Origin of the sequence: Plantibacter sp. CFBP 8804 (genome assembly GCF_014841225.1) — a bacterium.
In the GTDB taxonomy this organism is placed as follows: Bacteria; Actinomycetota; Actinomycetes; order Actinomycetales; family Microbacteriaceae; genus Plantibacter; species Plantibacter auratus.
In genome coordinates this window covers 56361-114031 of record NZ_JACYTU010000001.1, presented here as the reverse complement: position 1 = coordinate 114031, position 57671 = coordinate 56361, and the positions used below count along the sequence as shown (strand labels likewise).

Below are 57671 nucleotides of genomic sequence, written 5' to 3'. Positions count from 1 at the left end.
TCCTCCGAGCCCGAGAGGGCGACGATGTGGGCCGCGACCTGACGGAGCGCCGGTTCGTCGTACCGGACGACCTGCTGCGGCCGGAGGAAGGTGAACGCTCCGAGGCCCGAGGAGAACCGTGCCTGGCCGCCCGTCGGGAGGACGTGGTTCGACCCGGCCAGGTAGTCCCCGAGGCTGACCGGGGTGTGGTCGCCGAGGAAGATCGCGCCGGCGTTGGTGATGGCGCCGAGGAGCGACTCCGGGTCGCGTGTCTGCACCTCGAGGTGCTCCGGTCCGTACGCATTGCTGAACGCCACGGCGGCCTCGAGGTCGTCGACGAGCACGATCGCCGATTGCGGCCCGCCCAGGGCCTCGACGACGCGCGCTCCGTGACGTGTGCCTGCGGCGTACCGCTGCAGCCACTCCTCCACCGCGGTGGCGAGCGCAGCACTGTCGGTGACGAGCAGCGATGCCGCCGCCTCGTCGTGTTCCGCCTGGCTGACGAGGTCGGCTGCGACGAGCCGGGCATCGGCGCCGGCGTCCGCGATGACCAGGATCTCGGTGGTCCCGGCCTCGGCGTCGATCCCCACCTGCCCCTTCACGAGGCGTTTGGCGGCCGCCACGAAGATGTTGCCGGGACCGGTCACGACGTCGACCGGGTCGAGGGCGAGGTCGGGTACCCCGTAGGCGAACGCACCGATCGCTCCGGCGCCGCCCATGGCGTAGACCTCGGTCACCCCGAGCAACCCTGCGGCACCGAGGATCGTCGGGTGGACGCGGCCGCCGAACTCGCGCTGCGGGGGCGAAGCGAGCGCCACGGAACCGACGCCGGCCTCCTGGGCCGGCACGACGTTCATGACGACACTCGAGGGGTAGACGGCCTTCCCGCCCGGGACGTAGAGGCCGACACGGCCGACCGGGGCCCAGCGCTGCACGACGGTCGCGCCGTCGGCGAGCTCGGTCGTGCGCTCCGGCGGGACCTGCGCTCTCGTGGCGGTCCGGACCCGGTCGATGGCCTCCACGAGCGCGGCGCGCACGGCCGGCCCGAGTGCCGTGACGGCGGCGTCGATCTCGGCCTGTGGGACGCGGATCCGCTCGGGGCGTCCCCCGTCGAACCGGTCTGCCTGCGCCAAGAGGGCCTCGGAACCGTCCGCTCGGACGGCGTCGATCAGCGCCTGCGCGGCATGCGCTGCCGCGGTGATGTCGACGACGGGACGGGGCAGCATGTCCAGGAGCTCGGTGCGGCTCGGCCGCACTCCCCTGAGGTCAATGGTGGTGATCATGGCCGTCACAGCCTATCGTCCGCAGCGGTCCGTCCCGGCTGCCGCCCGCCTCCGAACGGGGTCAGCCGAGACAGTTCGGGCCGAGCAGGGACTTCAGCTCGCCGAAGAGTCCGGACGAGAGACTGACGCGATGGGGCAGCTCGAACACCCGCGCGATCTCGCCTCGGACGAGCTTCAATCGGACCTCGGTCGACCCAGCGTGCCGCGTGAGCACGTCGCTGAGCGTGGTCACCGTCTCGGTCGTCGCCCGGGCGTCCGCCATCGACAGCTGGAGCATGCGGTCGGCACCGGCCTCGGGCAGTTCGGGCGAGAAGATGCTGTACGCGTGGAGGTTCATCCCGTCGTCTCGAACACTGACCCGTCCGCGGACCACCACGATCGAGTCGCCGACGAGTTCGGAGGCGAACTCCTGATACGCCTTGCCCATGAACATGGCGGTCATCTCGCCGCCGAAGTCCTCGACCTGGATCATGCCGTACTGGTTGCCGGAGGCCTTGGCGATCCGATGCTGGACACTCGTGACGAGCCCCGAGATCACGACGGTCTCGCCGTCCATGCCCTCGGAGGTCATGAGGTCGGTGATGGTCGTCGTGGCGTGCTTCGCCAACTCGATCTCGAGTCCGGCCAGCGGGTGGTCCGAGACGTACAGCCCCAGCATCTCCCGTTCGAAGTTGAGCTTGTCGCGCTTGCTCCAGTCGGGACGCGCGGGGACGCTCGCGAGCGGAACCTCGCCGACCTCGGCGAACAGGCTGTCGAAGTCGAAGCCGATGCTCCCGGACGCCTCGGCACGCTTGTCCTTCACGACCGAGTCGACGGCGTCCTCGTGGATCTCGTAGAGCGCACGTCTGCTGTCGCCCATGGAGTCGAACGCGCCGGCCTTGATGAGCGACTCGATGGTCCGCTTGTTCGCCACCGGCAACGGCACCTTGCGGAGGAAGTCGTGGAACGAGGTGAACCGGCCCTCGCGCTCGCGTGCCTGCCGGATGAGCTCCACGACGTTCGAACCGACGTTGCGGACGGCACCCAGACCGAACCGGATGTCCTCCCCGACTGCGGCGAAGAACCCGATGGACTCGTTGACGTCGGGCGGCAGGACCTGGATCCCCATGCGGCGGCACTCGTTGAGGTAGAGCGCCATCTTGTCCTTGGAGTCGCCGACACTCGTCAGCAGACCGGCCATGTACTCGGCCGGGTAGTGCGCCTTGAGGTACGCCGTCCAGTAGGAGATGACCCCGTAGGCGGCGGAGTGCGCCTTGTTGAACGCGTAGTCCGAGAACGGGAGGAGGATCTCCCACAGCTTGTTGACGGCCTCCATCGAGAAGCCGTTCGCGACCATGCCGCCGGAGAAGCCCTCGAACTGCTTGTCCAGTTCGGACTTCTTCTTCTTACCCATCGCACGACGGAGGATGTCGGCCTGCCCGAGGGAGAAGCCGGCGACCTTCTGCGCGATCGCCATCACCTGCTCCTGGTAGATGATGAGGCCGTAGCTCGTCGACAGGATCTCGGAGAGCGGTTCCTCGAGCTGCGGGTGGATCGGGGTGATCTCCTGTAGGCCGTTCTTCCGCAGCGCGTAGTTCGTGTGCGAGTTCGCGCCCATCGGCCCGGGCCGGTACAGGGCGATCAGCGCCGAGATGTCCTCGAAGTTGTCGGGCTTCATGAGGCGCAGCAGCGCGCGCATCGGTCCGCCGTCGAGCTGGAACACCCCGAGGGTGTCGCCTCGGGACAGGAGTTCGTACGCACCGCGGTCGTCGAGTTCGAGGTCTTCGAGGACGAGTTCGATGTCGCGGTTGCTCTTGATGTTGTCGAGGGCGTCGTTGATGATCGTCAGGTTGCGCAACCCGAGGAAGTCCATCTTGATCAATCCGAGGGACTCGCACGCCGGGTAGTCGAACTGCGTGACGATCTGGCCGTCCTGCTCGCGCTTCATGATCGGGATGATGTCGATGAGCGGGTCGCTCGACATGATCACGCCGGCCGCGTGCACGCCCCACTGGCGCTTCAGGTTCTCGATGCCGAGCGCGGTCTCGAAGACGGTCCGCGCCTCCGGGTCGGTGTCGAGGATGCCACGGAGATCGACCGCCTCCTTGTACCGCGGGTGCTTGGTGTCGAGGATGCCCTCGAGCGGGATGTCCTTGCCCATGACCGCCGGCGGCATGGCCTTCGTCAGCTTGTCGCCCATGCCGAACGGGAAGCCGAGGACGCGCGACGAGTCCTTGAGCGCCTGCTTGGCCTTGATGGTGCCGTACGTGACGATCTGCGCGACGCGCTCGTCGCCGTACTTCTCGGTGACGTACTTGATGACCTCGCCGCGGCGACGGTCGTCGAAGTCGACGTCGAAGTCGGGCATCGACACGCGGTCGGGGTTGAGGAACCGCTCGAAGATGAGGCCGTGGCGGAGTGGGTCGAGGTCGGTGATCTGCATCGCATACGCCGCCATGGAACCGGCACCGGAACCACGACCAGGACCGACCCGGATGCCGTTGCGCTTCGACCACTGGATGAAGTCGGCGACGACGAGGAAGTACCCGGGGAAGCCCATTTGCACGATGACGCGCGTCTCGTAGTTCGCCCGTTCCCGGACGTCGGCGGGGATCCCGTTCGGGTACCGCAGGTTCAGCCCGGTCTCGACCTCCTTGATGAACCAGCTCTCCTCGTTCTCGCCCTCCGGCACGGGGAATCGCGGCATGTAGTTGGCCGAGGTGTCGAAGGCGACATCGCACCGCTCGGCGATCGCGAGGGTGTTGTCGCACGCCTCGGGATACTCGCGGAACAGCCGGCGCATCTCGTCCGCGGACTTCAGGTAGAACTCGTCGGCGTCGAACTTGAACCGGTTCGGGTCGTTGAGGGTGGAGCCGGACTGCACGCAGAGGAGGGCGGCGTGGGCCTTGGCGTCCGCGGCGTGCGTGTAGTGGAGGTCGTTCGTCGCGAGGAGCGGGAGACCGAGGTCTTTGGACAGCCTGATGAGGTCGGCCATGATCCGGCGCTCGATCCCGAGCCCGTGGTCCATGATCTCGCAGAAGTAGTTCTCCGCGCCGAAGATGTCACGGAAGTCAGCCGCGGCCTTGACCGCTTCGTCGTACTGGCCGAGACGGAGTCGCGTCTGCACCTCGCCGCTCGGGCATCCGGTCGTCGCGATGAGGCCGGCGCTGTACTGGCTCAGGATCTCGCGGTCCATGCGCGGCTTGAAGTAGTACCCCTCGATCGACGCCTTCGACGAGAGCCGGAACAGGTTGTGCATCCCCTCGGTGGTCTCCGAGAGCAAGGTCATGTGGGTGTAGGCGCCGGCGCCGGAGACGTCGTCTCCCCCACCGTCGCCCCACTTGATCCGCGTCCGGTCGCCGCGCGCGGTCCCCGGGGTGATGTACGCCTCGGTCCCGATGATCGGCTTGATTCCGGCATCGGTCGCCGTGCGCCAGAAGTCGAAGGCACCGAACATGTTGCCGTGGTCGGTCACGGCGACGGCGGGCATGCCCTGCTCGACCGCGGCCTGGATGAGCGGCTTCACGCGGGCTGCTCCGTCGAGCATCGAATACTCGCTGTGGACGTGCAGATGGACGAACGAATCGGTGGACGTGGGCACGGACGGCGCCTCCGGGGATCGTGCTGTGGGGTTCGGCGCGGACGCCGAGGTGGTCTGTGATCCAGCCTAACCGTCACCGCTGACGGTCGACTCCTGCGACGTCGTCACGCATGGCGCCGGGAGGGCTGGGCGTCGGTTCAGTCGAGTTCGAGCACGGACAGGGCGTGCTGGAGGTCCGCCGGATAGGCAGCCTCGAACCGCACGAACTCTCCCGTGGCCGGGTGGGCGAACCCGAGCTTCGTGGCGTGGAGCCACTGGCGGTTCAGCCCCAGCCGCGCTGAGAGCGCAGCGTCTGCTCCGTACATCGCGTCGCCGACGCAGGGGTGCCGCTGGGCCGCCATGTGCACGCGGATCTGGTGGGTGCGGCCGGTCTCCAGGTGCACCTCGAGCAGCGAGGCGTACGGGAACGCCTCGAGCGTCTCGTAGTGCGTGATCGACGGCTTGCCGTCGGCGGTCACGGCGAACCGCCAGTCGTGACGTGGATGGCGGCCGATCGGTCCGTCGATGGTGCCGGCGAGTGGATCGGGATGCCCCTGCACCACAGCGCGGTAGATCTTCTCGACCTCGCGGTCGTGGAAGGCCCGCTTGAGCCAGGTGTAGGCCCGCTCGGTCTTCGCGACGACCATGAGGCCGCTCGTCCCGGCGTCCAGCCGATGGACGATGCCCGCGCGCTCGGCGGCTCCCGAGGTCGAGATACGGAAGCCCGCCGCCGCGAGGGCGCCGAGCACCGTCGGGCCCTCCCAACCGACCGAGGGATGCGCCGCGACGCCCGCAGGCTTGTCGACGACGACGATCTCGTCGTCGTCGTGGACGATACCGAGGTCGGGGACGGCGATCGGGACGATCACGGCCTCCCGCCGAGGCGTCCATTCGATCTCGAGCCAGGCGCCGCCGAGCAGGCGATCGGACTTGTCGACCGACTTCCCGTTCATGGTGACACCGCCGGCCAAGGCCACCTCGGCTGCGTAGCTGCGCGAGAAGCCCAGGAGCTTGGCGAGTCCGGCGTCGACGCGCTCGCCGTCGAGTCCGTCGGGGACGTACAGACTGCGGGACTCGTTCACGGGCGACCTGCGTCCGGGCTCGCGTCGCCAGGCTCCGCAGGATCGAGGACGGCCGCGTCGGCTTCGGCCTCGCGGTCCTCCGCCTCCTGGGCGGCTCGTTCACTCGCTCGCGTCGTGCGCGTGCCGTCGAGGTTGACACCGAAGAGCGTCAGGAGGATGAACAGCGCCATGCTGACCACGATGCAGATGTCGGCCACGTTGTAGATCGCGGGGAGCATCCAGGGCGTCGAGATGAAGTCGACGACGTGGCCGAGGCCGAAGGACGGCTCTCGGAAGAGGCGGTCGGTCAGGTTGCCGAGCACGCCGCCGAGGAGCAGACCGAAGACGATCGCCCACGCACGCGAACGGATGCGGCGCGCGAACCAGACGATGACGACGACGACGACCGCGGCGAGGATCGAGAAGATCCAGGTGTAGCCGGCCCCCAGCGAGAAGGCGGCACCCGAGTTCTTGACGAAGTACAGGACCAGCGCCTGTCCGAAGACGGGGACGGACTCACCGACCGTCAGGTTGGTGGTGACGAGGAACTTCGTGAACTGATCGGCCGAATAGGCCACGACGGCAACCAGCGCCAGGACTGCAAGAGTCCTGGCGCTGGCCTTCGACGGTGATGCGGGAGACAACCGGGTGTCTGCGCTAGACCGCTGCGCTGTCGGCGGTGACGCCGGACTTCGCATCGGGTGCGGAGCTCGACGACGAGGCGTCGAGGTCCTTCAGCTGACCCTCGATGTAGCCGCGGAGCTGCGAGCGGTACTCACGCTCGAAGTTGCGCAGCTCGTCGATCTTGTGCTCCAGCACGGAGCGCTCCTGCTCGAGGATCTGCATCTGTGCGCGCTGCTTGGCCTCGGCCTCGGCGACGACACGTGCCGCGGTCGCGTGACCCTCGGCGATGAGTGCGTCGCGACGCTGAGCGCCCTCTGCGACGTGCTCGTCGTGCAGACGGCGGGCCAGCTGCAGGAGGTTGTTGGAGCTCTCGGCCGTGTTGTCGGTCGACTCGGCGGCAGGAGCCGCTGCGGGTGCGACGACCGGAGCCGGTGCGGGAGCGGGCTCAGCCTTTGCGAGCGCGGCGGGAGCGGAGGAGCCGCCCTTCTGCAGCTCGGCGACCTTGGCCTCGGCCGCGGTCAGCTTCTGCTGGACCTCGTCCTTCTCCTGGATGAGGCGACGCAGTTCGACGACGACCTCGTCGAGGAAGTCGTCCACCTCGTCCTGGTCGTAGCCTTCGCGGAACTTGGTCTGCTGAAACCGCTTCTGGACCACGTCTTCGGGAGTGAGCGCCATAGCGAACCACCTTCACTGTCGAATCGAAAATCTGTGTACAACGCCCCCACGCTAGCAAAGTCTGACCCAGTGGGTGAGACATGTTGTCAGCGTCGGAGCTTCCCGTCAGGTGACGGGCGTTCTATCGTAGCCGCACAATCGTCGCGAACCCTGCGCGGGCTCCGACGTCGGCGGCTACAGGAGCTGGACGAGCGTCATCGCGATGATGCAACACAGCATCGTCAGCGTCCAACCGAAGTCGAGCGCGACGGGACCGACCGCGACGCGCGGCAGGACACGTCGGAAGAACCGGATCGGCGGGTCGGTGACCGTGAAACTGAGCTCGGCGAGGACCAGGCCGACGCCCGACGGTCGCCACTGCGGGCGGAGTACCCGAGCCAGGTCGAGGATGAACCGCGCCCAAAGGACGAAGAAGTACAGGAGCAGCGCGAGATAGAGGATCGTGCCGATCACGGAGATGAGAGAAGCCACCCCTCGATTATGACTGAGCGAAGAAGGTCGCCTCGGTCGCTTCCGGTGCGCCCTGCCCGTTGTCGCCGGAAACGGCGACGTGCTCGGGCGAGAGCAGGAAGACCTTGCTCGTCACTCGCTCGATCTTCCCGTAGAGGCCCTGCGAGAGGCCACTGGCGAAGTCGATGAGGCGTCGGGCGTCGCCGTCGCTCATCTGGGAGAGGTTGATGATGACCGGGACACCGTCGCGGAAACTCTCGGCGATGATCTGAGCGTCGCGGTACTGCTTGGGGTGCACCGTGAGGATCTCGTTGAGGTCGGAGCTCGGGGCGACCGGCTGACGGACCGGGACCGGCTTGCGCAGCGGGGTCACGGGAGCGGCCTTCTCGACGCGCTCGACCCGCTCTGCGCGCTCGGGACGCTCTGCCCGGCGAGGCTCGGCCTGCTGCGTGGGCTCGGCCTGGGCAGCGTGCTGCTGCTCGTACTCGAGATCATCGTCGGCGAGCCCGAGGTACACCATGGTCTTCTTCAGTGGGTTCGACATCGTTTCCTCCGTGATCTGCGGTCCTTGCACCTTCGAGATTAACGTCACACCGGGCGATTCCCGGTGATTGCCGTGCCGATGCGTAGGTGTGTCGCGCCCGCCTCGATCGCCTCGACGTAGTCGTGGCTCATCCCGATCGACAGTCCATCGGCCTGCGGAGCGAGGGATCGCACCCGCGCAGACGCATCGACGACCCGCGCGAACGCGGCGGCCGGTGGTTCGTCGAGCGGGGCGACGGCCATGACGCCTCGCAGGAGGATACCGTCAGCCTCCAGCGCCTCCGTGGCGAGCGCTTCGAGCGCCGCATCGCCGACCACACCGCCGCGACCCGGGTCGTCGGTCAGGTTCACCTGGAGGAACACCTCGAGGAGTCGGTCAGGTGACGAGAGAGCGCGCAGGAGCTCGGGTCGGTCCACCGAGTGCACAGCGTCGACGTATCGACGCACCTGCTTGGCCTTGTTCGTCTGCAACTGGCCGATGAAGTGCCACCGCAACCCGAGCGCCGCAGCCGCCTCGGCCTTGTCGCGGGCCTCCGGGTGCCGGTTCTCCCCGACGTCGGTGACACCGGCCGCCGCGAGCTGCTGCACGAGCGCGACCGGATGGAACTTCGTCACGACGATGAGTGTCGGCTCGTCGGCTCGCCCGGCTGCACGGGCAGCGTCTGCGACGCGGCCGCGGATCGTGGTGAGGCGATCGAGCAGAGCCGGATCGGGCTCCGAAGAGCCCGATCCGGCCGGGGTGATCGTGTCGCCGCCCACTACTTCAGGAAGTCGGGGATGTCCAGCTCACCCTCGTCGTCGAACGAAGGGTCGACGACGGCGGTCTCGACGACTGCCTCGGGCTGACGGTGCGTCGCACCGGAGAAGGGTGAGGACGCGTTCTGCCTGGAGCCCCAGTCGCCACCGGAGGCGACCGGCGCCGCAGCAGGTGCCGAGCGGTGCTCGGACGACTCGGAGACCGTGTTGGCCGAGGTGCTGATGGGAGCGCTGGGCGCCTCGTCCGAGGTGCTCATGACGCCGCCCGAGATGACCGCGTCGGCCGGCGAGGCCGCCGTCCTGGTGAGAGGCTCGCCGCCGTCGAATCCGGCGGCGATGACCGTCACGCGCACCTCGTCGCCCAGCGTGTCGTCGACGACCGCACCGAAGATGATGTTCGCCTCGGGGTGCACGGCCTCCTGGACGAGCTTGGCGGCGTCGTTGATCTCGAAGATGCCGAGGTTCGAGCCACCCTGGATGGACAGCAGGACACCGTGGGCGCCCTCGATGCTCGCTTCGAGGAGCGGGGAGGCGACGGCGAGTTCGGCCGCCTTGATGGCGCGATCCGCCCCACGCGAGGAGCCGATACCCATCAGGGCGGAGCCGGCTCCCTGCATGACCGACTTGACGTCGGCGAAGTCGAGGTTGATGAGGCCGGGGGTGGTGATGAGGTCGGTGATCCCCTGGACACCGGCGAGGAGCACCTGGTCGGCGGTCGCGAACGCCTCGAGCATGCTGATGCCGCGATCGCTGATCTCCAGCAGGCGGTCGTTCGGCACGACGATGAGGGTGTCGACCTCCTCCTTCAGACGGGCGACGCCGAGCTCGGCCTGGGCCTGACGGCGACGACCCTCGAAACCGAACGGCTTCGTGACGACACCGATGGTCAGCGCACCGATCGACTTCGCGATCCGCGCCACGACGGGTGCGCCACCGGTTCCGGTACCGCCACCCTCACCGGCGGTGACGAACACCATGTCGGCGCCGGCGATGGCCTCTTCGATCTCCTCGGCGTGATCCTCCGCCGCGCGGCGTCCGACCTCGGGGTCGGCGCCGGCGCCGAGGCCGCGGGTGATCTCGCGGCCGACGTCGAGCTTGACGTCGGCATCGCTCATCAGCAGTGCTTGCGCGTCCGTGTTGATGGCGATGAATTCCACGCCTCGGAGGCCGAGCTCGATCATGCGGTTGACCGCGTTGACGCCGCCGCCGCCGATACCGACGACCTTGATGACGGCGAGGTAGTTCTGGTTTGTAGTCACTTCAGGCCTCCGTGAGAACTCTCAACCTCTAGTTAAGGTTTAAAGTTATGCTGCGTATGCATTTTCTGTCCTGAGCACGACGTTAGGGCCCAGTCCCGACCGTGTCGGGACGCTTCCGGGCGTGTCGGCACATCGACGGGAATATCCCGGCGTGCTTCCTCAGCGGACGATCGCGGCGGACGGCGACGACACGTCGTACTGGTTCACCTGGGAGGGATCGGTGGCCGCCATCGTCTTGGCGAGGATCACTGCTTTCACGGCTGAGTCCTCGGCACTCCCCCACACGACCTCGGCGGGCGAGTCCACGAGCGTGAGGGTGACGTCGTCCGCGGTCGACGCCGAGACCGACGCCACGCGGGCGCGGAGATCCGTCGGGAGCGCCCGGATCACCGCGGCCGCGGCGACGAAACCCTTGGAGGTCGGGCCGCCGGTGACCATGAGCGTCGGATACCCGGCGATCGGCTGGTCGCTGCGCTCGATCGTGACCCCAGCGGCGTCGACAAGGGTGTACACCGACCCTGATTGCAGCACACCCACCGGCTCGCGTTCGACGATCCGCACGACGAGCGTGCTCGGGGGCTGCGATTCGAGGGAGTAGCTCGCGATGAGCGGGTACCCGACGAGTACCGCCTTGACGGCGCCCGGGCTGACCAGTGCGAGTGGGCGACCCAGCTGGTCGCTGAGCGCCTCGGTGATCTCGGCCTGGTTCACCCGGCTCGCACCGACGACCTCGATGGACCGGACGGCCAGCAGCGGCGAATAGGCTCCGGCGAGCGAGACGACGATCAGGACGCCGAGGATCGCGGCCGCGATCACCCACGGACGGTGGCGGCCGCGCTTGCGGGCCGTGAACCGACGGATCTCCTGGCGTTCGTGACGACGTCGCAGCTTGGCGGCCTCACGCGGGGTGAGGAACGCCTCATCCTCCGGTTCGTCCGGGCGCTCCAGGGTCGCCGTCGCCGAGGCGGAGGACGCCGCCGCCGGTTTCGCGTCGACCTTCGACGATGGTGCCGGCGTCGATGAGGCCGACTTCGACTTCGCCTTCGACTTCGAGCCCGACGGCTGGGACGGTGCGCCGGCACCCGACCGCTTCGGCCGGAGCCGCGCGGCGTCCAGTTCGATGACGTCCGTCTCCTGCTCGGCGACGGGCTCAGCAGGCGCGCCGGCGCGGTCCACCGGCGCGGACGCCGACGGTCGAGTCTGACGCTCGGGGCGCGGGCTGGCCGCGGGGTCGAAGCCGTCCGGGCGTTTCACCGGACGCCCATCAGACGGACTCGCGACCGGCGATGGCCTCGAGGAGCTGCGGCACGATCCGATAGACGTCGCCACATCCGAGCGTGATGACGAAGTCGCCGGGTCGCACGACCGTCGCCGTGTAGTCCGCGGCGCGCTGCCAGTCGTCGATGTATGCGACGCGGTCCGCGTCGGAGAACCGGGTCGACACGGTCGCACCGGTCACACCGGGCTCGGGGTCCTCGCGCGCGCCGTAGACCTCGAGCACGACCGTGTGGTCGGCGTACCGTTCGAGGGCGTCGGCGAACTCCTGGGCGAACAGGCGGGTCCGGCTGTACAGATGCGGCTGGTGGACCGCGATGATGCGTCCGTCGCCGACCACCGTGCGCGCTGCGGCGAGGGCGGCGGCGACCTCGGTGGGGTGGTGCGCGTAATCGTCGTAGACGCTCACACCGTCGACGACACCGTGCAGTTCGAATCGACGCTGCGTCCCGCCGAAGGCGGTGATACCTCGGAGCGCGTCCGCCGGGTCGAACCCGACACCGACGAGGACCGCGAAGGCGCCGGCCGCGTTGATGGCGTTGTGGCGCCCGGGCACGCGGAGTGTCGCCGCGTAGCTGGTGCCCTCGTAGCTGAGCTGGAACGAGACCGGGCCGGTGGAGCCGACGTCGTGCAGTCGGACGTCCGCGTCGGCGGCCTCTCCGAAGGTCAGCACGCGTTTGCCGTCGGCGGCCGCGCGGAGCGCCGGGGTGATCCGGACCGCGCCGGCGTCGTCCGAGGAGATGACGACGAGTTCGCGTGCCTGCTGGGCGAAGGTCACGAACGCCTGCTCGAACGCTTCGAGCGAGCCGTAGTGGTCCAAGTGGTCGGGGTCGATGTTCGTGATGAGCGCGACGGCCGTGTCGTAGAGCAGGAACGAACCGTCGGACTCGTCCGCCTCGACGACGAACAGTTCTCCGGCGCCGCGGGCCGAGCTCAGCCCGAGGGACTCGATCACGCCACCGTTGACGAAGCTGGGGTCGGCACCGAGCTCCAGGAGCGCCGTGATGATCATGCCGGTCGACGTCGTCTTCCCGTGTGCCCCCGCGACGGAGATGAGTCGCGTACCGGAGGTCAGCCACGCGAGCGCCTGCGACCGGTGCAGGATCGTCAGACCCCGTTCCTTCGCGAGCAGGTACTCGGGGTTGTCCGCCCACAGCGCTCCGGTCACGACGAGGGTGTCCGCATCACCGACGTTCTGCGCATCGTGGCCGATGGCGACCGGGACCCCGAGTTCGCGGAGGGCGTCGATGTTCTTCGACTCGCGCACGTCCGAGCCGGTCACGCGTGATCCGGCGCTCACGAACAACCGTGCGATGCCGCTCATCCCGCTGCCGCCGATGCCGACGAAGTGCACGACGCCGAGGTCGGCGGGGATCTCGACGGTGGGGTCTGGCTTGATCACGGTGTCACGCTTTCTGGGAAGACTGGATCACCGGCCGCGCACGCGCTGCACCGATGGTTGGAGCGCCTCATCGATGAGGGCGATGACGCGAGCCGTGCCGTCGGAGACACCGACGCTCATGGATTGGGCGGCCAGGTCGTCGACCCGGTGCCGATCGCTCAGCAACGGGACGAGGTGCTCATGCACCCAGGCCGGCACGAACTGCGCGTCATCTACCATAACCGCTCCCCCGGCACGCACGACGTCGGCGGCGTTGAAGCGCTGCTCACCGTTGCCGACCGGATAGGGCACGTAGACGGCCGGCAGCCCGACCGCACACAGCTCGCTGACCGTGGCGCTGCCCGCACGCGACACCGCGAAGTCGGCTGCGGCGATGGCGAGCTCCATCCGGGAGCAGTACTCGAGCAGGTGGTAGTGGTCGACACCCGGATCCGAGATCTCGCTCTTCGCACCCGTGATGTGGAGCACCTGCCAGCCGGCCGCGACGACGTCTTCGGCGCTCTGACTCATCGTCGCGTTGATCCGTCTCGCGCCGAGCGAACCGCCGGTGACGAGCAGCAGCGGTCGGTCCGACACGAGGCCGAACTCGGCGAGGGCCGCCGGCCGGAGCGTCTCGCGGTCCAACTCCTCGATCTCGCGACGCAGCGGCATGCCGACGAAGCGTGCGTTGCGGATGGGCGTGTGGTGGAAGGCGACACCGACGTAGGGCGTGTACCTCGCACCGAGTCGGTTCGCGAGGCCTGGACGCGCGTTCGCTTCGTGGATGACCAGCGGGACGCCGGCGCGCCTGGCCGCCGTGTACGCCGGCGCGGCCGCGTAGCCACCGAAACCGATCACCACGTCCACGCGGTGCTCCCGGATCATCGCGACGACGGCTGCGACCGCCCGGCGGAGGCGACTGGGGAAGCGGAGTGCGTCGATGTTCGGACGGCGGGGGAAAGGCAGTTTGGGGATCGTGAGCAACTCGTAACCGCGTTCCGGGACGAGTCGAGCCTCAAGGCCCTCCGCCGTGCCGACGACGAGGATCGTCGCTTCAGGGTCTCTGGCGCGGAGTCCGTCGGCCACCGCCAACAGCGGATTGACATGGCCGGCGGTGCCGCCGCCGGCGAGAAGGTAGGTGGTCATCGGGTGACTCCGGAGGATTGGGGACGTCGAGCGGGTGACCGACGGGACTGCTGGGACGCGGGGCGCCCCCGCTCCCGGGCGAACGACAGGACGATCCCGATCGCGACGAGGGTGGTGAGCAGCGCCGTGCCGCCCGAGGACAGGAGTGGTAACGGCACGCCGAGCACCGGGAGGACTCCGAGGACGACGCCGATGTTCACGAGTGCCTGGCCGATGATCCAGGCCATGATGGCGCCGGTGGTGATCCGGACGAAGGAGTCGTCGCTGGTACGGATCACCCGGATGAACATGACGGCGAGGAAGACGAACAGCCCGAGGACGAGGACGGCGCCGATGAGGCCCAGCTCCTCGCCGATCGCCGCGAAGATGAAGTCGTTCGAGATCGCCGGCAGCCACCCGTACTTCGCGCGCGAGTTGCCGAGACCGACGCCCCAGAGGCCGCCGTTCGCCAGCGCCCACGTGCCGTGGGTCGACTGCCAGTCGGCGTTCTCGTAGTCGCCCTTGCCGTCGCCGAAGAACGCCATGATGCGCTGCATGCGGTTGGCGCTCGTGACGGCCATGATGAGGAACAGCACAGCCCCAGCGACCACCGGGATCGCGATGTGGCGCAGTCGCACTCCGGCGAAGTACAGCGCCGAGAACACGATGAGGGCCATGATCACGACGGTACCGAGGTCGCCACCGAGCAGGACGAGGCCGATGGAGAGACCGGCGAAGGGGATGACCGGGATCAGGGCGTGCTTCCACTCGAGGAGACGCGGTTGCTTGATCGTCAGCACGAGCCCGAGCCACACGACCAGCGCGAGCTTGACCGCTTCCGAGGGCTGCGCGGTGAAGCCGCCGATCTCGATCCAGTTGCGGTTGCCGCCGATCTCGTAGCCGAGCGGTGTGAAGACGAGCAGTTGCAGGCCCATCGCGACGAGGAGGAACACCCACGCCCACTTCTTCCAGAACCGTGCCGGGAAGCGGCTCACGATCAGCATGAGCGGGACACCGATCATCGCGAACGTCGCCTGGCGCCAGAACAGCCCGAAATACCCGTCGCCGGCTTCGTAGGACTCGACGGAGGACGAGGACAGCACCATGACGAGCCCGAGCCCGACGAGGAAGAGGGTGACACCCAGCAGGAGGAAGTAGTTCTTCGACTCCGGACGCAGCACCTTGCCCAGCGAGATCCGCGCACTCGACATGCCTCTCGGCGACGTCGGCGCGTCGGGTGTCCCACTACCTGAGGCGGTCCCCATCATCCGGGACGACGACGACCGCACGCGGCGCGGGTCAGCGCGAGGCGGATCGATCATCCGCCTCACCTCCCAGCTCTGCTTCGACGGCGGCCTGGAACAGGCGACCACGGTGCCCGTAGTCCGTGAACTGGTCCATCGAGGCGGCTGCAGGAGCGAGGAGCACGGTGTCCCCTGCCTGCGCGACCTCGGCGGCCCGGCGAACGGCCTCCGGCATGACGTGTTCAGTCTCCGCTGCGTCGACCTCGATGACGGTCAACGTCGGCGCGTGTCGCGCGAATGCCGCGAGGACCTCCGAGCGGTCGGCGCCGATCACGACGGCCGCGCGCAGGTGGTCGGCGTGCCGCTCCACCAGACGATCGATCGAGACGCCCTTCAACAGGCCTCCGACGATCCACACCACCGAGCGGTAGGCGGCGAGCGATGCGTCGGCGGCGTGCGGGTTGGTGGCCTTCGAGTCGTCGATCCAGTCCACCTCGAGCCTCCGGGCGATGAGCTGGATCCGGTGCGCGTCCAGACCGAACGACAGCAGGGTGTCGCGCACGGCCTCGACCGTGATGCCGGCGGCCCGGGCGAGTGCCGCTGCCGCCAGGATGTTGGCGACGATGTGCGGGGCGGCGAGCCCGCGCTGGGCGAGCGCTTCGACCGTCGTGATCTCGAGGGCGCTCGTCCGACGGTCGTCGAGGAACGCGCGGTCGACCAGGATGCCGTCCACGACGCCGAAGTCGCTCGGTCCGGGGACGTCGAGGCCGAACCCGACGGCGCGGGCACCGTCGACGACCTCGGCCTCCTCGACCATCGACATCGTCGCCGCGTCAGCGCGGTTGTAGACGCACGCGACCTTCGTGTTCTCGTACACCACGGCCTTCGCCGCCCGGTACGCCTCGGCGGAGCCGTGCCAGTCGAGGTGGTCGTCGGCGAGGTTCAGGCAGACGCTGGCGAGCGGTGAGACGATGCTCCGACCGCCCTGCAGGCCGAGGGTGTGCAACTGGTAACTCGAGAGCTCGACGACGAAGAAGTCGAAGCCCTGCGGATCACGGACGGCGTCCAGGACCGGGACGCCGATGTTGCCGCAGGGCGCCGCGCGGAAGCCCGCCTCGACGAGCATCGACGCCGTCAGCTGAACGGTCGTGGTCTTGCCGTTCGTGCCCGTGACGCAGATCCACTCGGCCGGGGTGCCGACCTTGTCGCGGACCCGCCAGGCGAGCTCGATGTCGCCCCAGACGGCGACCCCGGTCGCCTGTGCCCAGGTGACGACGGAGTGGTCGGGGTGGAATCCGGGTGAGACGACGACGAGTTCCGGAGCGAACTCGACGAGCTCGGACGGAACGGTCGACAGGTCCCGCTGGATGAGCCGCGCACCGATGACGCCGACGAGTTCGGCGCGTTCGTCCGCGGCCTCGCCTGCCAGGACCAGTACCTCCGAGCCGAGCTCGGTGAGCGTGTCGGCGACGGAGAACCCGGTCATCCCGAGCCCCAGGACGGCGACCCGGAGTCCCCGCCAGTCGGCGTGCCAGCTCCGGAGTCCGTCGAGGCGCTCGGCGCTCAACGGCTCAACCACTCGAGGTAGAAGGAACCCACACCCGCGGCGACGAGCAGACCACCGATGATCCAGAATCGGACGACGACGGTGACCTCGGCCCAACCCTTGAGTTCGAAGTGGTGGTGGATGGGGCTCATGAGGAAGATGCGCTTGCCGTGGGTGACCTTGAAGTAGGCGCGCTGCACGATCACCGAACCGGCCTCGATCACGAACAGCCCACCGACGAGCACCAGGAGGAGCTCGGTCTTGCTGAGGATGGCCAGAGCCGCGAGCGCTCCACCGAGCGCCAACGAACCGCTGTCACCCATGAAGATCTGCGCCGGCGAGGTGTTCCACCAGAGGAACCCGATGAGCGCGCCCACGATCGCCGCCGCGACCACGGCGAGATCGAGCGGGTCCCGGACGTCGTAGCACTTGTACGCCACGTCGGAGGCGAGCGAGGAGCTGAAGCACGACTGGTTGAACTGCCAGAACCCGATGATGATGTACGAGCCGATCGCGAGGATCGAGGCGCCGGTGGCCAGCCCGTCGAGCCCGTCGGTGACGTTCACACCGTTCGACGTCGCAGCCACGATCACCGAGGTCCAGAGGATGTAGAGCAGGATGCCGATCACCGGGATGCCGATCGCCATGAAGTTGATCGGGATGTCGCGGATGATCGAGATGTTGGTCGACGCCGGGGTGAACCCCTCGGTGTTCGGGAAGTTGATCGCGAGGACGGCGAAGACCGTCGCGACGATGAGCTGTCCGGCGACCTTCGCCCACCCGCCGAGGCCGAGACTCTGCTTCTTCCGCACCTTCAGGAAGTCGTCGATGAACCCGACGATGCCGAGACCGACCATCATCAGCAGGACGAGGAGCGCCGAGACGCCGACCTGTTCCTGGAAGATCAGATAGCTCGCGAAGAAACCGACGAGGGTGCCGACGATGATGATGACGCCGCCCATCGTCGCGGTCCCGCGCTTCGTGTGGTGGCTCTGCGGTCCGTCGTCGCGGATGAACTGGCCCCAGGCCAGCTTGCGGAACGCTCTGATGAAGAGCGGGGTCAGGAAGAGGGAGAACGCCAGCGAGATCGCTCCCGCGGCCAACAGGACTCTCATGCGTACAACTCCCCCAGTCGATCGCCCAGCAACCGGAGTCCGGCCGCGTTCGACGATTTGACGAGCACGGTGTCGCCCGGGGCGATCTCCGCGCTCAAGTACGCGAACGCCTCGTCCGCGGTCGCGAAGTACACCGACTCCCCGTCCCACGACCCTTCGTTGATCGCGGTGATGTGCATGCGGCGGGCCTCGGGGCCGACCACGACGAGGCGGCCGATGCCGAGCCGGACGACCTGGAGCCCGATCCGGTCGTGTTCCTCGCCCGCCCAGTCGCCCAGTTCGCTCATGGCGCCGAGGACCGCGATGGTCCGGCCGCGTTCAGCACCGATCTGGGCGAGGGTCCGGATGGCGGCCGACATCGAGTCGGGGCTGGCGTTGTAGGCGTCGTTGATGATGGACACGTCGTCGCGTCCACCGAGGGGCTCCATCCGCCAGCGCTCCGCCCGGCTCACGCTCTCGAGGGCGTCGACGATCAGGTCGATCTCCCCACCGAGTTCGTGGGCGGCTGCGGCCGCGGCGAGGGCGTTCATGACGTGGTGCTCGCCGAGCACCTTGAAGCGGACGGGCGCAGAGGAACCGTCGGGCAGGTGCAGCGTGAACGCGGTTCCGGACGCCGTCGCGACGATGTCGGTCGCGCGAACGGCGGCGCGATCGTCGAGGCCGAACCAGAGCACGCGTGCCCGGGTGGCGTCGGCCATGCCCGCCACCCGTGGATCGTCGAGGTTGAGGACGGCGACGTCCTCCGGGAGCAGCTCGGACACCATCTCGGTCTTCGCCGTGACGGTCGCTTCGATCCCACCGAACTCCCCCGCGTGGGCGAGTCCGACCTTCAGGACCACGCCGATGTCGGGCTTCGCCATGCGGATGAGTCGGGCGATCTCGCCGATGCCGCTGGCACCCATCTCCGCGACGAGGAACCGCGTCTCGTTCGTCACGCGCAGCATGGTGATCGGTGCACCGACCTCGTTGTTGAAGGAGGCCTTCGGGCTGACCGTCTCGCCGACCCGCTCGAGGACCGCGGCCAGGAGGTTCTTGGTCGTGGTCTTGCCGTTGGATCCGGTGATGCCGACGATCCGGAGTCGTCCGAGCGCGCGCACCCTCGAGATGACCTCGGTGGCGAGGGCGCCGAGCGCGGTCACGGAGTGCTCGACGACGATCTGCGGCACGGCGACGGCCAGTTCCCGTTCGACGATGAGCAGGGCGGCGCCGTTCGCGACCGCCGCATCCGCGAACAGGTGTCCGTCGGTCTCCTCGCCGGGCTTCGCGACGAAGATGTCGCCGGGCGTGATGAGTCGGGAGTCGGTGTCGGCGACGCCGGACACGACGAGGCCGGGGTCCGCCGAACCGGGGATCAGTCGGCCGTCGGTCGCAGCAGCGATCTCGGTGAGGGTCAGGTCGATCATCAGAGCCACCCTGCCTCTCGCAGCGCCTCACGCGAGTCGTCGCGCGCCGAGTACGGGAGCTTCACACCGGCGACCTCGTGGTAGTCCTCATGCCCCGGTCCGGCGTACAGGATGGTGTCGCCCTGACCGGCAAGCGCCAGCGCCGTGCGGAAGGCGGTCGCCGGATCGGCGACCTCGTGCAGCTCGCCGTGCGGCGCGGCTTCGCGGGCGGCCTCGAGGAGCACGCGTCGGATCGACGCCGGGTCCTCGCTCCGTGGGTGGAAGTCGGTGACCACCACGACGTCGGCACCCCGTGCAGCGATCGCACCCATGTCGCGACGCTTCGTCGTGTCGCGGTCTCCGTCGGCGCCGAACACCATGATCACGCGGCCCGGCGTGACGGCGCGGATGGCTGCGAGGGTGTTGAGGAACGCGTCGGGACTGTGCCCGTAGTCGATGTACACGACCGGGCCGCGGTCGCCACTGATCCGCTCGGCCCGCCCGGGGATGTAGGCGTCGATCCCACCGTCTCGTTCGAGGGCCTGGGCGATCATGTCGAACTCCACGCCGGACTCGACGAGCATCACGATCGCGAGCGCGGCGTTCGCCGCCATGAACCAGCCGAGCAGGGGCACGCTCGTCACCAGCACCCGGTCGCCGGGGCCGTCGAGTCGGAACGTCGTGGAGCCGGCGGTCTCCTCGAGGATCGTCATGCGCCAGTCGGCGTCGACCTCCGGGCGGGTCGTCAGGGTCGTCACCGGGATCCGGCTCTGCTCGACGAGTCGGCCGCCCCACTCGGAATCGATCGTGACGACACCACGTCGTGCGCGATCGGGTTCGAACAGCTCCCGCTTGGCCGCGAAGTACTCGTCGAAGTCGCCGTAGTCGTCGAAGTGATCGTGACTGAGGTTGGTGAAGCCGACGACGTCGAAGACGATGCCGTCGACGCGGTGCCTGGTCAGCGCCTGGGCGGAGACCTCGATGGCGACCGCGCGCACCTCGGACTCGCGCATGCGTGCGAGCAACGCGTGCAGCTCACTGGCCTCCGGCGTGGTGAGGGAGCTCGTCACCGCGAGCTCGCCGATGCGCCGCTCCGCAGTGGAGCTCAGCCCGGAGACGATCCCGAGTTGCGCGAGCATGCCGCTCAGGAGATAGACCACGCTCGTCTTGCCGTTGGTGCCGGTCACACCGAACAGCGTCGGCGGCTCCTCGGCGGTGCGGTACACCCAGGCTGCGAGGTGCCCGAGGGCGGCACGCGGCTCGGGCACGACGATGATCGGCAGGCCGGCCGCTGCGGCCAGGTCTCGTCCGGCGTCGTCCGTCAGCACCGCGACGGCGCCGCGTTCCTTCGCCTGCTCGGCGTATGCGGCGCCATGGGCGCGGACACCCGGCATGCCGATGTAGAGGTCACCGGGCTCGACGGCACCGGAGCTCAGGCTGACACCGCTGATCTCCACGCCGTCGGCTGATCCGTGCAGGTCGAGGTCGAATTCGGTCACCAGCTGCGAGAGCGCCCGCCGTTGCGGATGTTCCGGCCTGAGGCTGATCGGGCCCTGATTGTTCACGCTGAGCCCATCCTTCATGAGGTCGTTCAAAAACTGAGCGGCAGGTTCGGTGCCGGCTCCGTGGACGGCTGCACTCCCCTGCTCTTCAGCACCTGGGTGGTCACATCCCGGAAGATGGGAGCGACTGCAGCCGATGAATTCATCTTAACCGGGTCGGCCAGGTTCACCGAAACGACGAACTGCGGCGCCTCTGCAGGAGCGAAACCGGCCATCGAGACGAGGTAGCTCGAGCTGTAGCCTCCATCGCCGTCGGGCTGCTGTGCGGTGCCGGTCTTCATCGCCACCCGGTAGCCGGGGACGTCGACGTTCTTGGCCACCCAGCTCTCCTGGTCGACCATCTCGAGCATGTCGCTGACCTGCTTCGCCGCGTCGGCGGAGACGACCTGGGTTCCGGTCGCGTCGGGGACGTCGGTCATGGTGCCGTCGGCGTTCCGGCAACCCTCGACCAGCTGGACGGGCATGCGGACACCGCCGTTCGCGATCGTCTGGTACAGACTGGCGCCCTGGATCGCGGTCGTCGAGAAGCCCTGACCGAACATGGTCGCGTAATCCGTCTGGTTGTCCCAGTCCGCTGGGTCCGCCATGAGGCCACCGGACTCGCTCGGGAAGCCGACCTCGGTCTTCTGCAGCTGACCGAACTTCTGGAAGTAGGCGTAGCGGGTGTCGGCGCTCATCTTCTCGCCGAACTGCGAGATCCCCGTGTTGGACGATTCGACCATGACACCCGACAGGGTGAGGTTCAGATCCGCGTGGAACTCGCTGTCGTTGATGTCGGCACCGTTCGAGGGCTTGTACCGGAACGGAGCGACCACTTGGGAGTTCGGGTTCGCGACACCCTGGTCGATGAGCGCCGCGGCGGTGAGCGACTTGTACGTCGATCCCGGTTCGAACGGCGCGGCGAAGGCCCGTGAGCCTCGGTCTTCGGACGGTGTCGCGCTGACGTTGCCGGGATCGACGGCCGGGTACTCAGCGACGGCGAGGAGCTTGCCGGTCTTGACCTCCATCACCGTGACGACGCCCCAGCTCGCACCGACCGCTTCGGCCTGCGCGGCGAGCGACTGCTGCGAGAACCACTGGATGTCCTTGTCGAGCGTGAGCACGACGTCGCCGCCGTCCTTCGCCGGCTTCGTCACCGTGGTGCCGGGGAGCGGGAGACCGCCGCTGCCCTTCTCGTACGTCGTGCGACCGTTCTTGCCGGCGAGGCAGGAGTTCTCCATGAGTTCGACGCCCGCCTGGGCCTCGCCCTCCTCGCCCACGAAGCCGACGATGTTGCCGGCGACAGCACCGTTCGGGTACACCCGGTACGGCTCCTCCTTGAAGGTCGTCCACGGGATCTCCAGTGCCTTGAGCGCTCGGAGCTGGTCGAGCGTGAGCTTCTTGGCGATGAGGGCGTAGAGCGAGTCCTTGTCCGCGGCGAGGGCGTCCGTGATGAGCGCGAGGACCTCCGGACCGGGCTTCCCGATGATCGCGCCGATCTCGTTCGTCGCCTGCTCGAGGGTGATCGTCTGCTCGCTGCCGTCGACGTCGCGCTCGAACGGGCCGGCGTCCTTCGGGGATGCCGCCATGCTGTAGCGCATGACGGCTTCGGCGAGCACCGAACCGTCGGAGGCGAGGATGCTGCCGCGGGTGGCGAGGATCGTGTCGCCCGTCTCGGTCTTCTCGAGGGATTCGGCGCTCAAGGCACTCGCGCGGACCACCTGGATGTCGACCAGACGGAGGACGAAGAGCGTCATCACGATGGAGACCGCGACGATGGTGAACGCGAGGCGTCGGCGCGTGGTCTTCGTGTGTCTCACCATGATGCCCGCACCGCGTCCTCTCCCGACGTCGCACCTCCGAGCAGGGCGTCGTCCTCCACCGTGAGCCGTCCGGTCATCGTGTGGTCGGCGACGGCAGCCCGTCCTGCAACGGTACGGGCGGGGTGACCGCTTCCTGGCTCGACGCGCCGTCTGCGGCGGCGGCGTTCTGTCCGCCGACGAGCGGGAGCGTCGCGGCCTGTGCGTTCGGCACGAGGGCGGCGTTGAAGATCGGACTCGTGCTCGCCGACGCCGGCGTGGGCGTCCCCAGCACAGCACCGTCGGAGAGCCGGAGGTAGGTCGGGAGCGAGTTGCCCACCATGCCGAGCGCCTGCGCGTTCACGGCGAGGTACTGCGGGGAGGCCAGGCGGTCGAGGTCCTCGGCCAGCGCGGCCGAGGTGCGGCCGAGTTCGACCTGCTTCCCCTCGAGCTGCTGGATCTGGTACGCGCCCTGGCTCAACCCGACGCTGAGGAGCAACTGACCGACGACGATGGCGACGACCGCACCGACGACGATGACCGCGTACATCGGCCGTGGTCGGAGCTTCGAGCGCGCCCCGGTCGTGACCGCACGGATGTGCTGCCGTTCGGGGGCCGTCCGGGTCGGCTGCGGCCGAGCACGTCCGAGCCGTTCGGGTGCGAGATCGAGTGCTGCGGTCGCTCCGCTCATGCTGGCCTCCTCAGCCGTTCGGCCGCGCGGAGTCGCACGGGTTTCGCTCTGGGGTTCTCGTCGATCTCGGCCTCGGTGGCGAGTTCGGCGCCCTTGACGAGGAGCTTCAGCTCCGCGCTGTGCTCCGGGAGCTCGACGGGCAGCCCCGCCGGCGTGGTCGACTTCGCCCGCGCCTGAAGCTCGCGCTTGACGATCCGGTCCTCGAGCGACTGGTAGGACAGGAACACGATCCGTCCTCCGACCCGAAGCAGGTCGAGCGCGCGGGGCACGGCGGACTCGAGGACAGACAGCTCAGCGTTGACCTCGATGCGCAGCGCCTGGAAGACCCGCTTGGCCGGGTGGCCGGTGCGGCGTGCGGCCGCCGGCGTGGCCCGATCGATGAGCTCGACGAGCTGACCGGAACTCGTCAGCGGTCGCTGCTGGCGTTCCTCGACGATGCGGCGTGCGTAGCGCTGCGCCAACTTCTCGTCGCCGTACTCCCAGAAGATCTTCCGAAGCGCGACCTCGTCGTAGGTGGCGAGGATCGTCTCCGCCGTCAGCTCGCTCGAGGCGTCCATCCGCATGTCGAGGGGCGCGTCCTGCGAGTACGAGAAGCCGCGTTCGGTCCGATCGAGTTGCAGTGAGGAGACACCGAGGTCGAACAGGATCCCGTCCACCTGTGGGAACCCGAGCTCCTCGGCCGCCTCGTCGATGTCGTCGTAGACGGCTTTGACGAACCGGGCTCGCGACCCGAAGCGCTCGAGCCGCTCCTGAGCGATGTCGAGTGCATCGAGGTCGCGGTCGAGCCCGATGAGGGTCAACTGCGGGAACCGCTCGAGCATCGCTTCGGCGTGGCCCGCCATGCCGAGCGTGGCGTCGATGAGGACCGCACCCTCGTGGGACACGGCGGGGGCGAGCAACTCGATGCATCGCTCGAGGAGGACCGGGGTGTGGATGTCGTTGATGGCCATATGCGTAATCCGGACGGTCCCTGACCCCTGATCCCCATCCGTTCCGACCTGGCACCGGGGAAGTGTGTCAGGGCGGGCTCCGACCTGGCACCGGGGAAGTGTGTCAGGGCGGGACGGCTGGGAGTCAGGGGGCAGGGCACTAGAAGAGTCCGGGGATCACCTCCTCGGCGGTCTCGGAGAAGACGCTCTCCTGTTCGGCGAGGTAGGACTCCCATGCCTCGGCGTCCCAGATCTCCGCGCGGCTGCCGGCGCCGATGACCACGAGGTCGCGGCTGAGCCCGGCGTACTGGCGGAGGTTGGACGGAATGGTCACGCGGTGCTGCTTGTCGGGGGTCTCGGCACTCGCTCCGGAGAGGAACACGCGCAGGTAGTCGCGGGCCTGCTTGCTGGTGACCGGAGCCTGGCGGATCTTCTCGTGGAGCGCCTCGAACTCCCGCGTGCTGAAGACGTAGATGCAGTGCTCCTGGCCTCGGGTCATGACGACCCCGCCGGAGAGCTCATCGCGGAACTTCGCCGGCAGGATGATGCGGCCTTTTTCGTCGAGTTTGGGGGCGTGACTACCGAGGAACATACGCCCCCGCCCCCAATCGTTCTGGCCAACATCTTGGTTGGGCTCCACTTTACTCCACTTTGCCCCACCAATGCAGCACATCCCTCCACATCGGACCATTTGTCCATGAAAAAACCCCGCAAAGTCAAGACTCTGCGGGGTGGAGGGAAATGGAGGGGTTTTGCCATACCCGGGACGATCAGGGAGGGCCTGGAACGACGAAACGGGGCCGATCCGAAGATCGGCCCCGTTTGGAGTCGTGGTGCGGCGGCGCCGCGAGGGAGGGAAGTGGAGTCAAGTGGCCGGCCGCGGAGCGACCGGGAGACCTGGCATCGTTACCGCTCGTCGCCCGACTGACGCTTGTCCCAGCGGTCGTTGAAGCGGTCCATCAGACGCGAGGACTTCTGGCCGGCCGGAGCAGCCTGACGAGGACGCGGCTGTTCGAGTGGAGCCCGGGTCGGCTTGGTCGCCACGAGCACGCCCGTGAGCATGATCGCGAACCCGAGCAGACCGACGATGGGCTGCTGGATCACGACTCCGAGCACGAGGCCGATCGCCCCGACCACCGCGATGAGGGAGCCGAGCGCGATTCCGCGGTAACTCGGTTTGCCCGCGCCAGCGCTGACCTTGGAGACGAAATCGGCATCGCTGCGGTAGAGGTGGCGTTCCATCTCATCGAGGAGCCGTTGCTCCTGCTCTGAAAGTGGCATCTGATTCCCCTCAAGGTCACACGACGCGACGTTGTTGATCGAGTCTAGCCACCGAAGCATGACTAGGCTAGGTGCGTGATCGAAAGCAATGAACTCGCCACCCTGGTGGGCCGCGGGCTCTCCGACTTTCTCTCCTCGCGAAGCTCCATTGTCGCGCAGATCGGCCCGGAGCTCTCCCCGTTCCTCGACTTCTCCCGGGAATTTCTCAGCGGTGGGAAGCGGTTCCGAGCACAGTTCTGTTTCCGGGGCTGGCAGGCCGTCTCCACCGGGAGGCACGCCAGTGGTCAGGGCGGCCTCGAGACCGTCATCGCGACCTGCGGAGCACTCGAGCTGTTCCATGCCGCAGCGCTCGTCCACGACGACATCATCGACAACTCCGACACCCGCCGGGGTGCACCGTCGGCTCACGTCTCCTTCGCGGAGTTGCACCGTCGCAGCCGATGGGACGGCGACCCGACCACCTTCGGTACCGGAGCCGCCACGCTCCTCGGTGACCTGCTCCTCGGCTGGAGCGACGAACTCCTCGACGACGGACTCGACCAGCTGGACGACCGCACCGCCGCTCGCGCAGCGCGGGCCGAGTTCAACCGCATGCGGACCGAGGTCACGGCCGGCCAGTACCTCGACATCCTCGAGGAGCGCGCCTGGCGCGACGCCGCCGACGACGAACAGCGTCGCCGCGCCGAGCGCGTCCTGATCTTCAAATCGGCCAAGTACAGCATCGAGTCGCCGCTCGTGCTCGGAGCACTCCTCGGTGGCGGGAACGAGCAGCAGCTCGCGTCGCTCCGCGGGTACGGCCTCCCCCTCGGCATCGCCTTCCAGCTGCGCGACGACCTCCTCGGCGTCTACGGCGATCCCGCCGTGACCGGCAAGCCGAGTGGCGACGACCTCCGCGAGGGGAAGCGCACCATCCTCATCGCGCTCACGCGGGAGGCCCTCCAGCCGGGCGCGCGCACCATCCTCGACGAACTGCTCGGGGATCCCGAACTCGACGACGACCAGATCGGTCTGCTCCAGGCGACCATCCGAGACAGTGGAGCCGTCGACCAGGTGGAGAAGCTCATCCAGGACCACGTCGCACGGGCGCTCTCCGCATTGGGCGAGGCTCCGATCAACGACGACGCACGGGCCCACCTGCGCGGTCTCGCGGTCGCGGTCGCACGCCGCGAGACCTGAGCAGTCCGGCTCGGACGGCGTGGGATCAGGCGAGCGCCTGAGCCACCCGGCGAACCTCGGACCGTCGTCCCTCGCGGAGGGCTTCGATCGGCGAGGTCCCGATCGCGTCGTCGTCCTCGAGCATCCAGACCATCGCGGCCTCATCGTCGAAGCCGTTGTCGGACAGCAGCGTCAGCGTGCCGCGCAGGTTGTGCACCGGCCCGCCGTCCGCGATGAACGACGACGGCACCTGCAGCACGCCGTCACGCCGGACGGCGAGGAGGTCGCGCTCCTCGAGGTACTGACGGATGCGTCGGATCGGCAGCCCGAGTTCGGTCGCCAGATCGGGAAGGGTGAACCACACGAGTTCGGAATTCTGCTCAGTCACGCACAGCAGTCTGCCACGACCACGCTCCGATCGGCGCCGTCGGATCGCGTTCGGGTAACGATCCAGGCGCCTCGCCGCCCTCCCGGGGTGTTGACAGCTCTTCGCGCTCGACGTTCCATACACTCGACTGGTGAGTAGCAACCAGCAGACCGATCCGATGATCGGCCGTCTCCTCGACGGGAGATATCAGGTGCGCTCACGCATCGCCCGTGGCGGCATGGCGACGGTCTACCTCGCCACTGACCTCCGGCTGGAACGGCGCGTCGCGATCAAGGTCATGCACGGCCACCTCTCGGACGACACGACGTTCAAGAACCGCTTCATCCAGGAGGCGCGCTCCGCCGCGCGGCTCGCGAACCCGCACGTCGTCAGCGTGTTCGACCAGGGCCAGGACTCCGACATGGCGTACCTCGTCATGGAGCACCTGCCGGGGATCACCCTCCGCGACCTCATCCGCGACAACGGCACGCTGACCCCTCGGCAGGCCGCCGACATCCTCGACGCCGTACTGTCCGGACTCGCCGCCGCGCACCGCGCCGGCATCGTCCACCGCGACGTCAAGCCGGAGAACGTCCTCCTCGCCGACGACGGACGCATCAAGATCGGCGACTTCGGCCTCGCGAGAGCCGCGAGCGCGAACACGGCCACCGGCCAAGCGCTCCTCGGCACGATCGCCTACCTCTCCCCCGAACTCGTCACCCGTGGACAGGCCGACGCGCGGAGCGACATCTACGCGCTCGGGATCATGCTCTACGAGATGCTCACCGGCGAGCAGCCCTACAAGGGCGAGCAGCCGATGCAGATCGCCTACCAGCACGCCAACGAATCGGTCCCCGCACCGAGCGCCAAGAACCCCGCCGTCCCGAAGGAACTCGACGACCTCGTCTTCTGGGCCACCGAGCGCGAACCGGACGATCGTCCGTCGAACGCCGGCGAGATGCTCGAGCGCCTGCGGTCCATCGAGTCCAGTCTCGGGTTCACCTCGGTCGCCACCGGGGCGCAACCCACGATCGTCATGCCGGCCTCCTACTCGAGCGAGCACGCCGACGACGTCACCCAGGTCATCGGCCGCAACACCAAACCGCAGCAGGTCCCGGTGCGCGCCGACGCGACGGACGGTCCGGGCAAGCTCGCCACGAAGGCGCGCAAGCGCAGCCGCGTGGGCGTCGCGCTGTTCACGATCGTCCTCATGCTCGCCGCGCTCGCCGGTGGGACCGGATGGTACTTCGGCCAGGGCCCCGGCTCGCTCGTCGAGGTCCCGAACGTCGCCGACGGGAGTTTCGACCAGGCGTCCGCCAAACTCGTGGAGCTGGGCTTCGTGCCCGTCGAAGGCGCGACGTTCAGCCTCACCGTCCCGGCCGGCACGGTCGCCGGCAGCGATCCGCCGTCCGGGTCGAAGATCGACAAGGGCAGCTCCGTCACGGTCCTCGTCTCCCAGGGACCGCAGCCGGTGGACATCCCGGTCCTCGCCGGGCTCGCACAATCCGACGCCGAACAGCAGTTGGACGCGCTCGGCGTCGCCGTCGGCACCGTGAACCAGCAGTTCGACCCGAGCATCGCGAAGGACATCGTGCTCGCGGCGACCGACGCGACCTCGGGCGCCGACTACAGCCAGGGTGGGCCGTCCTTCCAGGGCTCCACGGTGACGTTGCTCGTGTCGGCCGGCCAGGTGCCCTCGGTCTCGGGGATGACACCGGACCAGGCGCGCGACGCCCTCGAATCCGTCGGGCTCGGCGTGGGCACCTCCGACGAGGCGTTCGACGACACGATCCCCGCGGGGCAGGTCATCGGCATCCAAGCCAAGACCGATGCCGACGGGAACGAGACGGCGTTCATCCCGGGCGACGACGTCACGCTGATCGTGTCGAAGGGTGTCGAGTTGGTCGCCGTCCCGGACACCACCGGCCAGACGATCAACCAGGCCATCACGACGCTGCAGGACGCGGGGTTCACCGTGGGCGACATCGCCGTGGCCGAGGCGTTCCGCGACATCTTCAAGGTGAAGAAGACCGATCCCCCGGCGGGCAAATCCGTCAAGAAGGGCTCGACCGTCAACATCACCGACTTCGGTCTGTGACCCGGCCGGACGGCGCTCGTCCGCTCGTCGGAACGAGCCGTCGCCGTCCTGCTACGCTCGCCGCATGAGCCCGGAGGACCTCGCTGAACTCGCCTGCCTCCGACGAGCGCACGACCTGATCGACCGCGACTACGCCGAACCGCTCGACGTGCCGCAGATGGCATCGACGGCGCACATGTCGCCGTCGCATTTCGCGAGGCGGTTCCGTGCGGTCTACGGCGAGACGCCGTACGGCCACCTCATGACCCGTCGGATCGAACGGGCGATGGCGCTCCTCCGGGCGGGGAGCTCGGTGACGGACGCCGCTCTGGCCGTCGGGGCCACCTCGCTCGGATCGTTCAGCTCGGCCTTCACCGCCATCACGGGCGAGACGCCGAGCGCGTACCGTCGGCGCGAACATCATGCGGTCGACGCGATGCCGGACTGCGTCGCCAAGACGACCACGAGGCCTGCCCATCGCCGGGTGTCCGGTCCGAGTGGATCGAGCAGGATCGGAGAAGCGGGCCTCCAGCGCCCGGCGTAACGTCGTCGTCATGACGATCTCACTCCAGTACTGCAACATCACGGTGAACGACGTGGACGAGGCCATCGCCTTCTACGCCGACGCACTCGGACTCGAGGTCCGGAACGACGTCGCCAACGGCGGCTTCCGGTGGGTGACGCTCGGCAGCGACGCGCAGCCCGGCCTCGACATCGTCGTCTCCGAACCGCACGCGGGTCGTTCGCAGGCTGACGGGGACGCGCTGCAGGCCCTCCTCACGAAGGGGGTGCTGCCGATGCTCGTCTTCCGAGCCGACGACCTCGACGCCACGTTCGAACGGGTCCGCGCGTCCGGCGCAGACGTGCTCCAGGAACCGAAGGAGATGGGCTGGGGCGCGCGCGACTGCGCGTTCCGCGACCCGTCGGGCAACCTGGTCAGGATCTCCCAGGCGTAGGTGTCGCGGACGACGAAGCGCCCATGCCGAACCCGGCATGGGCGCTTCGTCGTGTGAGACTTACTTCGCGGCGGCGAGCTCCTCCGCCACGAGGAAGGCGAGCTCCAGCGACTGCATGTGGTTGAGGCGAGGATCGCACAGCGACTCGTACCGCGTCGCCAGGGTGGCCTCGTCGATCTGCTCGGAGCCGCCCAGGCACTCGGTGACGTCGTCGCCGGTGAGCTCGACGTGGATGCCGCCGGGGTGCGTCCCTGCGGCGCGGTGGGCTTCGAAGAACCCCTTGACCTCGTCCACGACGTCGTCGAAGCGACGCGTCTTGTAGCCGGTGGGCGTCGTGAGTCCGTTGCCGTGCATCGGATCGGTGACCCAGAGCGGCGTCGCGTCGGCACCCTTGATCGCTTCGAGCAGCGGAGGCAGGGCGTCCCTGATCTTGCCCGCACCCATCCGCGTGATGAACGTGAGGCGCCCGGGCTCGCGCTCGGGGTCGAGCTTGTCGATGAGACGCAGCATGTCGTCGGCCGAGGTGGTGGGGCCGAGCTTCACGCCGATCGGGTTGCGGACGCGCGACAGGAAGTCGACGTGCGCGCCGTCGAGCTCGCGGGTCCGCTCCCCGATCCACACGAAGTGGGCGGAGGTGTTGTACGGTGTGCCGGTCCGCGAGTCGATCCGCGTCATCGGTCGCTCGTAGTCCATGAGCAGCGCCTCGTGGCTCGAGTAGAACTCGACACCGCGCAGCTGGTCGAAGTCGGCTCCGGCCGCCTCCATGAACTTGATCGCACGATCGATGTCGCGCGCCAGTCCCTCGTATCGGTGGTTCACCGGGTTGGCGGCGAACCCCTTGTTCCAACTGTGGACCTCACGGAGGTCGGCGAACCCGCCCTGGGTGAACGCCCGGATGAGGTTCAGCGTCGATGCGGAGGTGTGGTACCCCTTGACGAGCCGAGCGGGGTCGGCCGTGCGCGACTCCGGGGTGAAGTCGTAGCCGTTGACGATGTCGCCGCGGTACGCGGGCAGGGTGACGTCGCCCCGCGTCTCGGAGTCGTTGGAGCGCGGCTTGGCGAACTGCCCGGCCATCCGGCCCATCTTGACGACCGGCATCGACGCACCGTAGGTCAGCACGACGGCCATCTGCAGGACCGTCTTCACGCGGTTGCGGATCTGCTCGGCCGTCGCACCGGCGAAGGTCTCGGCGCAGTCGCCGCCCTGGAGCAGGAACGCGTTGCCGCTCGCCGCCCGAGCCAACCGGTCGCGCAGGATGTCGACCTCGCCGGCGAAGACCAGCGGAGGGAGCGTCGCGAGTTCGGCGGAGGCACGCGCCACCGCGGCCTGGTCCGGCCATGACGGCTGCTGCTTGATCGGCAGCTCACGCCAATAGTCCAGTCCGGCGATCACCGAGGGTTCGGCCATGACGACTGGTTCTGTAGCGTGGGACACGGATTTCCTGTTTCTCTTCGACCGGACGCGCTCCGGAGCCCGCCCGGAAGGGGGAACGGACCGCGATCGCGGCCCGGTTTTTCAGCTTAGCGTCACGCCGACGCGGCGCGCTCCTTGACGCTCGTGGCGTAGACGTCGCGATAGTCCTGGCCCGAGAGCTTGCGGAGTTCGACCATCAACTCGTCCGTGACGCTGCGGAGGATGAAGCGGTCGCCCTCCATGCCCTCGAACCGCGAGAAGTCGAGCGGCTTGCCGATGACGATCCCGATCCGGCGGATCCGGGGCAGCTTCGTGCCGATGGGCATGACCTTCTCGGTGTCGATCATCGCGACGGGGACGATGGGGACCCCGGCCTCGAGCACCATCCGCGCGACGCCGGTGCGGCCGCGGTACATCGTCCCATCGGGACTGCGGGTGCCCTCCGGATAGATCCCCAGCAGGTGACCGCCACCGAGGACCGCGAGCCCGGTGTTGAGCGAGGCCTCGGAGGCCTTGCCGCCCGACCGGTCGATCGGGAGCTGCCCCGTGCCGAGCATGAAGGTCTTCGTGGCCCAGCCACCGAATCCCTTGCCGCGGAAGTACTCGCTCTTGGCCAGGAAGGAGATCCGCCGATCGACGCACAACGGGAGGATCACCGAGTCGATGAAGGACAGGTGGTTGCTGGCGATGATCGCGCCGCCGTGCTCCGGGATGTTCTCGGCGCCGATCACCCACGGCCGGAAGATCGACTTGAGGATCGGTCCGGCGACCAGGTACTTCATGAACCAGTAGAACATCGTGCTCCTCCGTCTTGCCGTCGTCGTCAGCCGAGGACGAGGGCGCTCCTGGCGAGATCGCCGGCGCCGATGACACCGGCGTCGTTCACGAGCTGCGCGATGCTGAAGGACGGCTCCGGGTGGAACCCGCGCGCCGGGAGGTGCGTCAGGAACGCCTCACGAACGGGGTCCAGGAGGAGGTCGCCGGCCTGGGCGACGCCGCCGCCGATCACGAAGATGTTGGGGTCGAGGATGGCCGACATGCTCGCGAGGGCCTGCCCCAGCAGATCGGCGAGCTCATTGAGGCACCGGAGGGCGCCGGGATCGCCGGACTCGAGCAGGGCGGAGACGTGGTGTCCGTTCAGCAGCCCGCCGGCCGCGGCACGGGCTCGGGCGAGGGCGGCACCGTCGCCACCGGCGTCCGCTGCCTCGTTCGCGAGTCGGAGCAACGCGTTCCCCGAGCAGTACTGCTCGACGCAGCCACGCGCGCCGCAGCCGCAGGGCAGACCGTCCGGGATGAGGCGCATGTGTCCCAGTTCCGCACCGCTGCCGAAGCCACCGGTGAGGAGCCGGTCGTCGAGGACGATCGCTCCGCCGACACCCGTGCCGATCGTCACCATGACCATGCTGCGTTCCTCGCGCCCCGCACCGAACCGGAACTCGGCCCAACCCGCGGCGTTCGCGTCGTTCTCGATCGTCACGACCTTGTCGGGCAACCGCGCGGCCAGCCGGGCCTGCAGGGGCTCGTTCCGCCAGGCGATGTTCGGCGAGTAGTAGACGGTCGAGCGCGTGGCGTCGAAGAACCCCGGCGCTGCGACGCCCACGCTCGAGATGCTGCCGTCGTCCAAGGATCGGACCATGGCGACGACGTCGTCGATGATGGCGTCGGGATCGGAGGCCTGCGTCGGCGTGCGCCCGGCCGCGAGGATCCGGCCGTCGTCGTCGACGACCCCGCCCGCGATCTTCGTCCCGCCGATGTCGATGCCGATCGCGTTTGCCATAACGGTGCCGTCTCCCTGTCCTGATGTCGCCGATACCGGCAGCGGCGTGTGACCGACCGTCAGTCGAGTCGGTCGCCCGCGCGCCGCAGTCGAGTCTACTGAGCGTGTGCGCGCCACAGAAACCGCGCAAAGACACGTGCTCTAGGATGGAGCAACATCTTGCCGACCTGGTACCGAAGGAGTTGCCGTGGAACAGTTCGACGTCCCTGCAGTCGTCGCAGCAGACCCATCCGCCAATGCGACCGATCTGCTCGTGAAGCGCCTGGCTGCTGCGCCCGACGCCGCGCTGTTCGCCGTTCCCCGCGGGTCGGAGTGGGTGGACGTGACCACCGCCGAGTTCCACGCGCAGGTCGTCGCCCTGGCGAAGGGCCTCGTCGCCGCGGGGATCGAACCCGGCGACAAGATCGGGCTCATGTGCAAGACCCGGTACGAGTGGACCCTCATCGACTTCGCCGTCTGGTTCGCCGGAGCACTCCTCGTCCCGATCTACGAGACCAGCTCGCCGAGCCAGGTGCAGTGGATCCTCAGCGACTCCGGAGCGACGAGCGTGCTGGTCGAGACACCCGACCAGTTCGCCCGCTTCGACGAGGTGCACGGTGACCTCCCCGATGTGGCACGGGTCTGGCAGATCGACCTCGGTGACCTCGACAAGATCGCGGCCGGCGGCATCGACGTCCCCGACGAGGAGATCGAACGCCGCCGCAACCTGGCGGTGGGTTCCGACATGGCGACCCTCATCTACACCTCCGGCTCGACCGGTCGGCCGAAGGGGTGCGTCCTCACCCACTCGAACTTCGTCGAGCTGTCACGGAACTCGGCCGTCGCGCTCAAGGACGTCGTGTCCGCTCCCGGTGCCTCCACCCTCCTCTTCATCACGACGGCGCACATCTTCGCGCGCTTCATCGCCGTGCTGTGCGTGCACTCCGGCGTGAAGACGGGCCACCAGCCCGACACGAAGCAGCTGCTCCCCTCGCTCGGCACCTTCAAGCCGACGTTCCTCCTCGCGGTCCCCCGGGTCTTCGAGAAGGTCTACAACTCCTCCGAGCAGAAGGCGGAGGCCGGCGGCAAGGGCAAGATCTTCCGTGCAGCCGCCGAGACCGGGATCGCCTACTCGAAGGCCCTCGAGAGCGGTTCCGTGCCGTTCGGCCTGAAGGTGAAGTTCCGGGTCCTCGACCGCCTCGTGCTGTCGAAGATCCGCACGGCCATGGGCGGCCGGGTGCGGTACGCGGTCTCCGGGAGCGCTCCCCTCGGTCCGCGACTCGGTCACTTCTTCCACGCGCTCGGCATCGTGATCCTCGAGGGCTACGGCCTCACCGAGACAACCGCGCCCGCGACGGTCAACCTCGCCCAGAAGTCGAAGATCGGGACGGTCGGACCGGCGCTCCCCGGCGTCTCCCTCCGCATCGCCGACGACGGCGAGGTCGAGGTGCGCGGGATCAATGTCTTCAAGGAGTACTGGCAGAACCCCGAGGCGACGGCGGAGGCCTTCGACGACGGCTGGTTCCGCACCGGCGACATCGGCTCCTTCGACGCCGACGGCTTCCTCACGATCACCGGGCGGAAGAAGGAGATCATCGTCACCGCGGGCGGCAAGAACGTCGCCCCGGCGGCGCTCGAGGACCCGATCCGCGCGACCCCGGTCGTCGGGCAGGTCGTCGTCGTCGGCGATCAGAAGCCGTTCATCAGCGCCCTCATCACGCTCGACACCGAGATGCTGCCGTCATGGCTCGCCAACAACGGCCAGGACGCGTCGATGAGCGCCGCCGAGGCTGCTCGGAACCCCGCAGTGCTCGCCGCCGTCCAGCGCGCCATCGACGAGGCCAACACCAAGGTGTCCCGCGCGGAGTCGATCCGCAAGTTCGTCATCCTCGACGACGAGCTCACCGAGGCGAGCGGTCACCTCACGCCGAAGCTCAGCATCAAGCGGAACGTGATCCTCAAGGACTTCGCAGAGACGATCGAGGGCATGTACCTCGGAGCGGGTTCGCCCGAGACCCAGGGGATGTCCCTGAAGTAGCGCCTCGACGGGCTCGGCGGTCGATCGACGACCGCCGGGCCCGTCGACCGGCGTCTAGAACCAGTCGCTCTCGCGGACCTGCTTCATCGCCTCGCGGCGGTGCTCCTTCGACAGTCGGTCGAGGTAGAGCATGCCGTCGAGGTGGTCGGTCTCGTGCTGCAGGGCTTGGGCGAGGAGTCCTTCACCCTCGACGACGAGCTCCTGCCCGTCGAGGTCGATGCCGACGGCACGCGCGTAGGGATGGCGCGGCGTCGGGAACCAGAGCCCGGGCACCGACAGGCAGCCCTCGCCGATCTCCTCGAGTTCACCGCGCACCTCGACGAGCTTCGGGTTGATGAGATACCCGATGACGCCGTCGACGTTGTAGCTGAACACGCGGAGCCCGACGCCGATCTGCGTCGCGGCGACGCCGGCACGACCGGGGAGCTCCACGCTGTCCACGAGATCGCGGACGAGGCTGCGGATGTCGTCGTCGATCGTGACGACCTCGGCCGTCGGAGCCTTCAGGACCGGGTCGCCGAAGTGTCTGATGGGTCGTGTCGTCACGGGTTGGATCCTTCCGGGCGGGACAGGTGTGGTGGACGCGGAGACCGGCCGCGTCGCCTCGAGGAGGGACGCGGCCGGTCTCGGGAGGGTCAGGCGCTCGGCTTCACGACGACGAGCAGGTCGCCCGCCTCGACCTGCTGGGTCGCCGGGATGGCGAGGCGCTCGACGACGCCGGCGACGGCGGTCGTGATCGCCGCCTCCATCTTCATGGCCTCGATCGAGGCGACCGGCTGGCCCGCCTCGACGCGGTCGCCGACGGCGACCTTCACGGTCACGACGCCGGAGAACGGCGCGGCCACCTGGCCGGGGACGGAGGTGTCGGCCTTCTCTGCAGCGCGGGAGTCGACCTCGATGCTGCGGTCGCGGACGAACACCGGACGCAACTGCCCGTTGAGGGTCGCCATGACGGTGCGCATGCCCTTCTCGTCGGCCGCGCCGATCGCTTCGAGCCCGACGAACAGCCGGACGCCCTTGTCGATCTCGACGACGTGCTCCATGCCCGGCTCGAGGCCGTACAGGTAGTCGGCGGTGTCGACGACGGAGAGGTCGCCGTACAGGTCGCGCTGCTGCTCGAACTGCTTGGTCGGCGCCGGGAACAACAGCCGGTTGAGGGTCGACCGGCGCTCGGCGGACTCGCCGTCGAGCGAGGCCTGGTCTTCAGCGGAGATCGGCGTGATCCCGATGTCGACGGAACGACCGGCGAGGACCTTCGAGCGGAACGGCTCAGGCCATCCGCCCGGGAGCTCCCCGAGTTCGCCCGCCATGAACCCCACGACGGAGTCCGGGACGTCGTACTTGTCGGGGTTGGCCTCGAAGTCGGCCGGATCCGCCTTGACGGCGGCGAGGTGGAGCGCGAGGTCGCCGACGACCTTGCTCGACGGGGTCACCTTGGGCACCCGACCGAGGATCTTGTTGGAGGCCGCGTACATGTCCTCGATGAGCTCGAAGTGGTCCGCGAGCCCCAGGGCGATCGCCTGCTGGCGGAGGTTCGACAGCTGACCGCCCGGGATCTCGTGCGTGTACACGCGACCGGTCGGGCCCGCGAGTCCTGACTCGAACGGCCGGTACATCGCGCGGACGGCCTCCCAGTAGGGCTCGAGGTCGGCGATCCCTTGCAGGGAGATGCCGGTGTCGCGCTCGGTGTGGGCCAGCGCGGCGACCAGCGAGGACGCGGACGGCTGACTCGTCGTGCCGGCCATCGGCGCGCTCGCGACGTCGACGGCGTCGGCGCCCGCGTTGCTCGCCGCGAGGAGGGTCGCCAGCTGTCCACCGGGGGTGTCGTGCGTGTGCACGTGGACCGGCAGGTCGAACCGCTCGCGGAACGCCGCGACGAGCTTGGCCGCCGCGGACGGACGGAGGAGCCCCGCCATGTCCTTGATGGCGAGCACGTGGGCACCGGACTCGACGATCTTCTCGGCGAGACGGAGGTAGTAGTCGAGGGTGTAGAGGTCCTCGGCCGGGTTCAGCAGGTCACCGGTGTAGCAGACGGCGACCTCCGCGACGGTCGTCCCCGTCTCCAGGACCGCGTCGATGGCCGGGCGCATCTGCGACACGTCGTTGAGGGCGTCGAAGATCCGGAAGATGTCGATCCCGGTGTCGGCGGCCTCCCGCACGAAGGCGTTCGTCACCTCCGTGGGATAGGGCGTGTAGCCGACGGTGTTCCGGCCGCGCAGCAGCATCTGGATCGCGATGTTCGGCATCGCCTGACGCAGCGAGGCCAGTCGCTCCCACGGCTCCTCACCGAGGAAGCGGAGGGCCACGTCGTACGTCGCGCCACCCCAGGCCTCGACGGACAGCAGTTCGGGGGTGAGCCGGGAGACGAACGGTGCGACCGCGAGGAGGTCCTTCGTCCGGACGCGCGTGGCCAGGAGCGACTGGTGGGCGTCGCGGAAGGTGGTCTCGGTCACGGCGAGGGCGGTCTGAGCGCGGAGGGCGTCAGCGAAGCCCTTCGGGCCGAGCTCGAGCAGTCGCTGACGCGAGCCGGCCGGGGCGTCGGTCGTGATGTCGATCGCGGGCAGCTTGTCGACCGGGTCCGCGCCGGACGGACGCGACCCGTTGGGCTGGTTGACCGTGACGTCGGCGAGCCAGTTGACGATCTTCGTCCCGCGGTCCTTCGAGACGTGCCCGCGCAGGAGCTGCGGACGCTCGTCGATGAAGGAGGTGCTGAGGTCGCCGGCCACGAACGAGGCGTCCTCGAGGACCGCCTGCAGGAAGGGGATGTTCGTGGAGACGCCGCGGATGCGGAACTCGGCGAGGGCACGCTTGGCGCGCGTGACGGCCGCCTCGAAGGTGCGGCCGCGGCAGGTGAGCTTCGCGAGCATCGAGTCGAAGTGGGGGCTGATCTGTGCGCCGGAGGCGACCGTACCGCCGTCGAGTCGGATGCCGCCGCCGCCCGGAGAGCGGTAGGTCGTGATCTTCCCGGTGTCGGGACGGAAGCCCGCCGTGGGGTCCTCGGTGGTGATGCGGCACTGGAGGGCGAAGCCACGGAGGTGCAGGGACTCCTGCGTGAGGCCGAGGTCGCCGAGCGACTCGCCGGCGGCGATGCGCATCTGCGACTGGACGAGGTCGACGTCGGTGACCTCCTCGGTCACGGTGTGCTCGACCTGGATGCGCGGGTTCATCTCGATGAACACGTGCTGACCGGCCCGCTCCCCCGCGGTGTCGAGGAGGAACTCGACCGTCCCGGCGTTGACGTAGCCGATCGACTTGGCGAACGCGATGGCGTCGCGGTACATCGCCTGACGGGTGCCCTCGTCGAGGTTCGGGGCCGGCGCGATCTCGACGACCTTCTGGTGCCGGCGCTGCACGGAGCAATCGCGCTCGAAGAGGTGGATGGTCTCGCCGTCGGCGCTCGCCAGGATCTGGACCTCGATGTGCCGGGGGCGGACGACGGCCTGCTCGAGGAACATGGTCGGGTCGCCGAAGGCGCTGTCCGCCTCGCGCATGGCGGCCTCGAGGGCGCCGCGGAGGTCCTCGGCGTTGTCGACGCGGCGCATGCCACGACCACCACCACCGGCGACCGCCTTCGCGAAGATCGGGAACCCGATGTCGGCGGCTCCCGCGAGGAGCTCCTCGATGTCGCGGCTGGCCGGCGTGGACTTCAGGACCGGGACCCCGGCCGCGATGGCGTGCTCCTTCGCGGTCACCTTGTTGCCGGCCATCTCCAGGACGGAGGACGGCGGACCGATGAAGGTGATGCCGGCTGCTCGAGCGGCTTCGGCCAGTTCCGGATTCTCGGAAAGGAAGCCGTACCCGGGGTAGATCGCGTCGGCGCCCGACTCCTTCGCGACGCGGATGATCTCCGAGACGTCGAGGTAGGCGCGCACCGGATGACCCTCCGTGCCGATCTGGTAAGCCTCATCGGCCTTCAGCCGATGCATCGAGTTGCGGTCCTCATAGGGGAACACCGCAACCGTCTTCGCCCCCAGCTCGTACGCGGCACGGAACGCCCGGATGGCGATCTCTCCGCGATTGGCGACAAGAATCTTCCTGAACATGGAACCCTTCCCACAACAGCCAACTCAGCAAACGTTGAGATTCCCTAGCCTAGTCACGGTAACGTTGAGCCTTGTGCATGTACTCAGCGTTAGCTCCCTGAAGGGGGGCGTCGGCAAGACCACCGTCACCCTTGGCCTGGCTTCCGCCGCGTTCTCGAAGGACATCCGCACGCTGGTCGTGGATCTCGACCCCCAATCCGACGTCTCGACCGGCATGGCCGTCGACGTCGCAGGGCACCTCACGGTGACGGATGTGCTGACCTCGCCGAAGAAGAAGATCGTCGAGCAGGCGATCGTGGCGAGCGGCTGGACGAAGATCCACCCGGGCAAGATGGACGTCATGATCGGCAGCCCGTCTGCGATCAACTTCGACGGCCCGCACCCCAGCATCCGCGACATCTGGCGCCTGGAAGAGGCGCTCGCGCACGTCGAGGAGGAGTACGACCTCGTCCTGATCGACAGCGCCCCCTCGCTCAACGCGCTCACCCGCACCGCCTGGGCGGCGAGCGACCGCGTCGCCGTCGTCACGGAGCCGGGTCTGTTCTCGGTCTCCGCAGCCGACCGCGCCCTCCGCGCCGTCGAGGAGATCCGTCGTGGGCTGAGCCCCCGGCTGCAGCCGCTCGGCATCATCGTAAATCGCGTGCGCCCGCAGTCGATGGAGCACCAGTTCCGCATCAAGGAACTGCGCGACATGTTCGGTCCCCTCATCCTCAACCCGCAGCTGTTGGAGCGCACGTCCCTCCAGCAGGCTCAGGGTGCCGCCAAACCTGTCCACGTGTGGCCGGGCGACACGGCGCAGGAGATGGCGAAGAACTTCGACTCCCTCCTCGACCGCGTGTTGCGCACGGGCCGCGTCGGCGAGTACGCCGACGGCACTCCCCCGGAGCCGGCTGCGGTCGCCAGCCCAGCTGCCGTCGAGGCGCCCTCCACCGACAGCTGAGGTCGCGGCGGGACCGTTCGGTCGGCTCACGGACCAGGCGCTCGCTCGGGTCGCCCTTCGACAGGCTCAGGGACCGGCAGGCGCACTCAGGGACAGGCAGGCGCGCTCAGGGACCGGCAGGAGCTCCAAGGACCGGCAGGAGCACCAAGTACCAACCAGGGATCCGTGCTGAGGGAACGTGTGGCGCGCGTCGGTGAGCCCTTCGACAATCTCAGGGAGCGGCCCTTCGACAGGCTCAGGGACCGGCGCCTTCGGCTCGGGTCAGGCGCTCCGAGCGGAGCGACGTGCTGCGAGCTCGTCCATGGGGTCGGCCGACTGTGCGTCGAACTCGATGAGCGTCGACTCCACCTCGCGCAGCACCTTGCCGACGGCGATGCCGAAGACGCCCTGTCCGCGGCTGACGAGGTCAATGACCTCGTCATTGGAGGTGCAGAGGTAGACACTCGCACCGTCGCTCATGAGCGTGGTCTGGGCGAGGTCGACGATGCCCGCTTCGCGGAGCTGGTCGACCGCCGTACGAATCTGCTGCAGGGAGATGCCCGTGTCGAGCAGGCGCTTGACGAGCTTCAGGACGAGGATGTCGCGGAAACCGTAGAGACGCTGCGTTCCGGATCCGGATGCACCGCGCACGGTCGGCTCGACCAGACCCGTCCGGGCCCAGTAGTCGAGCTGGCGGTAGCTAATTCCGGCTGCACGGGCGGCGACCGCTCCGCGGTAGCCCTGGCCCTCTTCGAGTTCCGGAAGCCCGTCGGTGAACAGCAGCCCGAGGTCACCGTACCGTGACGCCCCGTCGCGACTGAGTTCACTCATGTCTGCTTCTCCTCGATGTTCGCTGCACGGTCGGTACGGTCTCGACGGGGGCGTCGAGCCGACTTGACCACTCCCACCACGCTACCGATCCGCCCCGGTCAACGCTGCGACATCCGTTCGAAACGGGCGGCGTGTCGTGACGAGTGATCGAACTGTGACCTGGCCGTGATGGATGAGGGCAGTCTACGCCCTGGGAGGTCGATCAGGAGGATTGGTGTCGCTCGAGTGCCGAGCGGACGAGGTTCGACCGCACGCCCTCGAGCTGTGCGGCGATCTCCAGCGCCCGGTCGGCGGTACGTGCCCGGCCGGCGGCGTCGTTCCGCTTGGCAACGGCGCTCAACGCACTCTCGATGAGCCCGACCTCGCGCTCGATCGAGGCGCGGAACCCGCGGAGGTGCCGGGGTTCGATGCCGGAGCGCTGCAGCTCCACGAGGATCCGCAGAAGGGACGCGACGTCCTCGCCGTAATTCTCGGCGGGCAGGATGAGCGACGCGCTCACGGCGTCGTTGAACAGCATCGGGGTGGCGCCGGCTTCACGGATCAGTTCGTTCCGGGAGAACCTGCGGACCCCGGGATGGATCGATGGCGCGCCGGCCGCTTGCCCGCTGCCCGGGAACAGCGGCGACCGCCCAGCGTCGACCTCGACGAGGTAGGTGCGGATGACCTTGAGGGGGAAGTAGTGGTCGCGCTGCATGGACAGGATCAATCGCAGGCGTTCGAGGTCCTCGCTCGAGAACTTCCGGTAGCCGGACTTCGTCCGCGCCGGGGACACCAGCCCCTGCTCCTCGAGGAACCGGAGCTTCGAATTGCTCAGCTCGGGGAACTCCGGAGTGAGGCGTGCGAGGACCTGCCCGATGCTCAGCAGCGGAGCGCCGTCGCTTCGCGCGTTCGCGCTGGCTGCCGCCACTAGCTTCCCAGCTGGGAGGCGAGGTCGATCCGCGACGCGTAGAAGGTGAGGCGGAACTTGCCGATCTGCACCTCGGCGGCGTCGCGCAGGATCGCCTTGTCGATGCGGACGCCGTCGAAGTACGTGCCGTTCAGGGAGTTGAGGTCGCGGATCTCGAACGCGGTCCCGTGACGGTGGAACTCGGTGTGCCGACGCGACACCGTGACGTCGTCGAGGAAGATGTCGGCCTCGGGGTGACGTCCGACGGTGGTGACGTCGGCGTCGAGGAGGAACCGCGCACCGGCGTTCGGACCACGACGGACGATCAACAGCGCGGAGCCGGACGGCAGGGCCGCGATCGCCTCGTGCTCCTCAGCGGTGACGTCGGAGTCGATCGCCGCGAGGGCCGCTCCGAGGTCTTCACCGAAGGTCAGTGTCGTGTCGACTTCCCGATCGCCCGAGCCGCTCGTCGGGGCACCGTCGTCGACGGCTCCCGGCGTGTACGCCCCGGTCGCGGGATACTTCTCATCGTGCTCAGCCACCGTCGACCTCCTCTCCGTCAAGCGTATCCGATGTGGCGTCACTGTCGAGCCGCCCGGTCGAGGGTGATCCGCCGGATCCGGCCCGTTCCCGCTGCTTCGAACGGGCATCCCCCGAGATGCGGACGGTCTGCAGCAGGTAGAGGATGCCGGCCCACCAGTAGAGCGTCGCTCCGGCGATCACCGACACCCAACCGAGCGGCGTCGCGATCATCGCGACGGCGGGGAACGCCTGACCGAGCATGAGGACCGGGAGTCCGATGAAGAGGAGTGCCGTGCCCCACTTCCCCACGCGGATGACGGGCAGCACGCCCGTACCCGACCGGTGGAGGACGACGGCGAGCCCGACGAGCAGCAGGTCGCGGGCGAAGACGACGATGAGCAACCACCACGGGATGAGTCCGCGGGCCGCGAGACCGATCAACGCCGCGAGGATGTAGAGGCGATCGGCGGCCGGATCGAGTTGTCGACCGAGCTTCGTCATCTGGTCGAACCGTCGCGCGATCCACCCGTCGAGCAGGTCGGTGACGCCGGAGAACGCGAGCGTCGCGAGGGCCCAGAGGTCCTGCCCCTGCACGAGGAGGACCAGGAAGACCGGGACGAGGAGGATCCGGAAGACGCTGAGCGCGTTGGGGAGGGTGACGACGCGGTCTTCACCGGTCCGTCGAGCCCCGCGCCCCGCCCCGTCAGTCACGGGTCGAGTCTACCGATGGGCTGCTCTACCATCGGAGGATGGACAGCCCGTCGAGCGTACGCGTCGACGCATGGATCTGGGCGGTCCGGCTGACGAAGACCCGCTCGGCCGGCGCGACAGCCTGTCGAGCCGGCCACGTCCGGGTCAACGGCGATCGGGCGAAGCCGGCACAACCCGTCAGGATCGGCGACGAGGTCCGGCTCCGCGTGGCGGGCTTCGACCGGATCGTCGAGGTCCGACGCCTCATCGCGAAACGGGTCGGCGCGGACGTCGCGGCGGAGTGCCTCATCGACCGCTCTCCCCCGCTGCCGACGCCGGCGGAACGGCAGGTCGTGGCCGTCCGAGACCGCGGCGCCGGTCGACCGACGAAGCGTGAACGTCGCGACATCGAGCGGTTGCGGGGGCGCTGACGCGCAGCTGACGACCCTCCCGGCCTCATCGGCGACGCATCGTCCCCGTCCAGGGAACACTCAAGCGCCGCCAAGGTGGCTCGGGCATGCTGGGCCGATGTTCCGCCGCCATCCCGTGCTCAGCACCCTCACCGTGGTGTACCTCGCGCTCGTGGCGGCCATCACCCTCGGCCCACGGCCCTTCGACGGCCGGACCGAGTCCCTCGTGTACCGACTCGTCGACATCCTCGCCCGGTGGGAGTCGACGGCGTGGGTCACCTACGAGCGTCTGGAGTTCGGAGCGAACATCGCCATGTTCGTCCCGATCGGCGTCTTCTTCCTGCTCCTGCTCGGACGGCGGCGCTGGTGGCTCGCCATCCTCGTCGCGGCCACGCTGACGGTCGGCATCGAGGCCGCGCAGCTCGCGATCCCCGGACGCGTGAGCGATCCCCGCGACCTCCTCGCGAACACGTCGGGTGCCGTCGCCGGGGTCGTCCTCGGCCTGATGCTGACCGCCGGGCGCGCCCGCCGGCTCCAGGCCTCGTCACGTCGCCGCGCGGCCCTGCAGCACTGAACGGCCCGGCACGGTCCTGATTCACAGGAGGCTGAGAGGCGTTCCAAGGCCGCTTCAGTAGAGTGCGAGCGGGCCGTCGGCCCGTCGGAGATAGAGCTGGAGCGCACGCCCATGACCGGACCAACGTCGTCGGACAACCTCGAGGAGCTGAAGCGCCTCAAGGACGAGTTCACGCGGTTCATGATGCTGTACAAGTTCGGCATCGACGAGATCACCACGAAGCTCAACATCCTCAAGGAGGAGTTCACGCAGATCCACGACTACAACCCGATCGAGCACATCAGCTCGCGGTTGAAGTCGCCGGAGAGCATCATCGGCAAGATCGAACGAAAGCAGTACGGGCAGGACATCGACGACATCCGCGAACACATCACGGACATCGCCGGTATCCGCGTCACCTGCAGCTTCATCTCCGACACGTACAAGGTGTTCGAACTCCTGACGAGCCAGCAGGACATCACCGTGGTGAAGGTCAAGGACTACATCGCGAACCCGAAGCCGAACGGGTACCAGAGCCTCCACGTGATCGTCGAGGTTCCGGTGTTCATGTCCGACGGCGTCGTGCAGGTGCCCGTCGAGATCCAGTTCCGGACGATCGCCATGGACTTCTGGGCGAGCCTCGAACACAAGATCTACTACAAGTACGACAAGGCCGTGCCGGACAGCCTGCTCGCCGAGCTCAAGCACGCAGCCGAGGCGGCCTCGAGGCTCGACGCGAAGATGGAGCACCTCCACGGCGAGGTCCTCGCGCTCGACCGGGCGACGACCTCGCGGACCACCGCCGACGGGCACCCGAAGCCTCCGTCACTCGCCGACCGGGTCATGACCGAGCTGATCGACGGGCTGGACCCGCGTTAGAGCGCCTTGCGCATCTGCACGGCCATCGTCTCGTAGCCGAGCGATTCGTACAGGCCGCGCGCGATCCGGTTGAACCCGAAGACGTTCAGCCCGAGCGTCTTCGCGCCCTGCTCCTTGGCCGCCGTCTCGGCGAGCTGCATGGCCTGCCGGCCGAGCCCACGCCCGCGGAACGACTCGTCGATCTCCACGTCCCAGATCCACCACTCGTCCGGGTGGCTCGTGCTCCGCGGTCCGATCCAGAGCACGCCGACTGCGGCTTCGTCGAGGACCACCTCGAAGACGAGGTGTCCGACCTGGAGCCGGCCGGCCGGGAACGTCTCGGCGAGGGACTGCGCCGCCTTCGCCGTCGCCTCTGCCTCGGTCTCCCCCGCCTCGATGCGTTCGAGGCGGTACTGCGCGTTCGCGGCGAGCATCCACCCCCGCAGTCGATCGGCGGGCATGCGGACGAGCGTGGCGTTCATGAGGACATCCTCCCAGAACGTCGCGACCCCGTCGCTCGCCGTCCCGCGCAGGGTCGTCGCCGGGCTCGGGAATAGTTCCCGCCCGAAACGAGCTGGACTCCGAAGGACACACGATTGGGACCCGCCCGTCGTCATCCGGAGAATCGAGACATGCCGATCCACACCGCCCCGCAGCCGAACGCGATCGCCGAGCACGATGCCTGGCGCGACGAGCGTCGAGCCGCCGTGACCGCGCCGCTCGGCAACCTCGCCCTCGTCGAGACACGGTGGCTCCCGGAGGAGACGCCGGCCACCGTCGACGAGGCCGCAGCGGGCATCGCCGCCGAGCAGCCGAGCGGCGTCACGGTGACGACGCTCCGCCGCACCCACCTCGACACCGGCCAGGACGAGGTCGGCATCCGCCGATGGGACGCGAACGCACCCGCCATCCGCGCGTTCGACGGCATCGAGGTGTTCCCGTACGACCCCGCCTGGGTCCAGACGGCGCGGTTCACGCCGGTCGACGGCTCGCGGACCGTGCCCTTCGAGCACATCCGCGACAACGGCGGATCACGGGAGCTCGTCGTCCCCGGCGACATCGTGTTCACGCGGGACGGCGTCGAGTACACGATGAGCGCCTTCGACGACGGCGGCACGCTCCTCCTCGTGTTCGGCGACGCGACGAACGGCCGCGACGACGAGTCGGGCACCTACGGCGCCGGTCGGTTCCTGTTCGTGCAGCGGACCCACGACGGCGGCTTCGGTACGGCGGGCGAGGTCGTCCTCGACTTCAACCGCGCGTTCGTACCGCCCTGCGGCTTCTCCGTGCAGTACAACTGTCCGATGCCGCCGCCGCAGAACCGGTTCACCGGAGACGTCCTCGCCGGGGAACGGATCGTCCGGCTCCGCGAGGGCTTCGACCTCTACGCCGTCTGACCCCCAGCACCCCACAGCCTGCACCAGCATCATCACACCCACACCACAGGAGTATCCGTGAAGAGAACCATCGGGCTCGTCGCCCTGTCCGTCGCCGCCGCCGTCGCCCTCGCCGGCTGCGCCGGTGGTGGTGGCAGTTCGGCGACGGGCGACGACGCGACCATCGCCATCGGCTCGCTCTACGAGCCGCAGAACCTCAGCAACACCGGCGGCGGCGGCCAGGGCGTCACGGAGGCCTTCACCGGCAACGTGTACGAGGGCCTGTACCGCCTCACGGACGACGGCGAGGTCGAGCCGGTGCTCGCCGCCGACAGCACGGTGAGCGACGACGGCCTGACGTACACGTTCACCCTCAAGGACCGCGTCACCTTCCACTCCGGCGACCCGCTCACCTCGGCGGACGTGAAGTCGAGCATCGAAGCCGTGACCGCCGAGGACTCGCAGTCGGCGCGGAAGAGCAGCTTCGCGGTGATCTCCGACATCGCGACCCCCGACGACAAGACGGTCGTGATCACCCTCTCCGAGCGCTCCATCTCCTTCATCTACAACCTGAGCTACGTCTGGATCGTCAACGACGCGGCGAAGGACCTCAAGACCACCGAGGACGGCACGGGTCCGTACACGCTCGGCGACTGGAAGCGCGGCAGCACCCTGAGCCTCGAGCGCTGGGACGACTACTGGGGTGAGCCCGCCAAGAACGCGGAGGTGGTCTTCACCTACTTCACCGACGCGACCGCGCTCAGCAATGCGCTCGTCACGAAGCAGATCGACATCATCACGAGCGTGCAGAGCCCCGACCAGCTGAGCCAGTTCACCGACAACGCGGACTACGTCGTCTCCGACGGCGACTCCACGACGAAGGAGCTGCTCGCCTTCAACGACCGGGTCGCCCCGTTCGACCAGGCGCTCGTCCGCAAGGCCGTGTACTCCGCGATCGACACCAAGAAGCTGCTCTCGTCCATCTGGGGCGACTACGGCACGCTCATCGGATCGATGGTGCCGCCGACGGACCCCTGGTATGAGGACCTCACGCAGGTGAATCCGTACGACCCCGAGCTCGCCAAGCAGCAGCTCGCCGAAGCGGGCTTCGCCGACGGCTTCACCTTCACCCTCGACACCCCGAGCTACGACCCGCACCCGGCCGTCGCCGAGTTCCTCCAGAGTGAACTCGCGAAGGTCGGCATCACGGTCGAGATCAACACGATCAGCGCGGACGAGTGGTACTCGAAGGTGTTCAAGGAACGCGACTTCCAGGCGACCCTCCAGGAGCACGTGAACGACCGCGACGTCGTCTGGTACGGCAACCCGGACTTCTACTGGGGCTACGACAACCCCGAGGTGACCCAGTGGGTGTCGGAGGCCGAGCAGGCGACGACCACCGAGGAGCAGACGGCGAAGCTGAAGCTCGTCAACGAGCAGATCGCCGAGGACGCGGCGAGCGTGTGGCTCTACCTCTACCCGCAGATCGTCGTCGCCGCGAGCGACGTCTCGGGGTACGGCGTCAACGGCCTGAACTCGCAGTTCTTCGTGGCGGACATCGTCCGCAAGTAGTCGTCGCCCGGGCCGACCGGCACCGCCCGGTCGGACCGGGCCTCGCTACGCTGAGGTCCACCATGCTCGCTTACCTGCTGCGCCGATCCGCGTTCCTCGTGGTGTCGTTCCTCGTCGCCATGACCGTGCTGTTCGTGCTGCTCCGGCTGCTGCCGGGCGACCCGTCGAACGCCCTGCTCTCGGTGAACGCCACGCAGGAGCAGATCGACGCGGCGCGCGAGCAGGTGGGAGCCGACCGGCCGCTCGGCGAGCAGTTCGCCGCCTGGTTCGGCGGCGTCCTCACCCTCGACCTCGGTTCCTCGTTCGTGAGCTCGCTCCCGGTCGGGCCCGAGATCGCGTCGCGCCTCCAGGTCACCGTGCCGCTGACGCTCCTCGCGTTCCTCCTCGCCGTGGTGCTCGCCCTCGTGGCCGGTGTCGTGTCCGCCCTCCGGGCCGACCGCTGGTACGGCATCGCGTTGTCCGGCCTCTCGCAGCTCGGGATCGCCGTTCCGGTGTTCTGGGTCGGCATCCTGCTCGTCAGCGTGTTCGCGGTGACGCTCCGCCTGTTCCCGTCCGGTGGCTTCCCGCGCGACGACTGGGCCGATCCTGCCGCGGCGCTCACGAGCCTCGCCCTCCCGGTCATCACCATCGCCATCGTCATGAGTGCGTCGATCACCCGATACGTCCGCTCCACCACGCTCGACGTGGTCGGGAGCGACTATCTGCGCTCCGCACGGGCGCAGGGAGCCGGCTTCGGCGAGGCCCTGCTCCGACACGGCGCCCGGAACGCCGCGGTGCCCGTCGTGGCGATCCTCGGCATCGAGCTCGCCACCACCTTCCTCGGAGCCGTCGTGGTCGAGAGCGTCTTCAGCCTGCCCGGCCTCGGGTCGATGCTCCTGACGGCGATCCAGCAGCACGACTACCCGAACATCCAGGGCATCCTCCTCGTCTCGACCCTCGTCGTCCTCCTGACGGGCTTCGTCGCCGACATCGCGCAGCGGCTCATCGATCCGCGTCTGCGCACCTCGATCTCGGGGAACGGGCTCCGATGAGCGCCGTCGACGCCCAGACCGCGCTCGCCGACCGGCGCCCCGTGCGGCGCCGCGCCCGGTCCGCGACGCTGACCGTCGGACTCGTCCTCGTCGGCGTCATCGCCGTCCTGGCGGCCGTCTCGCTCGTGTGGTTGCCCTTCGCCCCCACGGACACCTCCGGCGGTCGCCTCGAGGGGCCGAGCGGCACCCACTGGCTCGGTACGGACAAGCTCGGTCGCGACCTCATGACCCAGCTCATGATCGGCGCGCGCATCGCGCTCGCGACCGGCGCCGGGGCCGTCGCGGTCGGGGCGGTCATCGGCATCGCCGTGGGACTCGCCGCGGCCTTCGCGTCGGCCTGGCTGGACGACACGATCTCCGCCGCGCTCGACGTCGTGATCGCCTTCCCGGTGCTCCTGCTCGCCATGCTCATCGTGGCCGCACAGGGCGCGTCACTCGGCACCGCGATCATCGCGATCGGACTCGCCATGTCGGCCATCGTGGCCCGCCTGACCCGCATCCTCACGAAGCGGGTCCTCAGCGAGCAGTACGTGGTGGCAGCCAGGACCGCCGGGACGAGCTGGGCCGGTGTCATCGGCCAGCACGTGCTCCCGAACATCTGGCCCACCCTGAGCGTGAACCTCGCGCTGCAGTTCGGCATCGCCGTCCTCGCCGAAGCGAGCCTGTCGTACCTCGGCCTCGGCGCGCCACCGCCGAACGCCTCCTGGGGACGCCTGCTGCAGGAGGCCCAAGCCACCGTCACGACGGCACCGATCGGTGCGATCGCTCCGGGTGTCGCCGTGGTGATGCTCGTGGTGGGCGTGAACTTCATCGCGGACGGCCTGCGGGACCTCGGCGATCCGACGAGGAGGCGCGGCGCATGAGCGATCTCCTCGACATCTCCGGCCTGACCATCACCCGGGGCATCCGGCGCGGTGCTCCCGACGGCGCTGACCGGCCGCTCCTCGACGGGCTGGACCTGACCATCGCCGCCGGGGGTCGCCTCGGCCTCATCGGCGGTTCCGGGTCTGGGAAGTCCTTGACCTCCCTCGCGGTGATCGGGCTGCTCGGCGACCAGCTGAGCGCGAGCGGCAGCGTCGAACTGGCCGGCACCCAGGTGATCGGTGCCCCGGACCGCGCGCTGCGGCCGCTCCGCGGTCGGGTGGCCGGACTCGTCTTCCAGGAGCCGCTGACCGCACTCGACCCGCTCATGCGGGTCGGCGCCCAGCTCGCCGAGCCCCTGCGTCGCCATCTGGGACTCCGGGGCGAACGGCTCAAGGAGGCCGTCGAAGCGGCCCTCGTCGAGGTGTCCCTCACCGACACCGCGCGCATCGCCGCCTCCTACCCCCATGAGCTGTCCGGCGGGCAGCGGCAGCGCATCGCGATCGCCATCGCGCTCGCCGGTCGCCCGCAGCTCCTCATCGCGGACGAGCCGACGACGGCCCTCGACGTGACCGTCCAGGCGGAGGTGCTCGCGCTCATCGACCGTCTCGTCCGGGAACGCGGCATGGCGCTCCTGTTCATCAGTCACGACCTCGCCGTCGTGTCGGCCATGGTCGACGAGGTGGTCGTGCTGAGCGAGGGTCGCGCCGTCGAGCGCGGCCCGGTGGCGCAGGTGCTGACGGCACCGAAGCACGAGGACACCCGTCGTCTGGTCGCCAGCGCACGCGCGCTCGACGACGCGCTGGAGGACCCACGATGACCGATGCACCGATCACGGCGACGCCGATCCTCGAGCTGGACGCGGTCGGTTTCCGATACCGCGGCGGTCAGGAGGCCCTGGACGACGTGTCGCTGGCCGTCGGCGCAGGAGAGGCCGTCGGGATCGTCGGTCAGTCCGGCGCCGGCAAGAGCACTCTCCTCCGGCTGCTGCTCGGCCTCGACCGGCCGACCACGGGCTCGGTCCGGTTCGACGGTGGCGCTCTGGACCCCCGCGACCGGACGCTGGTCCGTCGGTTCCGCGCATCGGTGCAGGCCGTCTTCCAGGATCCGTACTCCTCGCTGGATCCGCGGCAGCGCATCGGGCGCATCGTGGCCGAACCGTTGCGATCCCTCCGTTTGGCGACCACCGAGCAGGCGACCGTCCGCGCGTCCGAGGCGCTCGAGGCGGTGGGACTGCCCGCCGACGCGGCGTCGCGGTTCCCGCACGAGTTCTCGGGCGGCCAGCGGCAGCGGATCGCCATCGCCCGCGCGATCGTCCCGAACCCCCGGCTCCTCCTCGCCGACGAGCCCGTCAGTGCCCTCGACATGAGCACCCGGATCCAGATCATCGAGCTCCTCGCCGAGCTGCGGGCCTCGAACGGTCTGGCGCTCGTCATGGTCTCGCACGACCTCGGCACGGTGGCAGCGCTGTGTGAACGCACGATGGTGCTCCGACACGGGCAGGTCGTCGAGGCCGGCGCCACCGCGCAGGTCCTCCATGATCCCGCCGAGGCCTACACGAAGCAGCTCATCGCGGCGATCCCCCGCCTCCCGCGCTGAGTCGACGACGAGGCCGACGACATCGGCCCGGCCGAGCCGGGAATACCGCACCGACGGACGGTGTTCGACTCCGAGTGGCCTCGGCCGCATCGACTCTCCACAGGAACAGGACCCGTGACGCAGGATTCAGCGCAGCCCGACGACCACGACGAGGACCAGCCTGGGGCCGAGCGTCCCTGGCTCAGCGACGAGGAGCGGGCGGCTCTCCGCAAGCCGCTTCCGGAGCGCGCGGTCGTCACGAGCCTCGCCTTCACCGGTCTCGTCGCGGCGTTCATGATGACGCTCGTCACCCCACTCGTGCCGTCGCTCCCGACGATCCTCGGCGTACACGCCTCCGACAGCATGTGGGTCGTGACGGCGACGCTCCTGTCGGCCGCGGTCGCGACCCCGATCGCCGGTCGGCTCGGCGACCTCTACGGCAAACGACGGATGGTGCTCGTCCTGCTCGGGATCATGATGGCCGGTTCGGTGCTCGCCGCCTTCTCGTCCACGATCGTCCCGCTCATCGTCGCCAGGGCCCTCCAGGGGATGGCGATGGGCGTGATCCCGCTCGGCATCAGCATCCTGCGCGACGTGCTCCACGCGAAGCGCCTCGGGCCCGCGGTCGCGCTCGTGAGTGCCACGCTCGGCATCGGTGGTGCCGTCGGTCTGCCGATCTCCGCGGTGATCTCGCAGTACTTGGACTGGCATGTGCTGTTCTGGGTCGCGGGTGCCCTCGGCCTCATCGGCTTCGTCCTCGTCGCGCGTTTCGTCCCGGTGAGCACCCTCCGGAGCGAAGGCGGTTTCGACTGGATCGGCGCGATCGGTCTCGCCGCCGGCCTCGTCCCCATCCTCCTCGCCGTCTCGAAGGGCAACGAGTGGGGTTGGACGAGCGTCCGGACCCTCAGCTGCTTGATCGGCGGCGTCGTCGTGCTCCTGCTCTGGGGATGGTTCGAGATACGGTCCGCCAGTCCGCTCGTCGACCTGCGGATCGCCGCCAGACGGACGGTGCTCTTCACGAACCTCGCATCCATCACGGTCGGCTTCGCCTTCTTCGGCAGCACGGTCGTCCTCCCGGGCATCCTCGAGGCGCCGGTCGGCACCGGAGTCGGTCTCGGGCAGAACATGCTCATCGCGAGCCTCTGCCTCATGCCCAGCGGTCTCATCATGTGGGCGATGTCGCCGGTCGCCGCTCGACTGACCGCGGCCAAGGGCGCCCGGTTGAGCCTGCTCATCGGCATCGCGATCATCGCGGTCGGCTACGCGATCGCGATCGGACTCATGACCGAGGTCTGGCACACCGTGCTCACAGCCACCGCGGTCGGCTTCGGGGTGGGGTTCGCCTACGCCGCCATGCCGACGCTCATCATGGGTGCCGTCCCACCCAGCGAGACGGCGGCCTCCAACGGACTCAACTCCGTCATGCGGACGCTCGGTTCCACGATCGCGAGTGCGGTGATCGGCGCCATCCTGGCCTCACAGGTCGTCACCGACGGCGCTGTCACGACACCCAGTGCGGACGCCTTCCGCCTGAGCTTCGCGATCTGCGCTGCAGCAGCCGTCGTCGGACTCGTCTGCACGATCCTGCTGCCGCGGCACCTCGCCAAGGACACCCGCTCCAGCCTCCACGAGGGCTGACGGGCGATCAGCCGACGATCCCGAGCGCGAACGGGAGGACCGGGCCGGAACCGGCGCGGCGGAGCGCGCGACCGGCGACGGTGAGCGTCCACCGACTGTCGGCGCGGTCGTCGACGAGCAGGACCGGTGCGCCCTCCAACGCTGCGAGCTGCGCCCGGAGTTCGGATCCGACGGTGAAGGCGTCCCAGACGCCGGCCAGGCGGTAGGCGCTGTTGCCGCCCGGACCACCGCGCGGGCCGTCGCCGACGAGGTCGAGCTCCGCGAGGTAGGGCAGTCGCCCGAGCGACGCGATGCCCCTCGCCACGGAGTCGACGAGCTGCGGACGCGACCGTGACGGCACACTGACCACGGCGGCCGGTCGTTGCGCCCACGGCCAATCCGCCAGGACGCGGACGCTCGCGTCGATGACGGCACGGGAGGCGGGAGCATCGGGTGCGCCCGCGGCGAAGAGTTCACGGAGGACACCGCCCCAGCCGAGGTCGGTGAGCCGAGCGAGCGCGCGCCCGGGTTCGAGGCGGTCGTCGAGCGCGATGCGCCCCTTCACCGCTGCGCCGTCCGCGGTGACGCCGAGGCGGTCGGCTCCCGTGGGCCACTGCGCCCGCGGTTCGAGCTCGACGCCGACCCGACCGAGTGCCTCCGAAGCGGAGACGGCCGCGGCGCTGTCGAGTTCGGTGGGGAACCACGGCCCGGCGCACCGGTCGCATCGGCCACAGGGCACCGCGCTCGCGTCGTCGAGCTCACGTTGCAGCACGAGCATCCGGCACTCGTCGCCGCGCTCGTAGGCCAGCATCGCCTGTTGCTCCGCCACCCTGGCCTCGGCGATCCGCCGGTACCGCTCCCGGTCGTAGACCCACGGCTGGCCGGTCGACACCCATCCCCCGGCCACCCGCTGGACCGCGCCGTCGACGTCGAGCACCTTGAGGAGCAGTTCGAGGGGTGTGCGGCGCAGGTTGACGAGCGCCTCGAGCGCGGGCGTGGACCGCGGCTGGCTGTCGAGTGCGTCGAGGACCGCGGTGGCCCGCGCTTCGTCCGGCATCGACGCGGTCGCGAAGTACTGCCAGATCTCCTCGTCCTCCGCTCCGGGCAGGAGCAGGACGTCTGCGTGCTCGGTGGCGCGGCCGGCGCGACCGACCTGCTGGTAGTACGCGACCGGCGAGGACGGAGCGCCGAGATGTACGACGAACCCGAGGTCCGGTTTGTCGAACCCCATGCCGAGCGCGCTCGTCGCGACCAGCGCCTTCAGGCGGTTCTCCTTGAGGAGCCGCTCGGACTCTTCGCGTTCGTCGGGATCGGTCCGGCCCGTATAGGCCCGGACCTCGTGACCGGCCTCGCGCAGCAGCCGCGCGGTGTCCTCTGCGGCGGACACCGTGAGCGTGTAGATGATGCCGGACCCGGTGAGCCCGCCGAGGTGGCTGAGCAGCCAGGTGAGGCGGTCCCGTGACTCCGGCAGCCGGAGCACGCCGAGCCGGAGGGACGCCCTCGCGAGCGAGCCACGGATGGTGAGCACCTCGGCTCCGTGGGAGCCTGCGGCGCCGGGTGCGGTGAGCTGCTCGGCGATGTCGCGGACGACGCGTGCGTTGGCCGTCGCGGTGGTCGCCAGGACCGGGACCTCGGCCGGGAGGCGTCCGATCAGTTCGGCGAGCCGCTGGTAGTCGGGTCGGAAGTCGTGTCCCCAGTCGGAGATGCAGTGCGCCTCGTCCACCACCAGCATGCCCGTCCGGGCCACGAGGGTCGGGAGCTGTTCATCGCGGAAGCGTGGATTGTTGAGCCGCTCGGGTGACACGAGTAGGACGTCGACCTCGTCGGCCTCCAGGCGCGCCCGGACGTCGTCCCATTCGTGCGCGTTCGCCGAGTTGATCGCCACCGCGCGCACGCCGGCGCGCTCGGCGGCCGCCACCTGGTCGCGCATGAGCGCGAGCAACGGCGAGACCAACAGCGTCGGCCCGGCGCCCCGTCGGCGCAGAAGGGCGGTCGCGATGAAGTAGACGGCGGACTTGCCCCAACCGGTGCGCTGGACGACGAGCGCACGACGATGTTCGTCGACGAGCGCGAGGATCGCCTCGAGTTGACCGTCGTGGAACGTGGCCCCCGGAACGCCCGTGAGTGCGGCGAGCGCCGCCGTCGCCTCGGCGACCGATCCGGTGGGGGTCGGTTCGGGGTGGGCGGGGGTGGGCGCGCTGGGGTGGGACATGCGGCAAGTCTGTCAGGAGCTGCTGACGGTGGACTGCGCCGGCGTCTCGGAGGGGCGGTGTGCCGTCGGTTGGTCGGTTGTGGAGGAGCCGCTACCGACCGTCCGCAGCGGCGACGAGTTCGGCGATGACGAACTTGGTCTGCCCCATCATGCATTGCATGGCTCGCGCCGCGCGTTCCCGGTCGGGGTCGTTCTGCAGTTCGGCGAGGATGCCGGGCACGATCTGCCAGGACAGTCCCCAGCGGTCCTTGAGCCAGCCGCATTGGCTCGGGGCACCGCCGTCGGCGATCAGGGCGTCCCAGAGCCGGTCGATCTCGTCCTGGGTGTCGGCTCTGACGGAGAAGGAGAACGCCTCGGTGAACGAGAAGATGGGCCCGGCGTTCATCGCGCTGACGGGCAGTCCTTCGAGCTCGAACTCGACGACCATCGCCTGGCCCGCCGGCATGGGTCCGCCCTCCGGGTAGCGGCTCACCGAGGTGATCCGGGAGTCGGGGAACAGTGACACGTAGAAGGTCGCCGCCTCCTCGGCTTGCGAGTCGTACCAGAGGAACGGGGTGATGCGGTGCTCCATCATGTCGTGCTCCCTCTCAGCCCGGGCGTCGTCGCTCAGGCGCTCTTCTTGCGTTTCGTCGCGGTCGACGGCTTCGACGCCGCGGTCTTGGCGGTAGCGGTCTTCGCGCTACTCGTCTTGGCGGTGCCCGTCTTCGCGGTACCGGTCTTCGCCGAGCTGCTCGTCGCGGCGGGCTTGGCGGTGCCGGACCGTTTCGCTCCACTCGCCGTCTTCGCGCCGGTCGTGCCGCGCTGCCGTTCGATGCTGCGTTGCAGCACCTCCATGAGGTCGATCGGCTCGGCGCCCGTGTCGTCGTCGGGTTCGGGCTGCTCGCCGAAGGTGGCGGCGGTGTCGAGTGCGTCGCCCTGCTCGAGTTTCGCGTCGATGAGCTTCCGGAGCTGTGCCTGGTATTCGTCGACGAACGCGTCCGGGCGGAAGCGGGACGAGAAGGACTCGACGAGCGCCTCCGACATCTCGAGTTCCTTGGCGGAGATGCGGACGCGTTCCTCGAGGGCCGGGAACCGCACCTCGCGGACCTCGTCCTCCCAGAGCAGTGTCTGCAGGAGGATGACGTCCTCGCGCACCCGGAGGGCGCCGAGACGCGTCTTCTGGCGGAGGGCGAACCGCACGATGGCCGTGCGGTCGGTCTCCTCGAGCGTCCGCCGGAGGAGGACGTAGGCCTTGGACGAGGAGGAGTCCGGTTCGAGGAAGTAGCTGCGGTCGAACATGATCGGGTCGAGGTCGTCGCTCGGCACGAACTCGACGACCTCGATCTCGCGGCTGCGTTCCTCGGGGAGCGATGCCAGGTCGTCGGCGGTGAGGACCACCGTCTGCTCGCCGTCCTGGTACGCCTTGTCGATGTGGTCGTAGGTGACGACCTTGCCGCAGACCTCGCACTTGCGCTGATACCGGATGCGCCCGCCGTCGGCGTCGTGGACCTGGTGCAACGAGAGGTCGTGGTCCTCCGTGGCGCTGTACACCTTCACCGGGACGTTCACCAGGCCGAAGGTGACCGCACCCTTCCAGATCGCGCGCATGACCGCTCCCGTCCGCCGGCGGATCCGCCCGCGCTGTCGTGGTGACCAGTAGACACCCGGAACATCGTCAAGGGCTAGCCCTTGACGCCCGTGGGCGGCAGGCTGATCGCCATGGCGAGGACGAGCGGTGGCGGCGCGCAGACGCAGTGGGTCGACGTCGACGGACGCCGGATCCAGCTCACCCATCTCGACAAGGTGCTGTACCCCGAGACCGGCACGACGAAGGCCGAGGTCCTCGCCTACTACGCCGCGGTCGCCGAACACCTCCTCCCGCACCTGGCCGATCGGCCGGTGACCAGGAAACGCTGGGTGCACGGCGTCGGGACGGCTGCGTCGCCGGAGTCGGGGTTCTTCCAGAAGGACCTGGGCTCCTCGGCTCCCGACTGGGTCCAGCGGCTCCCCATCGAGCACAGCGATCACACGAACGAGTACCCGATCGTCGACGATCTCGCGACACTCACGTGGCTGGCGCAGCTGGGTGCGCTCGAGCTGCACGTGCCGCAGTGGCGGTTCGACCGATCCGGCGAGCGCCGTCCGCCCGACCGTCTCGTCCTCGACCTCGATCCGGGTGAGGGGGTGTCCCTCCCCGAGTGCGCGGGGGTCGCGGGCCTGGCGCGGGCGGTGTTGGTGGACATGGGGTTGGATCCGGTTCCGCTCACGAGTGGGAGCAAGGGGATCCACCTGTACGCGGCGTTGGACGGTCGGCAGAGTTCCGAGGAGGTGTCGCTCGTGGCGCATGAGCTCGCGCGGGCGCTGGCCGCGGACGAGCCGGGCCTCGTGGTGAGCGAGATGTCGAAGCAGCGACGCACGGGGAGGGTCTTCGTCGACTGGAGTCAGAACAACGGGTCGAAGACGACGATCGCGC

Annotated in this window: 53 protein-coding genes (2 of these 53 cut by a window edge); 17 read left to right on the top strand and 36 right to left on the bottom strand. The window is 68.9% G+C overall.

All coding sequences use genetic code 11. The annotated features are described in order from the left end of the window. The 22 genes from hisD to IFU11_RS00430 form a co-directional block, all read right to left on the bottom strand. Nucleotides 1–1262, bottom strand: partial view of a histidinol dehydrogenase gene (gene hisD, locus IFU11_RS00535; protein ID WP_192017909.1) — the 5' portion only. Its footprint begins 109 nt before the window's first position; the window shows 1262 of its 1371 coding nt (coding positions 1–1262); the start codon lies at nt 1260–1262; the stop codon falls past the left edge of the window. 61 nt (nt 1263–1323) lie between these two features. Continuing rightward, nucleotides 1324–4788 carry a DNA polymerase III subunit alpha gene (gene dnaE / locus IFU11_RS00530; RefSeq protein ID WP_199862116.1) on the bottom strand — a complete coding sequence of 1155 codons (3465 nt, stop codon included), beginning with the start codon at nt 4786–4788 and terminating at the stop codon, nt 1324–1326. A 191-nt stretch (nt 4789–4979) separates the two neighbouring features. After that, nucleotides 4980–5903, bottom strand: a complete 924-nt coding sequence (locus IFU11_RS00525; RefSeq protein ID WP_192017907.1) for an RluA family pseudouridine synthase — start codon at nt 5901–5903, stop codon at nt 4980–4982. Continuing rightward, nucleotides 5900–6580: a signal peptidase II gene (gene lspA, locus IFU11_RS00520; RefSeq protein WP_079706010.1), complete on the bottom strand. Its 681-nt coding sequence runs from the start codon at nt 6578–6580 to the stop codon at nt 5900–5902. The genes IFU11_RS00525 and lspA overlap by 4 nt, the downstream gene beginning before the upstream one ends. Further along, entirely contained in the window at nt 6540–7181 is a 642-nt protein-coding gene (locus tag IFU11_RS00515) for a DivIVA domain-containing protein (protein WP_079706011.1), read from the bottom strand. The genes lspA and IFU11_RS00515 overlap by 41 nt, the downstream gene beginning before the upstream one ends. A gap of 174 nt (nt 7182–7355) precedes the next feature. Continuing rightward, on the bottom strand, nt 7356–7652 hold the full coding sequence (locus tag IFU11_RS00510; RefSeq protein WP_064296991.1) for a YggT family protein: 297 nt from the start codon (nt 7650–7652) through the stop codon (nt 7356–7358). A 7-nt stretch (nt 7653–7659) separates the two neighbouring features. Continuing rightward, entirely contained in the window at nt 7660–8175 is a 516-nt protein-coding gene (locus tag IFU11_RS00505) for a cell division protein SepF (protein WP_064296992.1), read from the bottom strand. Between the two features lie 44 nt (nt 8176–8219). Continuing rightward, nucleotides 8220–8933 carry a YggS family pyridoxal phosphate-dependent enzyme gene (locus IFU11_RS00500; protein WP_371742674.1) on the bottom strand — a complete coding sequence of 238 codons (714 nt, stop codon included), beginning with the start codon at nt 8931–8933 and terminating at the stop codon, nt 8220–8222. Beyond that, nucleotides 8933–10189: a cell division protein FtsZ gene (gene ftsZ / locus IFU11_RS00495; protein ID WP_192017906.1), complete on the bottom strand. Its 1257-nt coding sequence runs from the start codon at nt 10187–10189 to the stop codon at nt 8933–8935. Before ftsZ ends, IFU11_RS00500 begins: the two co-directional genes overlap by 1 nt. 159 nt (nt 10190–10348) lie before the next feature. Next, nucleotides 10349–11443: an FtsQ-type POTRA domain-containing protein gene (locus tag IFU11_RS20675; RefSeq protein WP_192017905.1), complete on the bottom strand. Its 1095-nt coding sequence runs from the start codon at nt 11441–11443 to the stop codon at nt 10349–10351. A 10-nt stretch (nt 11444–11453) separates the two neighbouring features. Further along, nucleotides 11454–12866, bottom strand: a complete 1413-nt coding sequence (gene murC / locus IFU11_RS00485; RefSeq protein WP_137241622.1) for a UDP-N-acetylmuramate--L-alanine ligase — start codon at nt 12864–12866, stop codon at nt 11454–11456. 27 nt (nt 12867–12893) lie between these two features. Next, entirely contained in the window at nt 12894–13991 is a 1098-nt protein-coding gene (locus IFU11_RS00480) for a UDP-N-acetylglucosamine--N-acetylmuramyl-(pentapeptide) pyrophosphoryl-undecaprenol N-acetylglucosamine transferase (RefSeq protein WP_137241621.1), read from the bottom strand. Then, on the bottom strand, nt 13988–15292 hold the full coding sequence (gene ftsW, locus IFU11_RS00475; RefSeq protein WP_192017904.1) for a putative lipid II flippase FtsW: 1305 nt from the start codon (nt 15290–15292) through the stop codon (nt 13988–13990). The genes IFU11_RS00480 and ftsW overlap by 4 nt, the downstream gene beginning before the upstream one ends. Next, a complete protein-coding gene (gene murD, locus IFU11_RS00470; protein ID WP_137241619.1) occupies nt 15270–16781 on the bottom strand; it encodes a UDP-N-acetylmuramoyl-L-alanine--D-glutamate ligase in 1512 nt (503 codons plus the stop codon). The genes ftsW and murD overlap by 23 nt, the downstream gene beginning before the upstream one ends. Next, complete coding sequence (gene mraY, locus IFU11_RS00465) at nt 16778–17875, bottom strand: phospho-N-acetylmuramoyl-pentapeptide-transferase (RefSeq protein WP_086473215.1); 1098 nt, start codon at nt 17873–17875, stop codon at nt 16778–16780. The genes murD and mraY overlap by 4 nt, the downstream gene beginning before the upstream one ends. Then, entirely contained in the window at nt 17872–19278 is a 1407-nt protein-coding gene (locus tag IFU11_RS00460) for a UDP-N-acetylmuramoyl-tripeptide--D-alanyl-D-alanine ligase (RefSeq protein WP_192017903.1), read from the bottom strand. Before IFU11_RS00460 ends, mraY begins: the two co-directional genes overlap by 4 nt. Then, entirely contained in the window at nt 19278–20822 is a 1545-nt protein-coding gene (locus IFU11_RS00455; RefSeq protein WP_240043842.1) for a Mur ligase family protein, read from the bottom strand. Before IFU11_RS00455 ends, IFU11_RS00460 begins: the two co-directional genes overlap by 1 nt. Nucleotides 20823–20848: 26 nt before the next feature. Continuing rightward, nucleotides 20849–22621 (bottom strand): peptidoglycan D,D-transpeptidase FtsI family protein, encoded by a 1773-nt coding sequence (locus IFU11_RS00450; protein ID WP_137241616.1) that lies wholly within the window; start codon nt 22619–22621, stop codon nt 20849–20851. A 73-nt stretch (nt 22622–22694) separates the two neighbouring features. After that, nucleotides 22695–23288 (bottom strand): hypothetical protein, encoded by a 594-nt coding sequence (locus IFU11_RS00445; RefSeq protein ID WP_064297001.1) that lies wholly within the window; start codon nt 23286–23288, stop codon nt 22695–22697. Then, nucleotides 23285–24238 carry a 16S rRNA (cytosine(1402)-N(4))-methyltransferase RsmH gene (gene rsmH / locus IFU11_RS00440; RefSeq protein ID WP_137241615.1) on the bottom strand — a complete coding sequence of 318 codons (954 nt, stop codon included), beginning with the start codon at nt 24236–24238 and terminating at the stop codon, nt 23285–23287. The genes IFU11_RS00445 and rsmH overlap by 4 nt, the downstream gene beginning before the upstream one ends. Before the next feature lie 139 nt (nt 24239–24377). After that, nucleotides 24378–24809, bottom strand: a complete 432-nt coding sequence (gene mraZ / locus IFU11_RS00435; RefSeq protein WP_064297003.1) for a division/cell wall cluster transcriptional repressor MraZ — start codon at nt 24807–24809, stop codon at nt 24378–24380. A 314-nt stretch (nt 24810–25123) separates the two neighbouring features. Continuing rightward, a complete protein-coding gene (locus IFU11_RS00430; protein WP_064297004.1) occupies nt 25124–25498 on the bottom strand; it encodes a DUF3040 domain-containing protein in 375 nt (124 codons plus the stop codon). Nucleotides 25499–25573: 75 nt separating this feature from the next. Between IFU11_RS00430 and IFU11_RS00425 the strand changes: the two genes are divergently transcribed. Continuing rightward, the gene (locus IFU11_RS00425) at nt 25574–26674 is read left to right on the top strand and encodes a polyprenyl synthetase family protein (protein ID WP_192017902.1); all 1101 of its coding nucleotides are present in this window, start codon (nt 25574–25576) and stop codon (nt 26672–26674) included. A 25-nt stretch (nt 26675–26699) separates the two neighbouring features. Here IFU11_RS00425 and IFU11_RS00420 read toward each other — a convergent pair whose 3' ends face one another. Next, a complete protein-coding gene (locus IFU11_RS00420) occupies nt 26700–27041 on the bottom strand; it encodes an Rv2175c family DNA-binding protein (RefSeq protein ID WP_086473210.1) in 342 nt (113 codons plus the stop codon). Nucleotides 27042–27171: 130 nt separating this feature from the next. Here IFU11_RS00420 and pknB point away from each other — a divergent pair, with 130 nt between their 5' ends. From pknB to IFU11_RS00405, 3 genes are all read left to right on the top strand, one after another. Then, nucleotides 27172–29118 (top strand): Stk1 family PASTA domain-containing Ser/Thr kinase, encoded by a 1947-nt coding sequence (gene pknB, locus IFU11_RS00415; RefSeq protein WP_064297007.1) that lies wholly within the window; start codon nt 27172–27174, stop codon nt 29116–29118. 64 nt (nt 29119–29182) lie between these two features. Continuing rightward, nucleotides 29183–29641, top strand: coding sequence for a helix-turn-helix transcriptional regulator (locus IFU11_RS00410; protein WP_192017901.1), 459 nt, complete (start codon nt 29183–29185; stop codon nt 29639–29641). Nucleotides 29642–29651: 10 nt separating this feature from the next. Beyond that, nucleotides 29652–30053: a VOC family protein gene (locus IFU11_RS00405; RefSeq protein WP_137241612.1), complete on the top strand. Its 402-nt coding sequence runs from the start codon at nt 29652–29654 to the stop codon at nt 30051–30053. 60 nt (nt 30054–30113) lie between these two features. On the opposite strand, the gene IFU11_RS00400 is transcribed toward IFU11_RS00405, so the two are convergent. The 3 genes from IFU11_RS00400 to IFU11_RS00390 all read right to left on the bottom strand — a co-directional run bounded on the left by IFU11_RS00400 (nt 30114) and on the right by IFU11_RS00390 (nt 33243). Continuing rightward, a complete protein-coding gene (locus IFU11_RS00400) occupies nt 30114–31460 on the bottom strand; it encodes a class II 3-deoxy-7-phosphoheptulonate synthase (protein WP_056005400.1) in 1347 nt (448 codons plus the stop codon). Nucleotides 31461–31579: 119 nt separating this feature from the next. Further along, nucleotides 31580–32263, bottom strand: coding sequence for a lysophospholipid acyltransferase family protein (locus tag IFU11_RS00395; RefSeq protein ID WP_064297009.1), 684 nt, complete (start codon nt 32261–32263; stop codon nt 31580–31582). 26 nt (nt 32264–32289) lie between these two features. Next, nucleotides 32290–33243 (bottom strand): ROK family glucokinase, encoded by a 954-nt coding sequence (locus tag IFU11_RS00390; RefSeq protein ID WP_064297010.1) that lies wholly within the window; start codon nt 33241–33243, stop codon nt 32290–32292. Nucleotides 33244–33430: 187 nt separating this feature from the next. On the opposite strand from IFU11_RS00390, the gene IFU11_RS00385 reads away from it, so the two are divergent. Then, complete coding sequence (locus IFU11_RS00385; protein WP_192017900.1) at nt 33431–35260, top strand: AMP-dependent synthetase/ligase; 1830 nt, start codon at nt 33431–33433, stop codon at nt 35258–35260. A gap of 54 nt (nt 35261–35314) precedes the next feature. On the opposite strand, the gene IFU11_RS00380 is transcribed toward IFU11_RS00385, so the two are convergent. Further along, a complete protein-coding gene (locus tag IFU11_RS00380) occupies nt 35315–35806 on the bottom strand; it encodes a peptide deformylase (protein ID WP_064297012.1) in 492 nt (163 codons plus the stop codon). An 89-nt stretch (nt 35807–35895) separates the two neighbouring features. Beyond that, a complete protein-coding gene (locus IFU11_RS00375; RefSeq protein WP_192017899.1) occupies nt 35896–39303 on the bottom strand; it encodes a pyruvate carboxylase in 3408 nt (1135 codons plus the stop codon). Nucleotides 39304–39376: 73 nt separating this feature from the next. On the opposite strand from IFU11_RS00375, the gene IFU11_RS00370 reads away from it, so the two are divergent. Then, nucleotides 39377–40243, top strand: a complete 867-nt coding sequence (locus IFU11_RS00370) for a ParA family protein (protein WP_192018333.1) — start codon at nt 39377–39379, stop codon at nt 40241–40243. A gap of 261 nt (nt 40244–40504) precedes the next feature. Here the strand turns inward: IFU11_RS00370 and IFU11_RS00365 are convergent, their stop codons facing one another. The 4 genes from IFU11_RS00365 to IFU11_RS00350 form a co-directional block, all read right to left on the bottom strand. Next, nucleotides 40505–41053 (bottom strand): MerR family transcriptional regulator, encoded by a 549-nt coding sequence (locus IFU11_RS00365; RefSeq protein WP_064297014.1) that lies wholly within the window; start codon nt 41051–41053, stop codon nt 40505–40507. Nucleotides 41054–41255: 202 nt separating this feature from the next. Beyond that, nucleotides 41256–41960, bottom strand: a complete 705-nt coding sequence (ftsR, locus tag IFU11_RS00360) for a transcriptional regulator FtsR (RefSeq protein WP_137241608.1) — start codon at nt 41958–41960, stop codon at nt 41256–41258. Further along, nucleotides 41960–42373 (bottom strand): FHA domain-containing protein, encoded by a 414-nt coding sequence (locus IFU11_RS00355; RefSeq protein WP_162530320.1) that lies wholly within the window; start codon nt 42371–42373, stop codon nt 41960–41962. The genes ftsR and IFU11_RS00355 overlap by 1 nt, the downstream gene beginning before the upstream one ends. A 100-nt stretch (nt 42374–42473) precedes the next feature. Further along, nucleotides 42474–43172 (bottom strand): CDP-alcohol phosphatidyltransferase family protein, encoded by a 699-nt coding sequence (locus IFU11_RS00350; protein ID WP_192017898.1) that lies wholly within the window; start codon nt 43170–43172, stop codon nt 42474–42476. Between the two features lie 38 nt (nt 43173–43210). Here IFU11_RS00350 and IFU11_RS00345 point away from each other — a divergent pair, with 38 nt between their 5' ends. The 3 genes from IFU11_RS00345 (at nt 43211) to IFU11_RS00335 (ending at nt 44993) form a co-directional block, all read left to right on the top strand. Further along, entirely contained in the window at nt 43211–43582 is a 372-nt protein-coding gene (locus IFU11_RS00345; RefSeq protein WP_137241606.1) for an RNA-binding S4 domain-containing protein, read from the top strand. A 97-nt stretch (nt 43583–43679) separates the two neighbouring features. Next, nucleotides 43680–44135, top strand: a complete 456-nt coding sequence (locus IFU11_RS00340; RefSeq protein WP_192017897.1) for a VanZ family protein — start codon at nt 43680–43682, stop codon at nt 44133–44135. 111 nt (nt 44136–44246) lie between these two features. Then, nucleotides 44247–44993 carry a GTP pyrophosphokinase gene (locus tag IFU11_RS00335; RefSeq protein WP_082916274.1) on the top strand — a complete coding sequence of 249 codons (747 nt, stop codon included), beginning with the start codon at nt 44247–44249 and terminating at the stop codon, nt 44991–44993. On the opposite strand, the gene IFU11_RS00330 is transcribed toward IFU11_RS00335, so the two are convergent. Further along, nucleotides 44990–45454: a GNAT family N-acetyltransferase gene (locus IFU11_RS00330; protein ID WP_085510980.1), complete on the bottom strand. Its 465-nt coding sequence runs from the start codon at nt 45452–45454 to the stop codon at nt 44990–44992. The genes IFU11_RS00335 and IFU11_RS00330 overlap by 4 nt on opposite strands. Before the next feature lie 150 nt (nt 45455–45604). On the opposite strand from IFU11_RS00330, the gene IFU11_RS00325 reads away from it, so the two are divergent. The 7 genes from IFU11_RS00325 to IFU11_RS00295 all read left to right on the top strand — a co-directional run bounded on the left by IFU11_RS00325 (nt 45605) and on the right by IFU11_RS00295 (nt 53028). Continuing rightward, nucleotides 45605–46369 (top strand): DUF1684 domain-containing protein, encoded by a 765-nt coding sequence (locus IFU11_RS00325; RefSeq protein WP_192017896.1) that lies wholly within the window; start codon nt 45605–45607, stop codon nt 46367–46369. A gap of 57 nt (nt 46370–46426) precedes the next feature. Beyond that, nucleotides 46427–47920, top strand: coding sequence for an ABC transporter substrate-binding protein (locus IFU11_RS00320; RefSeq protein ID WP_192017895.1), 1494 nt, complete (start codon nt 46427–46429; stop codon nt 47918–47920). A gap of 62 nt (nt 47921–47982) precedes the next feature. Beyond that, nucleotides 47983–48951, top strand: coding sequence for an ABC transporter permease (locus tag IFU11_RS00315; RefSeq protein ID WP_192017894.1), 969 nt, complete (start codon nt 47983–47985; stop codon nt 48949–48951). Next, complete coding sequence (locus IFU11_RS00310) at nt 48948–49814, top strand: ABC transporter permease (RefSeq protein WP_137241603.1); 867 nt, start codon at nt 48948–48950, stop codon at nt 49812–49814. The genes IFU11_RS00315 and IFU11_RS00310 overlap by 4 nt, the downstream gene beginning before the upstream one ends. Continuing rightward, on the top strand, nt 49811–50632 hold the full coding sequence (locus tag IFU11_RS00305; protein WP_137241602.1) for an ATP-binding cassette domain-containing protein: 822 nt from the start codon (nt 49811–49813) through the stop codon (nt 50630–50632). The genes IFU11_RS00310 and IFU11_RS00305 overlap by 4 nt, the downstream gene beginning before the upstream one ends. Continuing rightward, a complete protein-coding gene (locus tag IFU11_RS00300) occupies nt 50629–51411 on the top strand; it encodes an ABC transporter ATP-binding protein (RefSeq protein WP_192017893.1) in 783 nt (260 codons plus the stop codon). The genes IFU11_RS00305 and IFU11_RS00300 overlap by 4 nt, the downstream gene beginning before the upstream one ends. 114 nt (nt 51412–51525) lie before the next feature. Beyond that, nucleotides 51526–53028: an MFS transporter gene (locus tag IFU11_RS00295; protein WP_371742671.1), complete on the top strand. Its 1503-nt coding sequence runs from the start codon at nt 51526–51528 to the stop codon at nt 53026–53028. Between the two features lie 7 nt (nt 53029–53035). On the opposite strand, the gene IFU11_RS00290 is transcribed toward IFU11_RS00295, so the two are convergent. The 3 genes from IFU11_RS00290 to ku form a co-directional block, all read right to left on the bottom strand. Then, nucleotides 53036–55219 carry a RecQ family ATP-dependent DNA helicase gene (locus tag IFU11_RS00290; protein ID WP_192017892.1) on the bottom strand — a complete coding sequence of 728 codons (2184 nt, stop codon included), beginning with the start codon at nt 55217–55219 and terminating at the stop codon, nt 53036–53038. A 91-nt stretch (nt 55220–55310) separates the two neighbouring features. Beyond that, complete coding sequence (locus IFU11_RS00285; protein WP_370582633.1) at nt 55311–55793, bottom strand: VOC family protein; 483 nt, start codon at nt 55791–55793, stop codon at nt 55311–55313. 32 nt (nt 55794–55825) lie between these two features. Beyond that, a complete protein-coding gene (gene ku, locus IFU11_RS00280) occupies nt 55826–56806 on the bottom strand; it encodes a non-homologous end joining protein Ku (protein WP_192017891.1) in 981 nt (326 codons plus the stop codon). 111 nt (nt 56807–56917) lie between these two features. Here ku and IFU11_RS00275 point away from each other — a divergent pair, with 111 nt between their 5' ends. Next, nucleotides 56918–57671 carry the 5' end (the start) of an ATP-dependent DNA ligase gene (locus tag IFU11_RS00275; RefSeq protein ID WP_192017890.1) on the top strand. It continues 1691 nt past the right edge of the window, so 754 of the gene's 2445 nt are visible here — the first part of the coding sequence; the start codon lies at nt 56918–56920; its stop codon lies off the right edge, out of view.

Excerpts from the sequence above, each read along its gene's own strand:
- dnaE (WP_199862116.1), bottom strand. The coding sequence starts at position 4,788 with ATGCTCGACGGAGCAGCCCGCGTGAAGCCGCTCATCCAGGCCGCGGTC.
- lspA (WP_079706010.1), bottom strand. The coding sequence starts at position 6,580 with ATGCGAAGTCCGGCGTCACCGCCGACAGCGCAGCGGTCTAGCGCAGAC.
- IFU11_RS00515 (WP_079706011.1), bottom strand. The coding sequence starts at position 7,181 with ATGGCGCTCACTCCCGAAGACGTGGTCCAGAAGCGGTTTCAGCAGACC.
- IFU11_RS00505 (WP_064296992.1), bottom strand. The coding sequence starts at position 8,175 with ATGTCGAACCCACTGAAGAAGACCATGGTGTACCTCGGGCTCGCCGAC.
- IFU11_RS00480 (WP_137241621.1), bottom strand. The coding sequence starts at position 13,991 with ATGACCACCTACCTTCTCGCCGGCGGCGGCACCGCCGGCCATGTCAAT.
- ftsW (WP_192017904.1), bottom strand. The coding sequence starts at position 15,292 with ATGATCGATCCGCCTCGCGCTGACCCGCGCCGCGTGCGGTCGTCGTCG.
- mraY (WP_086473215.1), bottom strand. The coding sequence starts at position 17,875 with ATGAGAGTCCTGTTGGCCGCGGGAGCGATCTCGCTGGCGTTCTCCCTC.
- IFU11_RS00460 (WP_192017903.1), bottom strand. The coding sequence starts at position 19,278 with ATGATCGACCTGACCCTCACCGAGATCGCTGCTGCGACCGACGGCCGA.
- IFU11_RS00450 (WP_137241616.1), bottom strand. The coding sequence starts at position 22,621 with ATGGTGAGACACACGAAGACCACGCGCCGACGCCTCGCGTTCACCATC.
- IFU11_RS00445 (WP_064297001.1), bottom strand. The coding sequence starts at position 23,288 with ATGAGCGGAGCGACCGCAGCACTCGATCTCGCACCCGAACGGCTCGGA.
- rsmH (WP_137241615.1), bottom strand. The coding sequence starts at position 24,238 with ATGGCCATCAACGACATCCACACCCCGGTCCTCCTCGAGCGATGCATC.
- mraZ (WP_064297003.1), bottom strand. The coding sequence starts at position 24,809 with ATGTTCCTCGGTAGTCACGCCCCCAAACTCGACGAAAAAGGCCGCATC.
- IFU11_RS00430 (WP_064297004.1), bottom strand. The coding sequence starts at position 25,498 with ATGCCACTTTCAGAGCAGGAGCAACGGCTCCTCGATGAGATGGAACGC.
- IFU11_RS00410 (WP_192017901.1), top strand. The coding sequence starts at position 29,183 with ATGAGCCCGGAGGACCTCGCTGAACTCGCCTGCCTCCGACGAGCGCAC.
- IFU11_RS00405 (WP_137241612.1), top strand. The coding sequence starts at position 29,652 with ATGACGATCTCACTCCAGTACTGCAACATCACGGTGAACGACGTGGAC.
- IFU11_RS00400 (WP_056005400.1), bottom strand. The coding sequence starts at position 31,460 with ATGGCCGAACCCTCGGTGATCGCCGGACTGGACTATTGGCGTGAGCTG.
- IFU11_RS00395 (WP_064297009.1), bottom strand. The coding sequence starts at position 32,263 with ATGTTCTACTGGTTCATGAAGTACCTGGTCGCCGGACCGATCCTCAAG.
- IFU11_RS00390 (WP_064297010.1), bottom strand. The coding sequence starts at position 33,243 with ATGGCAAACGCGATCGGCATCGACATCGGCGGGACGAAGATCGCGGGC.
- IFU11_RS00375 (WP_192017899.1), bottom strand. The coding sequence starts at position 39,303 with ATGTTCAGGAAGATTCTTGTCGCCAATCGCGGAGAGATCGCCATCCGG.
- IFU11_RS00365 (WP_064297014.1), bottom strand. The coding sequence starts at position 41,053 with ATGAGTGAACTCAGTCGCGACGGGGCGTCACGGTACGGTGACCTCGGG.
- IFU11_RS00345 (WP_137241606.1), top strand. The coding sequence starts at position 43,211 with ATGGACAGCCCGTCGAGCGTACGCGTCGACGCATGGATCTGGGCGGTC.
- IFU11_RS00340 (WP_192017897.1), top strand. The coding sequence starts at position 43,680 with ATGTTCCGCCGCCATCCCGTGCTCAGCACCCTCACCGTGGTGTACCTC.
- IFU11_RS00335 (WP_082916274.1), top strand. The coding sequence starts at position 44,247 with ATGACCGGACCAACGTCGTCGGACAACCTCGAGGAGCTGAAGCGCCTC.
- IFU11_RS00330 (WP_085510980.1), bottom strand. The coding sequence starts at position 45,454 with ATGAACGCCACGCTCGTCCGCATGCCCGCCGATCGACTGCGGGGGTGG.
- IFU11_RS00325 (WP_192017896.1), top strand. The coding sequence starts at position 45,605 with ATGCCGATCCACACCGCCCCGCAGCCGAACGCGATCGCCGAGCACGAT.
- IFU11_RS00315 (WP_192017894.1), top strand. The coding sequence starts at position 47,983 with ATGCTCGCTTACCTGCTGCGCCGATCCGCGTTCCTCGTGGTGTCGTTC.
- IFU11_RS00310 (WP_137241603.1), top strand. The coding sequence starts at position 48,948 with ATGAGCGCCGTCGACGCCCAGACCGCGCTCGCCGACCGGCGCCCCGTG.
- IFU11_RS00305 (WP_137241602.1), top strand. The coding sequence starts at position 49,811 with ATGAGCGATCTCCTCGACATCTCCGGCCTGACCATCACCCGGGGCATC.
- IFU11_RS00300 (WP_192017893.1), top strand. The coding sequence starts at position 50,629 with ATGACCGATGCACCGATCACGGCGACGCCGATCCTCGAGCTGGACGCG.
- IFU11_RS00290 (WP_192017892.1), bottom strand. The coding sequence starts at position 55,219 with ATGTCCCACCCCAGCGCGCCCACCCCCGCCCACCCCGAACCGACCCCC.
- IFU11_RS00285 (WP_370582633.1), bottom strand. The coding sequence starts at position 55,793 with ATGATGGAGCACCGCATCACCCCGTTCCTCTGGTACGACTCGCAAGCC.
- ku (WP_192017891.1), bottom strand. The coding sequence starts at position 56,806 with ATGCGCGCGATCTGGAAGGGTGCGGTCACCTTCGGCCTGGTGAACGTC.